The sequence below is a fragment of the Pseudomonas sp. LS2P72 genome, assembly GCF_054897865.1.
In genome coordinates this window covers 6,318,109-6,375,779 of record NZ_CM142708.1, presented here as the reverse complement: position 1 = coordinate 6,375,779, position 57,671 = coordinate 6,318,109, and the positions used below count along the sequence as shown (strand labels likewise).

The following is a 57,671-nucleotide window of genomic DNA, read 5'->3' as shown; positions in this document are numbered from 1 at the left end:
CCGCAGCTGCGCGAAACCACCATGGACCCGAACACTCGGCGTCTGGTGCAACTCACGCTGGAGGATTTTGAAGCGACCTCGGAAATGATGGACATGCTGCTGGCGAAGAAACGCGCCGGTGACCGCAAATCCTGGCTGGAATCCAAAGGCAACCTGGCCGAGGTTCTTGGCTGATGCGGGTTGGCTTTGCCCTGGCGTGTGCGTTACTTCTGACCTCGATTTCGGTGTTTGCCGAACCGGTGCCGGAACTGCGCCTATTGTCCGAGCATCCCGTTGACGGTATGCGCGGTGGCAACCTGTCGGGGCTGGCCCAGTGTGGCAAGGATATGTGGACGGTGTCGGATCGCGACGACGATCAGATTTACCGGCTCGATACCCGCGACCGGGTATGGCAAGCCGAAACCGTGGGCATCGGCGTGCCGCCGGTGCCGGACAGCGGTTTGCCCTGGGGCTTGCGTTCACGAACCTGGGTGGCGTCGTTTGTCCGTGGCGGGGATCTTGATTTTGAAGGCATCGCCTGCGACAGCGCCGGTAATCGCTATATCGTCAGCGAATCCCATGCCGCGATTCTGCAAGTGCCCCCCGTTGGGCCATCGTCCTGGCTGAAGATCTCGCCGATGCTGATTCGCGAAGCCCGGGCCAGCGGCATGCTGCTGCACTTCAATGCGTTGTTCGAAGGCTTGGCGATCAATCCGGCGGGTGATCAATTGTGGCTCGCCGCCGAGCGTCAAAGCCGTGGCTTGTTGCTGATCAAGCGCAAACAAACGGTATGGGATTGCGATGGTGGCTGTGTGTTGCTGAGCGAAGCCGGAAAAGAAATGCAGCCGGCGCCGTTTCCCCGAGCGAAAGCTGTGTCCCGAGACTTTGCCGACCTGTCGCTGTTCAACGGCAAGCTGTTTACCCTTGAGCGCAACGCTTATCAGATCTGCCGCCGTGATTCGGTGACGGCCAAGGTCGAGCGTTGCTGGTCGTTTGCCGATGAAGCCTTGCAGACGCATCGCCGCTATTCAGATCCTTATGGCCTGACCGAAGCGTTGATTGTTGACGCCGAGGGCGCGTGGATTGGCACCGACAACAACAACGATGCCCGCGCCGATGGCGAGGAACGTCCGATCGTCTGGCGCTTTGCCGCGCCTGAAGGTGGCTGGAGTGCCAAGTCATGAGTCAGCAGCCGCCAGGCAAACGCGCCGGCCGGGTATTTATGGTGCTGGCCTGGTGCGCGGCGCTGTTTCTGGCGACGCGGTTTTTCGGCCAGTGGGAAGTGCGTCAGCAGAATCCCAACACCGTCGTCAGCTCTGAGCAGGGCGAAGGTTTTATCGAAGTGAAACTGGCCAGCAACAAGCAGGGTCACTTCGTCGCCAGCGGCCAGATCAACGGTCAGCCGGTTGATTTCATGCTCGATACCGGGGCGACTGACGTGTCGATCCCGGCGGAAATGGCCAAACGGCTGAAACTGGAAAAAGGCTTTGGGGTGACCCTGAGCACCGCCAACGGTCTTGCCCAGGGTTACCGAACCCGTATCGACCGGCTGCAACTGGGTGACATTGTGCTGCGTGATGTGCGCGCCCTCGTCGTGCCAGGCCTGGATGGCAAGCAAGTGCTGCTCGGAATGAGCGCGCTGAACCAACTTGAATTTACCCAGCGCGGTGGCACCATGCTGCTGCGCCAGACAACGAACCGATGAGGCCCGCATGAGCGACTCCCTTGATCTCAGCCTGGACGGTGTAGAACGCCGGTCACTGGCTGACTTCACCGAAAATGCCTACCTCAACTACTCCATGTACGTGATCATGGACCGTGCCTTGCCGCATATCGGCGACGGCCTGAAACCGGTACAGCGGCGCATCATCTACGCGATGAGCGAGTTGGGGCTGGACGCCGATTCCAAGCACAAGAAGTCGGCGCGTACCGTCGGTGACGTGCTCGGCAAGTTCCACCCGCACGGTGACTCGGCCTGCTACGAAGCCATGGTCCTGATGGCTCAGCCGTTCAGTTACCGCTACACGCTGGTCGACGGCCAGGGTAACTGGGGTGCGCCGGATGATCCCAAGTCCTTCGCCGCCATGCGTTACACCGAAGCGCGGCTGTCGCGTTATTCCGAAGTGCTGCTCAGCGAACTGGGCCAGGGCACTGCGGACTGGGGCCCGAACTTCGACGGCACCCTCGACGAACCGCTGGTGTTGCCCGCGCGTTTGCCGAACATCCTGCTCAACGGCACCACCGGCATCGCCGTGGGCATGGCCACCGACGTACCGCCGCACAACCTGCGCGAAGTCGCCACGGCGTGCGTGCGTTTGCTCGATGAGCCCAAAGCCACGGTAGAGCAGCTCTGCGAACACATCCAGGGCCCGGACTACCCGACCGAAGCGGAAATCATCACGCCGCGGGCCGACCTGCTGAAAATGTACGAAACCGGCAAGGGCTCGGTGCGCATGCGCGCCGTGTACCACATTGAAGACGGCGACATCATTGTCACCGCGCTGCCGCATCAGGTTTCCGGTGCCAAGGTGCTGGAACAGATCGCGGCCATGATGCAGGCCAAACCGTCGAAAGCCCCGCAGATCGCTGACTTGAGAGACGAGTCCGACCACGAAAACCCGTGCCGGATCGTGATTATTCCGGGCGCACGCAAAAACTTTGATCACGACGCGCTGATGCAGCATCTGTTCGCCAGCACCGAGCTGGAGTCGAGCTACCGGGTCAACATCAACATCATCGGTCTGGACGGCAAGCCGCAGCTGAAAAACCTGCGCGCGCTGTTGGTCGAGTGGCTGGAATTCCGGGTCCAGACTGTGCGTCGTCGCCTGCAATTCCGTCTGGACAAGGTCGAGCGTCGCTTGCACCTGTTGGACGGTTTGCTGATTGCCTACCTCAACCTGGATGAAGTGATTCACATCATCCGTACCGAGGAGCACCCGAAAGCCGCGCTGATCGAGCGTTTTGCCCTGAGCGAAATCCAGGCCGACTACATCCTCGACACCCGTTTGCGTCAGTTGGCGCGACTGGAAGAAATGAAGCTGCGTGCCGAGCAGGATGAACTGCTCAAGGAACAAGCCAAGCTTCAAGCCCTGCTGAGTAGCGAAGCCAAGCTGAAAAAACTGGTCCGCACCGAGCTGATCAAAGACGCCGAAACTTACGGAGACGACCGTCGCTCGCCAATCGTCGAGCGCACCGAAGCCAAGGCTCTGACCGAGCACGATCTGCTGCCGAACGAGAAAGTGACCGTCGTCCTGTCGGAAAAAGGCTGGGTTCGTTCCGCCAAGGGGCACGAAATCGACGCCACCGGGCTTTCCTACAAGGCCGGGGATGGTTTCAAGGCTCTGGCGCCCGGGCGCTCCAACCAGTTTGCGGTGTTTATCGATTCCACCGGTCGCAGCTATTCGGTGGCCGCACACACGCTGCCATCGGCCCGTGGCCAGGGTGAACCGCTGACCGGTCGTCTGACGCCGCCACCAGGGGCGAGCTTCGAATGCGTGCTGATGCCGGAAGACGATTCGCTGTACGTGATCGCCTCCGACGCCGGTTACGGTTTCGTGGTCAAGGGTGAAGACCTGCAAGCCAAGAACAAGGCCGGCAAGGCGCTGTTGAGCCTGCCGAACAACGCCAAGGTGATTCTGCCGCGTCCGGTGGCTGATCGTGAGCAAAACTGGCTGGCCTCGGTGACCACCGAAGGTCGCCTGCTGATCTTCAAGATCAGCGATCTGCCACAATTAGGTAAAGGTAAAGGTAATAAGATCATCGGGATTTCCGGCGAGCGTGTTGCCAGCCGCGAAGAATATGTCACGGACATCGCCGTTCTGCCGGATGGCGCCACATTGGTGCTGCAGGCCGGAAAACGTACCTTGTCACTGAAAGCAGACGACCTCGAACACTACAAAGGTGAGCGTGGACGTCGTGGTAACAAATTGCCACGTGGCTTTCAGAGGGTCGATGCGCTGCTCGTCGAAAACCTCAATTAAGCGTCCTAGAGCGCTCGATCTACGATTTAACGCGTAGATCGACGCTTTGGCGCTGGAGTCGGAACGCATATTCACGGATGATATGGCCTTTCAAGCGCCGGCGTGGTCGAGCGTTCTTCATATTTATTGAGTATTTTCACTGTGGTTAGCCTTGTGGCAACCACCTGGATGGGACGATGACTGCTCTGCGCCTTCCTTTTATTTTGATGCTCGCTGGCGTTTTTGGCCTGGCGGGTTGCAGCACTCACCAACCGGTGTCGCTGTATCAGCTGGACAGCGGAAGTCCGGCTCAACCTGCGCAAAGCGCGGGCATGGCTGTATTGCTGGGTCCGGTAACGGTAGCTGATTACCTGCAACGCGAAACGTTGTTGCAGCGACAGCCGGATGGCAGCCTGCAAGCTTCGACTGATGGTCGTTGGGCGGGTAGCCTGTCGTCGGATATCGATCAGCTGCTGCTGCGCCAGGTCGCCGGTCATCTGGACAGTCAGCGCGTAGTGCTGGCGCCTGCGACAGTGGGCTTCACACCGGATGTGCAGGTTCTTCTGACGATTACTCGCCTGGACTCGGGTGAGGCGCAACCGGCGATCCTTGATGCGCAATGGCGTCTGATCGATCGTCGCGGCCAGGTTCGTGATAACCGCATCATTCACCTGCAGGAACAACATGCAGGCGGCACGGCGGCTCAGGTTCAGGCTCAGGGTGTGCTGCTGCAGCGTCTGGCCGAGCAGCTGTCGACGGCGCTCAAGCCGCTGGCCAATCAGCCACCGATTGCCGAAGCGCCAAAAAAACCGGCTGCCAAGCCGACGGCACCTGCGGCGGAAGCGGAAAAGCAGCCGAAGATCCCGATGGCTTCGCCGATTCGTACCGATATGGAAGTGTTCAGGTTCTAAGCCTGGATTGATCCAGGAACAAAGCCCGCCCTGTGCGGGCTTTGTTGTTTCTGCAGGTTGGAGATCTTCGGTGCTGCTGGCGGCCTCTTCGCGAGCAGGCTCGCTCCCACAGGGGATATCTGATGCTCACAGAGGATGCGTCCACAGAAGATCCCTGTGGGAGCGAGCCTGCTCGCGATGAGGCCAGAACAGGCAATAAAAAGCCCGCAGACGATTACTCGTCTGCGGGCTTTTTCATAACGGGGCTATTTACGCCCGACGTTCATGCATCCGCGCCAGTTGCCGCTCGAGCATCGACGGATAGGGCTCCATCAGCCGCTCTACGCAACAAGCGCCTTCCGGGCTTGCGATCGGTCGGATTCGTGCGCGCTGGCGGATCAGCGCGTCGTCACCGATCTTGCGCTCCACCAGCAATAGGTTGCGGCTGTGTTGCGACAGGGCCAGCGCATCCTGAGCGGTTTCGGTCAGCAGCAGATCAATCTGGCTCAGGCCGAACAGCTCATCACCCAGGGTCAGGCCCAATTGCAATTGCAGGGTGATGCCGCTGTCGGCGACCTCGATCTGCAACTGATGGCCAAGAGCTCGCAACAACTCACCGCAGCAGATGGCGTTGGTCAGGTAGTCGTCGCCGCTGTCTTCGGTATGGAACAGCATCAGCGTGCTGCCATCGTTCAGGGTGTGCAGCTCGCTCTGGTAGAGCGAGGCGGCTTGATCGAGACAGTCGCGATAGCGTTTGAGCAGTTCTTCCAGACGTGTGCGGGGCAGGCGACGCAGTTGATCCTGAGCGCCCAGTTGCACGGCCAGCACCGCGCTGTGCTGCGGCACGTTCGATGGTTTCGGTTTGGCTATCGGTTTCAGCGCGGTCGCAGCTGTTTCATCCCGCAAGTCGGCAAATGCATCGTCGTCATCGTCGTCATCGTCGTCTTCAACGGTGCTGACAATGCGCCGTGGCGCAGGTTTGAGGCCAGCCACAGGCTTGGTTTCATCGAAACTCGGGTCACGCAAATTGCGCACTTCGAAGGTTGGCTCGTTATCGTTCGCATCTTCGTAGTCGCTTTCGTCGTACTCAGGCTCGGGAGCGGGTTCCGGCTCGGCGGGCTCTGGCGCGAAGTCGGCGTGCAGCTGGCGAGCCAGGTCGCCGATCTCATCCTGACGCTCGGTGGCCGGGGTGTATTCGTCGATATGGCGCAGCCACACCCGCAATTGCAGCAGCGGCGTGGAGATGTGCCGACCCAGGCGCAGGCTCAAGGCCAGGGACAGCGACAGCAGAATCGCGCTCAAAATGCCCATGCTTTGCAGGCTGATGGTCATCGGCTGCTGGAACTGATCCATGTCCAGGCTGATGCGCAGTTGCCCGGCGGTCACATCCTGGAAAGTGATCTTGCTCTGGTACATGCCTTCGGCTTCGCCCAGCAGGCTATGCTTGGGGCGCTGACCGGCTTCGGCGAGGATGCGGTTATCCACGCTGTAGATAGCGGCGTGAGCCACCAGCTTGTTTTTGGTCAGGTTGTTGAGCAGCACGTTGAGGCTGAGGATGTCGTTGGACACCAACAGCTCCGTGGCGGACGTGGCAGTCTGGGTGGTCAGGCTTTCGCCCAACGCATCCGCCTGCTCGTGCATGGCCTGCTTGAACTGCAAACCCATCACGCAGGCATAGATCACCAGGGCCAGAGCGACCAGGATCACGTTATGGCTGGCGATGCGCAATGCAATCGGTACACGGCGGTGGCGCAGTGCACGGAAGATCAGCAGAAAGAAGTTATCGGTTTTTACTGGCGTGGGCCGGTTCACTTGAGCTCGGCTCTTTTGTCCGTGAAGTTGACGCGCAGTATAGCGACAGGCCCTAGACCGTCAAAGCGCTCACGGTGCCCGATGGTCACTGAATGTGGGTAGAATGCGGTTTTTTTCCACCTGCGGGGGTGCGCCTTGCGCGAAATCGTCCTGATAAACATCACGGGAGTCGACCGTCCGGGTCTGACTGCGGCCATTACCGGCGTTCTGGCCCAGGGTGGTGTGAACATTCTCGACATTGGTCAGGCGGTGATCCACGACACCTTGTCGTTCGGCATCCTGGTTGAAATTCCCGACACCGAGCAAGGCAAGTCGGTGCTCAAGGACATCCTGTTCACGGCGTATAAGCTCGATCAGCAGGTGCGTTTCACGCCGGTGTCCGAAGAGGATTACCAGCAGTGGGTCGGCAATCAGGGCAAGAAACGCCACATCGTGACCCTGCTGACTCGCAAAGTGACCGCCGGGCAATTGCAGGCCGTGAGTTCGATCACCGCCAAATATGGCCTGAACATCGACCACATCGATCGTCTGTCCGGGCGCATGCCTCTGGACACGCCGGCCGATCAGGGCAAGGGCTGCATCGAGTTTTCCGTCCGTGGTGAAGCGGCTGATCCGCAAGCGCTGCGGGCCGAATTCCTCAGCGTCGCGCAGGAACTGAACGTCGACATCGCCTTCCAGGAAGATTCGCTGTTCCGCCGTAACCGTCGCCTGGCGGTGTTCGACATGGACTCGACGCTGATCGAAGCCGAAGTCATCGACGAACTGGCCAAGGCTGCCGGTGTGGGCGATCAGGTGTCGGCGATCACCGAGCGGGCGATGGCCGGCGAATTGGACTTCCGCGCTAGCTTCAAGGAGCGCCTGGCCTTGTTGAAAGGTCTGGATGTCAGCGTACTGGACTCCATCGGCGCCTCCTTGCGCCTGACCGAAGGTGCCGAAACTCTGTTCGCCGAACTCAAGCGCCTGGGCTACAAAACCGCCATCCTGTCGGGCGGCTTTACCTACTTCGCCAAGCAATTGCAGGCCAAGTTGGGCATCGACTATGTGTTTGCCAATGAACTGGAAGTGGTCGACGGCAAAGTCACCGGTGTGGCGGTCGAGCCGATTGTTGATGCGCAGCGCAAGGCGGATCTGCTGAAGGAGTTGGCGCACAAGGAAGGTTTGCGTCTGGAGCAGACCATTGCGGTCGGCGATGGCGCCAACGATTTGCCAATGCTGGCGATTGCCGGGTTGGGTGTCGCTTTCCGTGCCAAGCCACTGGTGAAGCAGTCAGCGAAGCAGGCGATTTCCACATTGGGGCTGGATGGCGTGCTGTATCTGCTGGGCTTCCGGGATCGCGACGGGCAGCTCTGATTTTGTATTGACTGACAGGGCCTCTTCGCGGGCAAGCCTTGCTCCTACAGGGGGCGTGTTGTTGGAACGATTAGCGCTGAACCTGTAGGAGCAAGGCTTGCCCGCGATGGCGACGCCACGGTCTTACAGATTCACCCTCAAAGTGTTTTCCACAACGAATCAAAATCCTCCTCAGCGCCGCTCACCGCGGCGTTGTCGTTTTTGGCTACCTGCAGTGGACGGTAGGCGAATTGGTTGAAACTGTTGGTGCTCGCCACCCGCCGATCCAACCCGGCTCGACGTTCCTGTCCGTTGGTGTTGATCAGCACTTTGCTGCCTTCCTGAAAGGGCAGGCGCGGGGCAAGCAGTGTGGCGGGCAGGTCGATGGCGCTGATCTCCGGTAGCAAAAGACCGCGAAGATATTGGCTGTGGTCATCACGGGTGCGCACCAGTTGCAGGCCGCAAGGCTCGGCGCAGGGCGCAACTTGCTCGATGCCCATCTGCGTGCCACCGCCGCGCACCTGGCGGATCCAGCGCACCACCGCGATGCTCCAGCCCTGCCCGGCAGAATCCTCGATACCGACCATCTCACCCGCCTGTAACTCGGCCGGCACAGCAGCGGGCCAGGCCAGGCAGTATCCGCCGGGGCTGTGATTGACCACTGACAGGACATAGGTCGGGAAGTGCTGATTACGATCGGATGCTTCGTGGCTGTCGTCATTCTGAAGCTGGGGGTATTCGATCTCTTCGTAAGGCAATAGCGTGTCTGCATTGCCTTGGGGAGCGGCGTCGAAGGCCTGGTGCCATTGGTCCTTTTCCCGGCCGGCCACTGACGTTACCGAAAACTGTGCAGGCCGGGCGCCGTGGTTTTTCAGGATGTCGCTGAATGAGCGTTGCCCACCCAGATAAAAGTGCAGCGCGCTCATGCCTATACACAGGGTCAGCGTGCCTTGGCCGACGGTGCGCTGGAAACTGCGCTCGGCGGTCTGGCCCCAGGCGGCATGAAGGTGTTGCAACGTATCCAGGCTTAACCCTGCTGGCACGGGCAGCGGTGATGAACTGTCATTTTGTTGCAAATGAGCTTCAATCGCCGCGACCAACGGCTGCGGATCAATCCCCAATAAGCTCTCCTGCTGCTCGGCCCGGAACTTGGTGCGGTAACGCGGTCCGGTGTCGAGATCCGGCATGACGGCAAACAGCCCTGTGGCCGGTTTGCCGGGTTGCAGCTTGATCCATTGGCTCCAGGGCTCCAGCACCTCGGCCACCCGGGCAATCTGGTGCTGACGCAGTTGGTTGCAGCGTGAGGCGCCCAGCAGCAAGGCGACCACGTAAGTCTGCTCGACGCTCAGGTTTTGCGTCTGGCTGGCCAGCTCATCGCGCACGGTCGTGTGCTGGAGCCGGTGTGCGCAGGCGATCCGGTAGAGCTGATGCAGCTCCAGCCACAGGCCTTCCGGCACCGGGCAATAAAGTTTGGTCGCGCGAATCAGCGGCCCGTTCAGGCAATGAATCGCCCGTTGCAGCGCCTGGGTCAGCAGCGGCGCACGGTCCTTGCTGAATTTCGGTGTGATGCGCACGACGATCTGTTTATAACCAATGGCCAAGTGACTTTGCAGCGCCTGGCAGAGGTTGGCGATCTTGCGGGAACGCTCGTCGAGGACAATCGACTGATGCAGGAAATGCTGCTCAAGGTGTTTGCAGACGTAATACACCTCGGGCCGCAGCAGTTCGAGCAATTGCAGGCGATTGTCGCTGGGCGTGAGCAGCTGGTTGAGTTCGCTCAAGCCTTGATACAGCTGGCGAGCGGTTTCGCCGATATTGGCTTTGGGTAGATTGGCGATCCAGCGCTTGAGATCACGCGGGGTAGCGTCACAGAACGACAGGCGCAACTGCGTCGGGATCGGCGCGCGTAGCAACAGGTGGGGGCTGGTCTCACTCATGCCGTGGAAAAACTCCAACCGGTAAATGGGCAGTGATGACCTGACTGTAGCAGCTAATGGATTTCTACCGTTTGTCTGTCAGTCGAATGCCCTCCGGGCGTACTACTAATCTGACAGTCGTGCGACTGGATACGCACAGTCGTACGGCCTGCTGCCTACGCAGGGCAGGTCTCTTGTAACTTCAAGGAGATGAAGTTTATGTCTAGATATGTAGTGGCAAATCAATGGGGCGGTAGTTCGGCACCCTGGCATCCGGGCGGAGACTGGGTGTTAGGCGCGCGGGACAACCAGAACGTTGTCGCGATCGAGATCAAGTCGAGCGATGGCGGGAAGAGTTTCACCGGCACCATGACGTATGCGGGTGAAGGTCCCATTGGTTTCAAGGCTCAGCGCACGGGCCAGAACCAGTACAACGTTGAAAATCAGTGGGGCGGCAACGATGCCCCGTGGCATCCGGGTGGTAAATGGGTCATCGGAGGCCGGGATAATCAGAACGTTGTGGCGTTGAGCGTGACCTCCAGTGATGGAGGGAAAAACCTCAGTGGCACCAATACCTACGCCAACGAAGGGCCGATCGGCTTCCGTGGACAGATAGAGTAACGGCACCACCGAAATGTCCGGCCCCGCGAAGACGTTCGCGGGGTTCGGATCAGGGATCAGGCTTTTGCCAGCCCCATGCCCTGGCCCATCTGCACCGGCGAACCGGCCGCCAGTTCTTCAGCCCACTTCACTTGATCAGGCCCGAACAGCACGACAGCGGTCGAGCCCAGTTTGAACCGACCCAGTTCTGCACCTTTCTCCAAATGGATCGGCGCACGGGCGGCTTCGTCGTAGCGGAAGGTTTTCAGCTCGCGTTTCGGCGGCGTGACCAGCCCGGCCCAAACGGTTTCGATCGACGCAACGATCATCGCGCCCACCAGAACCACGGCCATCGGCCCGCGCTCGGTGTCGAAAATGCACGCCACACGCTCATTGCGGGCGAACAGTTCCGGAACGTTTTCAGCGGTGGTCTGGTTGACCGAGAAGATCCGGCCCGGAATGTAGACCATCTCGCGCAGGGTGCCGGCCAGCGGCATGTGCACGCGGTGGTAGTCCTTCGGCGACAGATAAATAGTTGCGAAATCACCGCCCATGAACGGCGCTGCGTTGGCCGCATCGCCGCCCAGCAATTCCAGCACGCTGAAGCTGTGACCCTTGGCCTGGAACACGCGACCGTGTTCGATCGGGCCAAGTTGGCTGACCGCACCGTCGGCCGGGCTGAGGATCGCGCCAGGCGTCTCGTCCAGCGGGCGAGCGCCGTCTTTCAATGCGCGAGTGAAGAACGCATTGAAGTGCTCGTAGGCCGTCAGGTCTTCGACCAGCGCCTGCGACATGTCCACCTGATAACGCTTGGCGAACCAGGCGGTGAAGGCATTCTTGAACCAGCGCACGCGGCATTCGGCGATGCAGCCGGCCAGTCGCGACAGCAGGTGATGGGGCAGCAGGTATTGGCTGAGGATAAACAAACGCTTATTCATTAACTGTCCTTAAAAACCTTAAATCTCTACGGGCGTATCGGGGTGGTTGCCCCATTCGCCCCAGGAACCGGCGTAGCCTTTTACCCGCGGATAACCGAGGGATTTTGCCACCAGATAGGTGAAGCCAGAACGGTGGTGAGTCTGGCAGTGGGTAATCACTTCTTTGTCTTTGCTGATCCCGAGTTTTTCCAGGATCTGCGGCATGTCGGTGCGGATGCGCAGGTTGCGCGTCTGATCCATGCCCGCGGTCCATTCGAAATTGACCGCGCCGGGAATGTGCCCGGCCTTGGCCGCCAGGACTTTCTCGCCGGAATATTCCAGCGGCCCACGCGCGTCCCAGATTGCCAGGTCGGCGGCACCGAGACGGCTTTGCAGGTACTCGCGGGTGGCAGTGGGTTCGTCGTGCAGGGTCAACGCAACCGGGCCGCCGACCGCGGCCGGGATCTGGATCGACATGGGCAAGCCTTCTGCCAGCCAGGCCTTCAGGCCGCCGTCGACATAGTGGTACTTGCTATGGCCGATGACATCCAGCAGCCAGATAAAACGCCCGGCCCAACCGCCGCCCTCGTCGTCATAGACCACGTAGATCGCGTCTTTGTTGTGTCCCAGTTCACCGAACAACGCTTCGAGTGCCGCTTGCGGCGGCATCAGTCCCGGCGCAGGCGCCTGACCGAGTTGCGTGCGTTTCGGATCGACAAAACGCGCACCGGGGATATGCCCTTCGGCATAGCGGGCGCTGCTGGTCAGGTCCACCAGAACCAGTTCGCGGGCGTCGAGACGGGCGAGCAAGTCGCTCGGCTCGATCACCAGCGGCAAGCCAGAGAAGTCAGACATGTGAGGTCTCCAGAACACAAAGGGGAGGATTGTATAGCAGCGTCATTGGCCGCGGTGACTAAAGCTGTGCAGGGCTTTCTCGATGCACTGCGCGGTTTTGCCGAAGGCTTGCACGGTGATTTCCGAGAACGGCCCGCCGCCCTGATCCGCCACCACAATCATGATCACCCGACCATTATTGACCAGTGAGCGCAACAGCAAGTGTTCGCCGCCGAACTGTGAGCGCAGGCTGGCCGGCAACAGGGCCGAAAATTGCGCGTTGTTGGCCGGTGTCAGGCGCACTTGGGCTTGTTGCGAGAGCAGACGTTGCAGCACGGTGCTCTGGCTGACGGCGAAGTTCAGGCCGGCCGCTTCTTTTGGCAGCCCGGCTGTCTGGTGCACCCGCAGATTGTCATGGGTGCGGTCGGCCATCAGGATCATCACCCGACGCATGCCGCACGCAACCAAAGCATCCCGGGCAGACGTGGTCAGGTGCATGGCATTGGTGAAGCGACTCGGCTCGACCAGCAACTCGGCACACTGTCTGCGCCATTTCGCCAGGTCTTCGGCCGTCGGTGCCGGGGCTGGCAGCAATCCGGCGTGGACACGGTTCATGCCCCACGGCCAGATCAGCGACATGGCCGGGTGCCAAAGGTCTGGCATTGCATGATGACGGGCGCTGTTGGCGGCCTGTTGGTGCAACTGCTGCTGCACTTCGTCCATCGGCATTTGCAGGTAAAGGCTGGTCAGATACTGCCAGCGTTCACTGTGCGGACTGTCCCAGGCCTGTTGTGCCGACAGCGCCAGACCGTTGGCCAGCAGCACCGTGTTGGCCGGTTGATTGAGCCAGCGGCGCAGGGTCGGATCGTCATCGAGGCGGTTCTGCTGGCGCAATGGATGATCGCTGTCGCGCGCGATGCGCAGCACTTTCACCAGCTCACGCTGCTCGTTGAGCAGCAGCCGATAGCCCTGATGCACCCAGATCGGCAGGCGCCAGATGTCCACGAGCGCCAGGCAGATATCCAGCAAGCGAACGCCGAACAATTGCTTTTCGACTTTGCTCGCCGACTCGCCTTTATGCATGACCCGCAGCTCCCACTCTTCGAGCAACTGCGGATGAGTCAATGCCATCGGCCAGAGCGGCGAGAGAAACAGCAGGCTGCCCCAGTGGATGTCCTGCCACAGCCGCGCGAGGCGACTGGCGAAAAAACCGTTGGCCTGTTGGGTCGCGTGCTGGCTGATCAGCTGCAGCTGACGCAGGGCGATCGGGATCTCCGATTGCGGCTGGGCAGGCAGCCGGTTGAGCAGTTCTTCGGTGCGCTTCAAACCGAGGCGATTGATCGCCACCTCAAGGTTTTCCGCAGGCTCGGTCATGCTGCCATGGGTGTGACGATTGGCTTCGCGAATCACGCTCAAGGCCAGCGCGGGACTGTCCTGTATCAGTTCAGCGATATCGCGCAGGGAGCTGCGACTGTTGGCGATGGCCTTGCAGACACGGTCATGACTGGCTTGCGGAACGGGCAAGCGCACGCCATCGAGAAGCTTGACCCAGCCTTCGAGAGTGGTCGGTTTTGGAGTTGGAACGTTCGTTTCGTTAGCCATGGTTGGACGCGATCATCGTCTGCATTACCTATGCCCGGAGCGGGCCAAATTGGCTTTTCGCCTGAACTGGCTATAGTCTGGCGCAGTTTTGCCGATAAGTAGAAGAAGAGATTTTTTAACTTCCGAATATGACCTTGAACCCGACTCAGTAAGTGCTCTCCTACCTATGGCTAAAATTATCGGCATCATCGTCGTATTCGCGAGCGTGCTCGGCGGATACGTGCTCTCCCACGGCAAGATTGCCGCCCTGATTCAGCCCTTCGAGGTGTTGATTATCGGTGGCGCGGCCCTCGGTGCATTCCTCCAGGCCAACCCCAGTTACATGACCATGCACGTGCTCAAGAAATCCTTGGGCATGTTCACTTCGCGTTTCAACCACACGTTCTATCTGGAAGTGCTGGGCCTGATCTACGAGATCCTCAACAAGAGCCGCCGCGAAGGCATGATGGCCATCGAAGGCGATATCGAAGATGCCTCCGCGAGCCCGATCTTCGCCAAATACCCGGCCGTGCTCAAAGACGAACGCATGACTGCGTTCATCTGCGATTACCTGCGCATCATGTCCTCCGGCAACATGGCTCCCCATGAGCTTGAAGGCCTGTTCGACATGGAGCTTTACAGCCTCAAGGAAGACCTCGAGCATCCATCCCACGCGGTGAACGGCATTGCCGACGCCATGCCCGGTTTCGGTATCGTCGCGGCGGTACTCGGTATCGTGGTGACCATGGCTTCCTTGGGTGAAGGCGATCAGAAATCCATCGGCCTGCACGTCGGTGCGGCACTCGTCGGTACCTTCTTCGGTATTCTCGCGGCGTACGGTTTCTTCGGTCCGCTGGCCCATTCCCTGGCCCACGATGCCAAGGAAGAACTCAACGTCTACGAAGCCATCAAGGCTTCGCTGGTGGCTTCGGCTTCCGGCATGCCGCCATCGCTGGCGGTAGAGTTCGGTCGCAAGGTTCTGTACCCGGCGCACCGTCCTAGCTTCGCTGAGCTGGAACAAGCGGTTCGCGGTCGCTAGTGTCCTGTCTTGCAAATACGTTCCTTTTTGGCGAGTGGCTGTTGTTGCCAGACAAGGCGCCGCGACGAGTCATAGCCGGCTATGGCGAGGAGCGGCAACGCAGTATGGCGACAACAGACACCGCCAAAAAGGAACAGTATTTGTGAGACAGGGCACTTAGATCATGGAAAATAACCAGCCGATAATCATCAAGCGCGTCAAGCGCATCGCCGGCGGGCACCACGGAGGCGCCTGGAAAATCGCCTTCGCGGACTTCGCAACGGCGATGATGGCGTTCTTCCTGGTGCTGTGGCTGCTGTCCACCGCAACGCCTGAACAGAAGATCGCCATCGCCGGTTACTTCAAGGACCCGGTCGGTTTTTCCGAAAGCGGTACGCCGTACATCATCGACCTGGGCGGCACGCCGACCCTGGCGCCGGAGAGCACCCTCAACCCCGAGGTGAAATCCCAGCCGCAGCCGGACAAGGTGACCATCGACGCCGAGCAGGTTGAAGGCATGGCCGAGCAGGTCGAGAAGGAACGTCTCGAACTGTTGCTGCAAGAACTGCAGAACAAGGTCGAAGAAAACCCGCAACTCAAGAAATTCAAAGACCAGATCCTGTTCGAGATCACGCCGGACGGTTTGCGCATCCAGATCGTCGACGCCGAAAACCGCCCGATGTTCGACTCGGGCAGTGCCCGACTGAAGCCGTACTTCGAAGACATCCTGCTGGCCATGGCTGACACCATCAAAGCGGTGCCGAACAAGATCAGCATCAGCGGCCACACCGATGCCAAGCCGTATTCGAGCACGGGTGACTTCGGTAACTGGGAGCTCTCGGCCAACCGCGCCAACGCGGCACGTCGTGCGCTGATCGCTGGCAGCTATCCGGATGCACAGGTGGCGCGGGTCGTCGGTTATGCCTCGTCGGCCCTGTTCGATCGCGAGAACCCATTCAATCCGGTCAACCGCCGTATCGACATCGTGGTGCTGACCAAGAAAGCCCAGCGTGCCATCGAAGGTTCGCAAGGTGCGGAACCGGTGCCGGAGCAAACGCCAACGCAAGGGCAGGGCGGCCCGGGCGAAGTGCCCGTCACGCCGGTCGATCCGAATGCGTTGCCGGTGGATAAGGAACCGTTGCCGGCGCATGAGCTTCGCGAGCGCTTGAATCTGTTTGAAGATCCAGCGCCGAAACCGGGTGAACCGCCGAAGCAGTGACCCATAAAAAAGCCGACAGTGATGTCGGCTTTTTTGTGTCTGTCGTTTGTGCGTTGGTGGCGGCTGTAGGAACGATCTGAATTTTCGCGCTGGGGTTCTCCCTCGTGCAAGCGTCAGTCTATAGTTCCGCCGTTGCTGCCAACGCGGTGACCGATCTTAGCCGGTCGAACCACAGATGAAATCTATCGAAATTATCCGGAGTTTAGACCCATGGCTAAGTACCACCCGCTCCAAGGCAACTTCAGCGTCGGCCCGACGCTGTACATCGACACCGAAGCCCGTGCTTCCGACCTTCTTGAAACCGCCGTCCACCGACTCAAAGCCGCACGTAATCTGCTCAACAGCGTTACCTGCCTGTGCGTAAAAGAAGCCGAAGGACACGACCTGGAGCATTTCGCCAACGCTGCACACATGCTGATTCAGGACGGCTGCGACGCCTTGGATGCGCTGGGCTGGAAGCTGGAAAAAACTGCATGCTGAAAATGAGAAAGCCGCAACATTCGCGGCTTTTTTGTCAGGGTACGCGCTGGGACAATTTTCTGACCGCCATCAAGGCGTGCCATATCCACTGGAGTGGCTTCCGATCATTTTCGTGACGTCACGAAAATGATCGAGTTCGGGAAAGGTGGACGGCGCCCTGTCGAAGACTTCATGCCCACTCGTTATGCCTGCTACTTGATTGTCCAGAAGAGTGACCCGAGTTGGCAGTCATGAATCGATTCCTTCGGCGCCCATTGATTGATCAGCATTGAATGTCTAGTGCTGAAATAGGTTTACACCTGTTGCACCCTAACGCTCGATGCATCGCATCGGGCGTTTGTATTTTAAGGACGGTTGTCTCTGCTTTAATTGGGGCGCCAGTGCCTGGCTGCAGTTGATGAGAAGTCCTCAACCCTTACAATCGCCACTACCAGGTTCGTGATGCTCGGGCTTTCCTTGAACAAGCAGGAGTCACCCCATGAGCGTAATGAATTACAAAGGCTATGCCGCCCGAATTGAATACAGCGAGGAAGATGGCCTGTTTGTCGGCCATATTGCTGGTATCAGAGATATTGTTGGGTTCCATGGCGAGTCAGTACAGGAGCTTCGAGGTGCATTTGAAGAGGCCGTCACTGATTATCTGGAGACTTGCGCCAAGCTCGGGCGCACGCCGCAGAAGCCCTATTCTGGCCACCTCAGTCTGCGTTTAGCGCCGGCACTCCACGCAACTGTCGCCGTAAAAGCGCAGCTGGACCACAAGAGTATCAATCAGTGGGTAGCTGACGTTCTTGATCGTGAGGTGCATGCCTGACCACTGCCATTGCACCTTCCTGAAAAGAAGCCAGAAGGTGTAAACCTTGTTCAGGGCGAGACACGAGACAAACTAAAAAAAGCCGCGATCATCGCGGCTTTTTTGCACCTGTCAGAAACCGCGCCGGATGCGGTTCTTGAGTTGGTCGTGGAACAGGTCTGCATTTCCTTTGTAGAGGCTGCGAACCGACTCAGTGATCGATTCCAGTCCTATCGAGCGTTTGGTTATCACCTCCTCACGATAAGCATCAATGAAAAAATTGATGTCCGTATCGCCGCTCAGTTTCGGCCATTTGTCGAGGTACAACGGTAAAGCGCTGGGGCCAATCTGGTACGAGCAGATGCGGCGATTGCTGATGGTCGCTTCTCCGATTTCGAACGGAACCCACCAGGACTGTGCGGTGTTCTCCGAAATCACGGCGAGCAAGTGCGTGCACGCGGTGATGTTGCGGGTGATGACCCCGGTGATGTCGTCAGCGGTCTGTGATTCCGGATCCAGCACGTCGAAATAGGTCTTGATGTTGGCCTGAATAAGACGGGTGTTGATGGCGATGGCGTGGGGCCGATCGCTATGGCGATAGCTGATGAATACAGGCATCAGAAATGTCCTTTGATCGCGAGTTCGCGGTAATAGGCGCCGAGGGCGGTCAGGCGGCAACCGGTCGAGTTGATGGCCGCGTAGTACATGTGCTCGGCGTCCACCGGTTCGATCAGGCTGTGGCGGTTGCACTTTTGCAGTTGCTTGAAGATGTCGCCGTTGTCGGGATCGAACGTGGCTTCGGTCGGTTCATAGCTGGGGTCCAGGGGGAACACATAGCTAGGTTCCGGGAACCAGTCCTTGAGCTTGCGCAGGGTTTCTTCGGCAATCAGCGGCGTAACTTCCCGCAACGGCACAAATTGCGAGACGTTGGTCTTGAACACCGGTCGCTGCTCCCATGCCCCTAACGCGTTGTCGACGAACGAATACACGCTGCCCGGCGTGACCTTACCCAAGACATTGGCGGCTCCGCCGTGCAGTGCTTGCAGCAACAGGTCGGTAAACACGCCGTGGCCGCGACCTTCGAGCGCTACCTGGTCCTTTTTACAGGCAGTGAGAATGGTCATGCCCTCGCTGATCACGCTGCTGCCACCGCGCAATCCGCGCATGGCGGCCGCCGCGCCGGCCTGGCAGCAGTCGAGGATGATGATTTTGTTCTTGATGTGGGGGGCGTTGTCCGCCCAGCTCAATATGTCGCTGATGCGAATGCCATCGCTACCCGGCGCAAAGTCCTGAGGGATCAACAGCCCCTCGTCGATGCTGGTGTCGAACTGGCCGTGGCCTGCGAAATACAGCAGCGCCACATCACAATCGCCGGAAAACAGGCTTTGAATGTGCTGCTTCATGGCTGTCAGCGAAAGGTCGTCTTCGGCTGAGGTCAGCACCTTGCTGCTGAAGTTCGGCCGCCCGTTGGCGTGACGCTCCAGCACCGAAGCCATGGCCATCGCGTCGTTATTGCATCCGCTCAATGGTGAGACGTGGGCGTAATGGTTGATCCCGATGAACAATCCCTTGCGCATGGTTCAGCCCGCCGCGTGAGTGCGAATGGCACTGATGATGCTGTTGGTGTTCCACGCACACTCCGCGTGTGCTGCCCGGCGCACCACGGTAGAAATCCGCTCCGCACCAAACGGCTTCACCGCAATGATCACCTTGCCCATTCGCCTGGAGATCTCGATTTCCTTGTTGATCCACTTGCTGTAGGTCGAATACATCCCCGCCATGATCAGCACTGCCGAGCAGGGGCGGATTTTGTTTTCGATGGCTTCTTCCAGCTGTTTGTCGGTTTTCGCGCCGAGGATCGGGTTGTCCGGCGGCACCGAAAAATTTTTGAACGTGAAGCCGGGTTTGGCGTTGAGCAGGCGGACCAGATTGTCGTGGGCGTCTGAGTAGTTCCACGAATGGCTGATGAACAAATGATAGGTTTGCATGGGTATCCCTCGGTATCGCCAAAATGCGAAGAGGGCTCGAATGTATGCACTTGAGTGGTCGCAACAAGACCTGTACTGATAAAGAGAATTCCCCTACAAACAGGCGTGCAGAAGCCTTACAGAAGTCTCTGACGTTTAAGGGGTGAGGATATTTGTAGGACGCTACAAGCGGCGCGCCGCCCCGTCAGTGTCGAGGCAGCGGGCGCGTCTGTTTAGTAGCTGGTTTCCGGCAAACTGGCGATGATCGAGCGATAGCTGTTCATCCGTTGCTGCTGCACGCGACCCTCTTCCAAGGCCTTGAGCAGGGCGCAACCCGGTTCGCGGTCGTGCTTGCAGTCGCGGAAGCGGCAGGTGCCGATCAGGTCGTTGAACTCGATGAAACCCGCTTCTACGTCGGCACGGCTGACGTGGCCCAGGCCGAATTCGCGGATGCCCGGGGAGTCGATCAGCTCACCGCCACCGGGGAAGTGGAACAACCGCGCGGTGGTGGTGGTGTGAGTGCCCTGGCCGGACAGCTCAGACAGCGGGCCGACACGGGCTTCGACTTCAGGCAACAGGCTGTTGACCAGCGAAGACTTGCCGACGCCGGACTGGCCGACGAACACGCTGATGCGCCCGTCCAGTTGTTTTTGAAGTTGCTCCATGCCGTTGCCGTGGTGCGCCGAAACCTCCAGCACCGGGTAACCCAGGGTGCGGTAAACCGCCAGCAAGGCATTCAACGCCGGGGCGTTTTGCTCGTCGATCAGGTCGAACTTGTTGAGCAACAGCAGCGGACGAATCCCGGCGTGCTCAGCGGCGACCAGGTAACGGTCGATCAAGTTGGCGTGAGGCTCGGGCAGCGGCGCGAAGACAATCACGATCATGTCGACGTTGGCCGCTACAGGCTTGAGCTGACCACGGCTGTCCGGACGGCAGAGTTCGGTTTTACGCGGCAGTTGCGCCACGATCACACCGATGCCCTGGTTGCCGGCACGCCAGACCACCTGATCGCCGGTCACCAGCGCCGGCAGGTTGGCGCGCAAGTGACAGCGGAACACCTGGCCGGCCAAATCGCCATCGAGGGCTTCGACTTCGACCTGCACACCGAAGTGCGCGATCACCAGGCCCGTCTGTTCCGGACCCAGATCGCCACCCTCAAGTGCCTCGACAGCCGAGGACTCGCGTTTGGCGGCGCGGGCAGCGCGTTCGCCCTGAATCTTTTCGATGCGCCAGTTTTGACGACGATTGAGTTGGCGTTTGGCCATGGGTGTTCCGTATCAAGAATGCTGCGATTAGGTAAAACGGCCGCGAGTTTAGCACGCCCGGCCACCGCCCTAGGCTAAACTGCGCAGCATTGCCTAGGAGCCGACACATGCAAAACCCGCAGAATCTGATCTGGATCGACCTGGAAATGACCGGTCTGAACCCTGATACCGACGTCATCATCGAAATGGCCACCATCGTCACCGACAGTGACCTGAACACCTTGGCCGAAGGTCCGGTGATCGCCATCCACCACAGCGACGAGATCCTCGCCGGCATGGACGAGTGGAACACCCGTCAACACGGCGGCTCCGGGCTGACCCAGCGCGTGCGCGACAGCCGTATCAGCATGGCCGAAGCTGAAGCCGAAACCATCGCCTTCCTGGAAAAATGGGTGCCGAAGGGCAAGTCGCCGATTTGCGGCAACAGCATCTGCCAGGATCGTCGCTTCCTTTATACCCACATGAAATCCCTGGAAAGCTTCTTCCACTACCGCAACCTCGACGTCTCGACCCTTAAAGAGTTGGCCGCACGCTGGGCGCCGGACGTGCGCGACAGCTTCAAAAAGGGCAGCACTCACCTGGCCCTGGACGACATCCGCGAATCGATCGCCGAGCTGCAGCATTACCGCAAGCATTTCATCAAGTTCTGATGGCGCCTCGGGTGACGCCATCGCGGGCAAGCCTTGCTCCTACAAAATCAGCGCGAATACCGTACTTGTAGGAGCAAGGCTTGCCCGCGATGCAGGCAACGCGGTCCAACTCCATGATCGCCCTCTTTTGGTGCCGTCCCTAAATGGCTAGACTGCGCGCCTTCCTGCAAGGACCGCCGCCATGTTGTTGATGCTTTACCTGATCGCCATTACCGCCGAAGCCATGACCGGTGCCCTGTCTGCCGGCCGTCGCGGGATGGACTGGTTTGGCGTGGTGCTGATCGCCTGCGTCACGGCGTTGGGTGGCGGTTCGGTGCGTGACGTGCTGCTCGGCCACTACCCGCTGACGTGGGTCAAGCACCCGGAATACCTGGTGCTGACCTCGGTGGCGGCGATGTTCACGGTGTTCGCTGCGCGCTGGATGCGGCACCTGCGCTCGCTGTTTCTGGTGCTCGACGCCGTGGGCCTGGTGGCGTTCACCCTGATCGGCTGCATGACCGCGCTGGAAATGGGCCACGGCATGCTGGTGGCTTCGGTCAGTGGCGTGATCACTGGGGTTTTCGGCGGCATCCTGCGCGACATCTTTTGTAACGACATCCCGCTGATTTTCCGTCGCGAACTCTACGCCAGCGTCTCGTTCGCAGCAGCGTGGTGCTACATGCTCTGCATTTACCTGCAATTGCCCGGCGAACAGGCGATTTTGATCACCCTGTTTGGCGGCTTCCTGCTGCGGTTACTGGCGATCCGGTTTCACTGGGAAATGCCGAAGTTCGTTTATAACGACGAAGCCTGACATGGCACGGCCCTTGTAGCAGCTGCCGAAGGCTGCGTTCGGCTGCGAAGCAGTCGTAAGTGATCAGATCCGCCGCGAGTCCTGCGGCCTCGAACGCAGCCTTCGGCAGCTGCTACAGGAGTCCGTGTTGTTTCAGGGCCCACTCGACATGCTCACGCACCAACTCCGACGGATAATCCCGTCGCGCCTTCAACGCTTCCAGCACCGGAATGCTCGACGGCGCGTTCCCCAGGCCTACCGCCAGGTTTCGCAGCCAGCGCTCGTAACCCGCTCGGCGTAACGGCGAACCTTCAGTGCTGCTGAGAAACTTCTCCTCATCCCACATGAACAGCTCGGCCAACTCGGCGTTGTCCAGGTTGTGCCGGGGCTTGAAATCGCTTTCGCCGGACGGACGGGCGAAGCGGTTCCACGGGCAGACGATCTGGCAGTCATCGCAACCGAATACCCTATTGCCGATCAATGGCCGCAAATCTTCCGGGATCGCGCTTTTCAGTTCGATGGTCAGGTAGGAAATGCAGCGTCGGGCGTCGAGTACATAAGGACCGACAAAGGCGTTGGTCGGGCAGATGTCGAGGCATGCGGTGCAACGGCCGCAATGTTCAGTGCTGTGTGGCGGATCAACAGGCAGCGGCAGGTCGACAAACAGTTCGCTGAGAAAGAAATAACTGCCGGCCTTGCGATTCAAGACCAGGGTATTTTTGCCGATCCATCCAAGACCGGCCTGTTCCGCGATGGCTTTTTCCAGCACCGGCGCACTGTCAACGAAGGCGCGGAAACCAAACGGGCCGATCTCGGCCTGAATTTTATCGGCCAGTTGTTGCACGCGTTTGCGGATCAATTTGTGGTAATCACGGCCCAAGGCATAACGCGAGACGTAGGCTTTTTCCGGTTGTGCCAGTCGTTTGGCCATTTCGGTGTCGCCCGGCAGGTAGTCCATGCGTAGGGAAACCACCCGAAGTGTGCCGGGCACCAGCTCTTCCGGGTGTGAGCGTTTGCTGCCGTGGGCGCCCATGTAGTCCATTTCGCCGTGATAGCCGGCCGCGAGCCAGCGCTCCAGGTGCTGCTCATGCTCGGCCAGGTCGAGGCCGCTGATGCCGACTTGCTGAAAGCCCAGCTCGCGGCCCCAGTCCTTGATGGATTGGGCGAGGGCGGGCAGGTCTGTGGTAATTGCGGGCATGAGGCGAGAGAAACCGGAGCTGAGGTGCGTATAATTCTGCCAGACATCGGAGCCCGAAGACGCATGCCGCAGACTAAAGATGATTTACCCGACGCGCTGTATAGCGCCGCGCAAGTGCGAGCCCTCGATGCGAGACTGATCGCGGCCGGTACACCGGGCTTCGAATTGATGCAGCGCGCGGCGCGGGCGACCTGGCGTGCGCTGGTCCGTCATTGGCCGTCGGCGAACGAATTGAGTGTCGTGGCCGGTCATGGCAATAACGCCGGCGACGGTTATCTGGTGGCTGTGCTGGCCCGACGTGCCGGCTGGCACGTGCGGGTGTTGGCGGCCGGTGATCCCAAGCGTTTACAGGGTGACGCGGCATTGGCCCATGCCGAGGCCGTGTCCGAAGGTGTCGCGGTTCAAGCCTGGAGCGCACAGTCCGAGTTGCGCGGTATCGTGCTGGATGCCTTGCTCGGCACCGGTCTGACAGGAGAGGTGCGAGAGCCCTACGCGGGCGTCATTGCAGCGATCAATGGCGGCGGGCTGCCGGTTGCTGCGGTGGATATCCCTTCGGGGTTGTGTGCTGATACCGGCCGAATACTCGGCGCTGCGGTGCGGGCTGACCTGACGGTGACGTTCATCGGCCTGAAACTGGGTCTGTTCACCGGCGATGCTGCAGATGTGGTCGGCGAGTTGGTGTTCAACGATCTGCAGGCCTCCCCCGAGTCGTTTGACGGCGTCGCCATCAGTGCACGTCGCCTGATGGCCAGTTCCTTGCCGCGTCTGGCGAGCCGGGCTGCAACTTCCCATAAAGGCAAATTCGGCCATGTATTGCTGATCGGTGGTGATCGCGGCTTTGGTGGCGCGATCCTGCTGAGTGCGCAAAGTGCGCTGCGCAGCGGTGCGGGCATGGTGTCGGTGGCGACGCGCAGTGAACATGTTTCGGCCGCGCTGGCGAGAATCCCCGAAGCCATGGTGCTGGGCATTTCGTCGGCCAACCAACTGATGGAACTGCTGCAAAAGGTTTCCGTGCTGGTTGTCGGCCCAGGCTTAGGTCAGGCTTCCTGGGGGCGCAGCCTTTTGTCGGCGGCTGCCAATGCGCCGCTGCCGCAAGTCTGGGACGCCGACGCATTGAATCTGCTGGCCACAGAGCACGTGAGCTTGCCCAAGGATTGTGTGATCACGCCGCATCCGGGCGAAGCGGCGCGCTTATTGGGGGTGAGCACTGCCGAAGTGCAAGCCGATCGTCCTGCGGCGGCTCACGCATTGAGCAAAAAATATACAGCTGTCGTGGTGCTGAAAGGTGCCGGCAGCCTGATCGCCAGCCCCGATGGGCGCCTGGCGTTGTGTCATCAGGGGCATCCGGCCATGGCCACCGCCGGTTTGGGTGATGTGCTGGCCGGTCTGGTCGGCGCGTTGCTGTCTCAAGGCATGGAGGCGTTCGACGCCGCCTGCCTGGCCGTCTGGCTGCACGCCAATGCTGGCGCGCAAGAAGGTAAATCGGGCCGTGGGCTGGCGGCCAGTGATCTGATTCCAGCCATTCGTCAGTTGTTGGAGGAGCAAGCACCGTGTCTGAAGTAACCCTGTACCTGGCTGATGAAGAGGCGATGACCGCATTTGGCGCACGCATCGCGCAAACCACTGAAGGGCATGGTCTGATTTTTCTCGAGGGAGATCTGGGCGCGGGGAAAACCACGCTGTCCCGGGGCATCATCCGTGGCTTGGGGCATGTGGGCGCGGTAAAAAGTCCGACCTTCACCCTGGTCGAACCCTACGAGATTGGCGACATCCGGGCCTTCCATTTCGACCTCTATCGCCTGGTCGATCCTGAAGAGCTGGAGTACCTCGGCATCCGCGACTACTTCGAAGACGACGCGTTGTGCCTGATCGAGTGGCCCGAAAAGGGTGCAGGCTTTTTGCCAAAGCCCGACCTGACCATTACCATTAGCCCGCAAGATGGCGGGCGTTCGCTGAAAATTTTGTCCCAGGGCTCGCGTGGCGAGTCGTGGTGTGCCGCTTTGGCATTGGAAACCAATTAAATGATGGGGTCAGGTATGCGCTTTCGCGCGATGGTAGCTGCCGTAGGATTGTTGTTTTTGGCGGTGACCGTCGACGCTGTGGCCGAGACGAAGGTCAACAGCGTTCGCCTGTGGCGGGCTCCGGACAACACACGACTGGTGTTCGACCTGAGCGGTCCTGTCCAGCACAGTGTCTTTACCCTGACCGCCCCGGATCGGCTGGTCATCGACATCAATGGCGCATCCCTGGGGGCGCCGCTGAACGTCAACAGCTCGAACACTCCGATCACCGCCATGCGCTCGGCTCAACGGACGCCGACCGACCTGCGGGTAGTCATCGACCTGAAAAAAGCCGTGACGCCGAAAAGTTTTACCCTGGCGCCGAATGCTCAGTACGGTAATCGCCTGGTGGTCGACCTGTTTGATAACGCCGCCGATGCCGCGCCAATCCCGCCGCCGACCAATGTCGCGACGGTGGCCCCGGTGCCGGTCACCCCGGTTGATCCGCCAGTCAAATTGCCGCCAGCCCCGGCCGGCAAGCGCGACATCATTGTGGTCATCGATGCCGGTCACGGCGGCGAAGACCCGGGTGCCTCGGGCTCTCGCGGTCAGCGTGAAAAAGACGTGGTACTGGCCATCGCCCGCGAACTGCAGCGTCAGGTCAACGGCATGAAAGGCTTCCGCGCCGAACTGACCCGCACCGGCGACTACTTCATTCCATTGCGCGGCCGTACTGAAATCGCCCGCAAGAAGGGCGCCGACCTGTTCGTCTCGATCCACGCCGACGCCGCGCCTTCGACCGCTGCTTTCGGTGCATCGGTGTTCGCCCTGTCTGATCGCGGCGCGACCTCGGAAACGGCCCGTTGGCTGGCCGACAGCGAAAACCGTTCCGACTTGATCGGCGGTGCCGGCAACGTCAGCCTCGACGACAAGGACCGCATGCTCGCAGGCGTGCTGCTCGACTTGTCGATGACGGCTTCCCTGACCTCCAGCCTGAACGTCGGCCAGAAGGTGCTGAGCAACATTGGCCGCGTCACGCCGCTGCACAAGCAGCGCGTAGAGCAGGCCGGGTTCATGGTGCTGAAGTCGCCGGACATTCCGTCGATCCTGGTGGAAACCGGCTTCATCTCCAACGCCAACGAAGCTTCCAAGCTTGCCGCTGCGAACCACCAGCAGGCGTTGGCGCGTTCGATCAGCAGCGGCGTGCGCCAGTTCTTCCAGCAGAATCCGCCACCGGGCACCTACATCGCCTGGCTGCGTGATTCCGGTGGGATCGCACAAGGTCCTCGTGACCATCGGGTGAACCCCGGCGAGACGCTGGCGATGATTGCGGTGCGATATCAGGTGTCTCCGGCCACGCTGCGTAGCGCCAACAAGCTGTCGAGTGATGAGCTCAAAATCGGTCAGCACTTGACCATTCCCGGCACTGAACTGGCGGCCAAAGAATGAACCAGGTGCTGACCAACACGGCTCGCATCGAGCTGCTCAGCCCGCGACTGGCGAACCAGATTGCTGCCGGTGAGGTGGTTGAGCGCCCGGCTTCGGTGATCAAGGAGCTGCTGGAAAACAGCCTCGACTCCGGCGCCAAGCGCATTGATGTCGATGTGGAGCAGGGCGGCGTCAAGCTGCTGCGGGTGCGCGACGATGGCAGCGGCATTTCTGCCGATGACCTGCCGCTGGCTTTGGCGCGTCACGCCACCAGCAAGATTCGCAACCTGGAAGACCTCGAGCAGGTCATGAGCCTCGGGTTTCGCGGTGAAGCACTTGCCTCGATCAGCTCGGTGGCGCGTCTGACCCTGACATCCCGCACCCGTGATGCCGATCAGGCCTGGCAGGTCGAGACCGAAGGCCGGGACATGGCGCCTCGCGTGCAACCCGCGGCCCATCCGGTGGGCACATCGGTGGAAGTGCGCGACCTGTTCTTCAACACCCCGGCGCGACGCAAGTTTCTCAAGACCGAAAAAACCGAATTCGATCACCTGCAAGAAGTGATCAAGCGTCTGGCCCTGGCGCGCTTCGACGTGGCGTTCCATCTGCGCCACAACGGCAAGACCATCCTCAGCCTGCACGAAGCCCATGACGACGCGGCCCGTGCCCGGCGTGTGGCGGCAATTTGCGGTTCGGGTTTCCTCGAGCAGGCGCTGCCGATCGAGATCGAGCGCAATGGCCTGCATTTGTGGGGTTGGGTCGGTTTGCCAACGTTCAACCGCAGTCAGGCGGACTTGCAGTATTTCTTTGTGAACGGCCGTGCGGTACGCGACAAACTGGTGGCCCACGCGGTGCGCCAGGCCTATCGCGACGTGCTGTTCAACGGTCGGCACCCGACATTCGTGCTGTTTTTCGAAGTCGATCCGGCAGGCGTGGACGTCAACGTGCACCCGACCAAGCACGAAGTGCGCTTCCGTGACGGGCGCATGGTTCACGATTTCCTGTATGGCACCCTGCACCGCGCCTTGGGCGATGTGCGGCCGGAAGACCATTTGGCCGCGCCTGTCGCGACGGCCATCGTTCGACCGACCGGCATTGATGCTGGCGAGTTCGGTCCACAGGGCGAAATGCGTCTGACGGCCAATGCCTTGCTGGAACAGCCTCAGGCCCAGCCGTCGTTCAATACGCCGGCAGGCTCGGGCGCTGGCGCCGGTTATCAATATCAGTACTCGCCGCGCCCTCAATCGGGTGTGCCGGTTGCTGAAGCTCAGGCTGCCTACCGTGAGTTTTTTGCGCCGCTGCCAGAAGCCAGCGCGGTCGCACTGCCGGCCGGACAGGATGATATTCCGCCGCTGGGTTATGCGCTGGCGCAGCTCAAAGGCATCTACATTCTTTCGGAAAACGCCCAAGGGCTGGTGCTGGTGGACATGCACGCCGCTCACGAGCGGATCATGTACGAACGCTTGAAAATCGCCATGGCCAGCGAAGGCCTGAGCGGTCAGCCGCTGCTGGTGCCGGAGTCCCTGGCGGTCAGTCAGCGTGAAGCCGATTGCGCTGAAGAGCACGTCGCGTGGTTCCAGCGCCTGGGCTTTGAGTTGCAGCGTCTGGGCCCGGAATCCCTGGCCATCCGGCAGATTCCGGCCTTGCTCAAGCAAGCTGAAGCCAATCGATTGGTCAGTGATGTACTGGCGGATCTGATGGAATACGGCACCAGCGACCGGATTCAGGCGCACCTGAACGAACTGCTCGGCACCATGGCCTGCCATGGCGCGATTCGTGCGAATCGGCGCCTGGCCCTGCCGGAAATGAACGGTCTGCTGCGCGACATGGAAAACACCGAACGCAGCGGTCAATGCAACCATGGCCGACCGACCTGGACCCAACTGGGCCTGGACGATCTGGACAAACTGTTCTTGCGCGGTCGTTGATGAACCAGCTCCCTCCTGCGATTTTCCTGATGGGGCCGACCGCCGCCGGCAAGACCGACCTAGCCATCGAACTCACCAAAGTCTTGCCTTGCGAGCTGATCAGCGTTGATTCGGCGCTGGTTTACCGTGGCATGGACATCGGCACCGCCAAGCCTTCAAAAGAGCTTCTGGCTGAATTTCCACACCGTTTGATCGATATTCTTGATCCGGCAGAGAGCTATTCGGCCGCCGATTTCCGTCGTGATGCCCTCGAAGCCATGGCCGAGATCACCGCGCGGGGCAAAATTCCGCTGCTGGTGGGCGGCACAATGCTCTATTACAAGGCTTTGGTTGAAGGTCTGGCAGACATGCCCGCAGCCGACCCGGCCATTCGCGCACAGATCGAAGACGAGGCTGCACGCCTTGGCTGGCAAGCCTTGCACGAACAATTGGCAGTCATCGATCCGGAATCTGCGGCGCGTATTCATCCGAACGATCCGCAGCGACTCAGTCGGGCGCTGGAAGTTTATCGCGTCAGTGGTCAGAGCATGACTGCACTAAGGTTGCGACAATCTGCGCAAAGTACCGAAGCAGCCGCCTCGGGACTGCAACAATTGCCCTATACTGTCGCGAACTTGGCCATTGCTCCGGCAAATCGCCAGGTATTGCACGAGCGAATTAAACAAAGATTCACGAATATGTTGGAACAGGGATTCATTGACGAGGTCGTAGCCCTGCGTAAGCGAAGTGACCTGCATGCCGGGTTGCCGTCTATACGTGCAGTAGGCTACCGACAAGTCTGGGACTACCTGGATGGCAAGCTGACGCAAGCCGAGATGCAGGAGCGTGGAATCATTGCCACGCGCCAATTGGCGAAGCGCCAGTTCACCTGGCTGCGCAGTTGGGCTGATTTACACTGGTTGGACAGCCTCGATTGCGACAATCTGCCGCGCGCCTTGAAATACCTCGGGACCATCTCCATATTGAGCTGAGTCCTTGCAATTGCCGTCTATCCTTGGGGGTGTGACGGCCACAAGCCATCTGTTTACCTATTTTTTATATTGAATCCTTAAAGGAGTGCGGCACATGTCAAAAGGGCATTCGCTACAAGACCCTTACTTGAATACTTTACGTAAAGAGAAAGTGGGGGTTTCCATCTACCTGGTCAACGGGATCAAACTGCAAGGCACGATCGAGTCTTTCGACCAGTTCGTTATCCTGCTGAAAAACACCGTTAGCCAAATGGTTTACAAACACGCTATCTCGACAGTGGTGCCGGTTCGTCCAATTCGTCTGCCAAGCGCAACCGAATCCGAAGCAGGTGACGCTGAGCCAGGTAACGCCTGATAGGAGTCTCCTTTGTTCTTTGAGCGCCACGGTGGTGGTGAGCGAGTAATCCTCGTTCACTTGGATGGACAGGACCCTGAGGCGCGCGAAGATCCGCAGGAGTTTCAGGAACTGGCTAATTCGGCGGGCGCCGAGACCGTTGCGTTTTTTAACGTGCCGCGTCATCGGCCAACCGCCAAATTCCTCATTGGCAGTGGCAAGGTCGAGGAACTACGCGACCTGGTCAAGGCCGAAGAGGCCGATCTGGTGATTTTCAATCACATCCTCACGCCCAGTCAGGAACGTAACCTCGAACGTGTTTTCGAGTGTCGCGTGATCGACCGCACCGGTCTGATTCTCGATATTTTCGCCCAGCGCGCCCGTACCCATGAAGGCAAGCTCCAGGTAGAACTGGCCCAGCTTGACCACATGAGCACCCGGCTGGTTCGTGGCTGGACTCACCTTGAACGCCAAGGTGGTGGTATCGGTATGCGTGGCCCGGGTGAAACCCAGCTGGAAACCGACCGCCGTTTGCTGCGGGTTCGCCTGCGACAGATCAAGGGCCGACTGGAAAAAGTGCGCAGTCAGCGCGAACAGTCGCGACGCGGTCGTTCGCGTGCGGATATTCCTACCGTGTCCCTGGTGGGGTATACCAACGCCGGCAAATCCACACTCTTCAATAACGTGACGAAATCCGACGTGTACGCGGCTGACCAGTTGTTTGCCACGCTGGACCCGACCTTGCGCCGTCTCGAACTCGACGATCTGGGGCCGATTGTCCTGGCCGACACGGTGGGTTTCATACGCCACTTGCCCCACAAACTGGTCGAGGCGTTTCGGTCTACGCTCGAAGAGTCGAGCAACTCGGACCTGCTGTTGCACGTGATCGATGCGGCCGAACCGGATCGCATGTTGCAGATAGAGCAGGTGATGGTGGTGCTGGGCGAGATTGGTGCCCAGGACTTGCCGATCCTCGAGGTCTATAACAAACTCGATTTGCTTGAAGGCGTTGAGCCACAAATCCAGCGCGACGAAAACGGCAAGCCCCAACGGGTCTGGCTGTCGGCGCGTGATGGCAGTGGTCTGGAATTGCTTGAGCAAGCCATTGCCGAGTTGCTGGGCGGTGATTTGTTTGTTGGCACCTTGCGCTTGCCGCAACGTTTTGCTCGACTGCGTGCGCAGTTTTTCGAACTCGGTGCGGTGCAGAAAGAAGAACACGATGAAGAAGGCGTCAGCCTGCTGGCCGTTCGCTTGCCACGGGTCGAGTTGAATCGACTGGTGAGTCGCGAAGGTCTGCAACCGATGGAATTCATCGAACAACACACTTTGCAATAAAAGCCTGAAAAAGCGGTTGTGCCGCGGTGACAGGCATTCTGTAGCATTGGTCGGCGCGCCGTGGGTGCGTCTTTGCTTTATCAGATGGAGAGCGCTATGGCTTGGAATGAGCCGGGTGGCAACTCGAATAATCAGGATCCTTGGGGTGGCAAACGCCGCAATAACGGCGACCGCAAGGGACCGCCGGATCTCGACGAGGCCTTCCGAAAGCTGCAGGAAAGCCTGAACGGGTTGTTCGGTGGTGGTAAGAAACGCGGTGATGACGGTGGCGGTTCGGGCAGGAGTAGCGGCTTCGGCGGTCTGCTCGGCATCGGCCTGGTCGTTTTGGCGGCCGTGTGGCTGTACAGCGCGGTCTATGTCGTCGACGAGCAGGAGCAGGCCGTGGTGCTGCGCTTCGGCAAGTACTACGAAACTGTCGGCCCGGGTCTGAACATCTATTTCCCGCCGCTCGATCGCAAGTACCTGGAAAACGTCACGCGTGAGCGTGCCTATACCAAGCAGGGTCAAATGCTCACCGAAGACGAAAACATCGTCGAAGTGCCGCTGACCGTGCAGTACAAGATCAGCAACCTGCAGGACTTTGTGCTGAGCGTTGATCAGCCGGAAATCAGCCTTCAGCACGCGACCGAAAGTGCCTTGCGACACGTGGTGGGTTCCACCGCGATGGACCAGGTACTGACCGAAGGTCGTGAATTGATGGCCAGCGAAATCAAGGAGCGTCTGCAACGCTTCATGGATACCTATCGCACCGGTATCACCGTCACTCAGGTCAACGTACAGAGCGCAGCGGCACCGCGTGAAGTGCAGGAAGCCTTCGATGACGTGATCCGCGCCCGTGAAGACGAGCAGCGTTCGCGCAACCAGGCTGAAACCTATGCCAACGGCGTCGTGCCGGAAGCCCGTGGTCAGGCCCAGCGCATCATCGAAGATGCCAATGGTTACCGTGACGAAACCGTCTCGCGCGCCAAGGGTGAGGCTGATCGCTTCACCAAGCTGGTCGCCGAGTACCGCAAGGCACCTGAAGTCACCCGCGAGCGTCTGTATCTGGACACCATGCAGGAAGTCTTCAGCAACACCAGCAAGGTTCTGGTGACCGGCAACAAGAATGGCCAGAGCAATCTGCTGTACTTGCCGCTGGACAAAATGGTCGAAAGTGGTCGCAACACCAGCACTTCGGTGACCGGTGCGGCAGCCACCAGCAATGAAGCGAATGCGCGTGCAGCAGCCGATCTGCAGCAACAGCCAGCACGTACCAGGGAGAGTCGCTGATGAGCAATAAATCGCTGATCGCCCTTATTGTCGGCGTCGTCGTGGCGATCGCTGCCTGGAACTGCTTCTACATCGTGGCTCAGACTGAGCGTGCGGTGCTGCTGCAGTTCGGTCGCGTGGTCCAGGCTGATGTTCAGCCGGGCCTGCATGTGAAAGTGCCTTACGTTAACCAGGTGCGCAAATTCGATGCACGCCTGATGACGCTGGATGCACCGACACAACGCTTCCTGACGCTGGAAAAGAAAGCCGTCATGGTCGATGCCTACGCCAAGTGGCGCGTGAAAGATGCCGAACGCTTCTACACCGCGACTTCCGGCCTCAAGCAGATTGCTGACGAACGTCTTTCCCGTCGTCTGGAATCGGGCCTGCGTGACCAGTTTGGTAAGCGCACGCTGCATGAAGTGGTTTCCGGTGAGCGCGATGCGCTGATGACCGATATCACGGCTTCGCTGAACAAGATGGCGGAAAAAGAGCTGGGCATCGAAGTTGTCGATGTTCGGGTCAAGGCTATCGATCTGCCGAAAGAAGTGAACCGCAGCGTGTTCGAGCGCATGAGTTCCGAGCGTGAGCGTGAAGCTCGCGAGCACCGCGCCAAGGGTAACGAACTGTCAGAAGGCATTCGTGCCGACGCTGATCGTCAACGCCGCGTGTTGCTGGCTGAAGCCTATCGTGAATCTGAAGAGGTTCGCGGTGATGGTGACGCCCAGGCCGCTGCGATCTACTCCAAGGCCTACGGCCAGGATCAGGAGTTCTACGGTTTCTACCGTAGCCTGCGTGCCTACCGTGAAAGCTTCGCGAACAAATCCGACGTCATGGTCCTGGACCCAAGCAGCGACTTCTTCCGTTACCTGGAAAAAGCCAAGCCTTGATACGACGTTGACCTGAATCATCCCCCGCCTGACGGCTAACACTTCGGGCGGGGTGATCCTTTGGGAAAACGTGTGTATGATGCGGCAGCCGGGAAATTCCCGGCTTTTTTGCGTCTGCACGTTTGATTGCTGTTTTTTATGCAGGCGTCCGAGTTGAATGACTCGACAGGTTTTTCGAGGAAAGTGGTTGGCGAAGCCGGTTTCAGGCTTTTCGCCACGTTGTTCATGCGCGTGGTTTGCGCATGAGCTGATCATTTTCTGCTTCACTCAAGGCTCGCCCAAAGGCTTGTCGCCCGGATCATAGGGGAATGGCGTAATGGCAACGGTAGACCGCTGGCTGCTGCCAGATGGCATCGAAGAAGTACTGCCACCAGAAGCGGCGCGCATTGAAGTTGCGCGTCGTCAGGTGTTGGATCTGTTCCAGAGCTGGGGTTACGAGTTTGTCGTGACTCCCCATATCGAGTACCTGGAATCCCTGCTGACCGGCGCGGGCCAGGACCTCGATCTGCGTACCTTCAAGGTCATCGACCCGCAGTCGGGCCGGCAGATGGGTTTTCGTGCTGACATCACGCCGCAAGTGGCGCGCATCGATGCGCACACCTTGCGTCGCGAAGGCCCGAGCCGTCTGTGCTATGCCGGTAGCGTGCTGCACGCTCAGCCGCGCGCCTTGTCGTCCTCGCGCAGCCCGATCCAACTGGGTGCCGAGTTGTACGGTGATGCCAGCCCGAGCAGCGACGTGGAAGTCATCAGCCTGATGTTGGCAATGCTGCAACTGGCCGATGTGCCGGATGTGCACATGGACCTCGGTCATGTGGGTATCTACCGTGGTCTGGCTCGCGCCGCCGGTTTGTCCGGTGAAGTTGAACAGCAGTTGTTCGATGCGTTGCAACGTAAGGCCATCGACGAGGTCATTACCTTGACCGAAGGCTTGCCTGCCGATCTGTCGGGCATGTTGCGGGCGCTGGTCGATCTGTGTGGCGGCCGTGAAGTATTGAGCGCTGCCCGCGAGCGTCTGGCGAATGCGCCAGCGCCGGTATTGGCTGCTCTGGACGACTTGCTGGCGATTGCCGAGCGTCTGTCCGCGCGTTTCCCTGAGTTGCCGTTGTATTTCGACCTGGGCGAGTTGCGCGGTTACCACTACCACACTGGTGTGGTGTTCGCGGTGTTCGTGCCGGGTGTTGGCCAGTCCATTGCTCAGGGCGGTCGTTACGACGACATCGGTGCTGACTTCGGTCGTGCCCGTCCGGCAACCGGCTTCTCTACCGATTTGAAAACCCTGGTGACCCTGGGGCGTGCTGAGATCGAGTTACCGTCTGGCGGTATCTGGATGCCTGACAGTACGGATGCGGCACTCTGGCAGCAGGTTTGCCAGTTGCGCAGTGAGGGTCAGCGTGTCGTTCAGGCGTTGCCTGGGCAACCTTTGGCCGCCGCCCGTGAAGCGGACTGCGACCGGCAATTGATTCAGCAGAACGGGCTTTGGCAAGTATCGCCACTGGCTTCTTGAGTTTTCCTGTCGGCCGCGGCCGGCACCAAGTTTGCGCGAATGAGGACAAGTGTTATGGGTAAGAATGTCGTAGTCCTGGGCACCCAATGGGGTGATGAGGGCAAAGGCAAGATCGTTGATCTGCTGACCGAACATGCTGCCGCCGTAGTGCGCTACCAGGGTGGCCACAACGCTGGTCACACCTTGGTGATCGATGGCGAAAAAACCGTCTTGCACCTGATCCCATCGGGTGTGCTGCGCGAAGGTGTGCAGTGCCTGATCGGCAACGGTGTGGTGGTTGCACCCGACGCTCTGCTGCGGGAAATCATCAAGCTGGAAGAGAAAGGCGTACCGGTGCGCGAGCGCCTGCGTATCAGCCCGTCCTGCCCGCTGATCCTCTCCTACCACGTAGCGCTGGACCAGGCGCGTGAAAAGGCCCGTGGCGAACTGAAGATCGGTACTACCGGTCGCGGTATCGGCCCGGCTTACGAAGACAAGGTTGCACGTCGTGGTCTGCGCGTAGGCGATCTGCTCAACATGCCGCGCTTTGAAGCCAAGCTGCGTGAGCTGGTGGAATACCACAACTTCATGTTGGTCGGGTTCTACAAAGAGCCAGCCATTGACTTCGACAAAACCCTGGCCGAGTGCAAAGAATACGCTGAACTGCTCAAGCCGCTGATGCTGGATGTGACTGCCGAGCTGCACGACCTGCGTCGTGCTGGCAAAGACATCATGTTCGAAGGCGCCCAAGGTTCGTTGCTGGACATCGACCACGGCACCTACCCGTACGTGACCAGCTCTAACACCACCGCTGGCGGCGTTGCTACCGGTTCGGGCGTTGGTCCTATGTTCCTGGACTACATCCTGGGTATCACCAAGGCTTACACCACACGCGTAGGTTCGGGTCCATTCCCGACTGAGCTGTTCGACGAAGTCGGTGCGCACCTGGCTAAACAAGGTCACGAGTTCGGCGCGACTACTGGCCGTGCTCGTCGCTGTGGCTGGTTTGACGCCGTTATCCTGCGTCGCGCTATCGATGTGAACAGCATCTCGGGCATCTGCCTGACCAAGCTGGACGTGCTCGACGGTCTGGAAACCATCAACATCTGCATCGGCTACAAAGATGCCGAAGGTAAGGACGTTGCCCCGACTGATGCTGACAGCTACATTGGCCTGCAGCCGGTGTACGAAGAAGTGCCGGGTTGGACAGAGTCGACCGTGGGTGCCAAAACCCTGGAAGAGCTGCCAGCTAACGCCCGTGCTTACATCAAGCGCGTTGAAGAGCTGATCGGTGCGCCGATCGACATTATTTCGACGGGCCCGGACCGCAACGAAACCATCGTTCTGCGTCACCCGTTCGCTTAATAAGTCGTTGATGTAAAACACAAAGGCCCCTGAATTGGGGCCTTTGTCGTTTCTGCCTGCCGGACGGCACGACCCTTGCTGTGAACTTCATTAAGCGCATCGCTTCCAGCGTGCCATCAATTTAATGGCGTTAAAGCAGAGGGATTCTAAGTGTCGGCCGTTCTCTCATTGTTACAAAGCCGTTTATTGCGGCCCGTGTTCGTTACTCTAGGTATCGCACTGTTGGTGCAGGTGCTGGTGGCTGTCGCCCTGACCCGGAGCACAGTGACCGCACTGGAAGCCGATCTGGGTGTGCGCCTGGGTGCCGACAGTCAAAAACTTTCCGGTGAGTTGGAGCAAGCGGGGCGTGAAGTCACGTCAAGCCTCGACAGCCTCTCCACCAGTACTCGTCAGCGCCTTACGGCGGGCTTGTCCTCGCGATTGAAAGACGAGCAAGCGCAGCTGCGTGCGACGCTGGAGAAGGATCTGAAGGACTCCGCCAATGATATGGCGCAGCTTTTGGCTTCGGTCGCACCCCGCGCCATGTGGGACAGCGACGTTCCCACCCTGTCCGAATTCGCCCGCCGGGCTCAGCGTAATCCCAACGTGCTGTTTGTGGTCTACGACGACGCGACGGGGCAGCATCTGACGCGCTACCTCAACCGGGAAAACCCGATCAACAAAGCCCTTCTGGAAAAAGGCCAGGGCGAACGGGCGCTGGACAAGGTGCTGGATGCGGCGAAGAACGATCCGTCAGTCTATTACCTGGAAGCCTCGATCAATCCTAACGGCGTGGAAATCGGCAAAGTCTTGATGGGCGTCTCGACCGCCTCGGTGGAAACCGATCTGGCGGCGCTGGACAAACGCTTCTCGGCGCTGATCGCCAGCAGTGATCAATTGGTGGGCGACAGCCTCAAGGGCGCGGCAGCTGACAGCGCAGCCGCGATGGGTGCGCGCTTGCAGTCGGCGCAATCCACGGCCTCTGAAATGCAAGCCAACACCACCAGCACTGTTCAGGAAGCGGCGGGCACTTTGCGCTGGCGCATCGGCATGGGCCTGGCGCTGGTCGGTTGCGGTGTGCTGCTATTGCTCGCGGTGGTGCTGGGACGTCGGGTGGTCAATCGCTTGAAATTGCTCATCGCTGCCATGGACGACCTGGCGGCGGGCGAGGGCGATCTGACCAAGCGCGTGCAGATCAACAGCAAGGACGAAATCGGCGACATGGCCTCGGCGGTCAATCGCTTTGTGGATAAGTTGCAGCCGATCGTGCGCGAAGCGGGCGATGTGGCTCAGCGTACCGGTGTGGAAATCGGCGCCATGACTTTACGCAATGCCGGGGCCGATAAAGCGGCGGGCATGCAGCGCGATGAAGTGGCCGAGAGCCTGCGGGCGTTGTCGCAAATGGCTGACGAAGCCCAGTCTGAAAGTCATGCCATGCAGGCAGCTTTGCAGCAAGTGGTGGATATTCGTTCGGCCACGGATGAAAACACGCGGACCTCGGCAAAAGTCGGCAGCCTGATCGAGGCGTTGGCCGGGCAAGTCGACACCGGGGCGAAAGTCATCGAGCGGCTGGCGCAGCAGAGTGAGCAGATTGAAGTGGTGCTGACGGTGATTCACGGGATTGCCGAGCAAACCAACCTGCTGGCGCTGAACGCGGCCATCGAAGCAGCGCGTGCGGGCGAGACCGGTCGCGGGTTTGCTGTGGTGGCGGACGAAGTGCGGGCGCTGGCGAGCAAGACGCAAAGCTCCACCGGCGACATTCAGGCGCACATCGTTGCTTTGCAACAAGGTGCGCGTGAGGCGGTGGCCGCGATCGGTCAGGCTGGGCGTCAAGCCAGTGAAGGTTTGCTGGTACTGCGTGACAGTGCGCGGTTGCAGCAATCGGTGCAGGCGTCGGTCGAGCAAGTTCATGCGGCGATAGGTCTGGCAACGCAGGCCGCGGCGCATCAGGCGCAAGGCGCGCAAGCGGTGCGCGGTCGGGTTGAAACCATTCATGCACAGGCTGAGAAAGCGGCTCAAGCGGTGGTGGAAACCACGGCCAGCGGCAAGGTGCTGGATGGCTTGGCGGCGCAGTTGAAGGCGAGTCTGGGGCAGTTCCGGGCCTGATAAATCCTGAAGATCAAAAGATCGCAGCCTGCGACAGCTCCTACACAGGAATATGCGTTTCCCTGTAGGAGCTGCCGCAGGCTGCGATCTTTTGCTTTATCAGCGGCTCAGATACATCCGAGTCGTAAGCAAATAAACCGGCAACCCCGACACCAAAATCAACAACGCCGCATAAGGCGCCGCCGCCGCAAACTCCACATTCGCGGTATGCGCCCAGACTTCCGTCGCCAGCGTATTGAGCCCGGTCGGACTCAACAGCAACGTCGCCGTCAGCTCCTTCATCGCATCCAGAAACACCAGCGCAAACGCTGCGCCCAGTGCTGGAAATATGATCGGCAACGTCACCCGGCAAAACGCGCTGAAGGACGACGCTCCCAGCGTGCGTGCAGCCTCTTCCAGTTGCGGCGCAGCCTTGTTCAGTGCCGTACGAATTGGCGCTTGAGCCAGCGGCAAAAACAACAGCGCATAAGCGATCAGCAGCAATGCCGACGTCTGGTACAGCACCGGCACATAGTGCAGGGCGAAATACACCAGCGTCAGCGCGATCACCAGTCCTGGCAGCGCATGCAGCAGATACGGCAAGCGCTCGGCCCAGATCGCCAATTGGCCTTTGTAGCGCACCACCAGCAATCCCACCGGCACTGCCAGCACCAGGCACAGCGCCGCGCCGCCCAGCGACAACGCCAAAGACGACAACAGCGCCTCGCTGATCGCAGCTACCGGGAACGCAGCCGACGCACCCACTGCCAGCCAGTACGCAAGCATCCCCAGCGGTATACCGCTGCCGATGATCGCCAGCGCCAGGCAATAAAGTTGTCCGGCAGCAACCCAAGGCCCCAGCCGAACCTGTTCCGCATGCCGAGCCGCGCCCTGACCGGTGCGCACATGTCGGCCCTTGCCGCGTACGCGCAGCTCCAGCCACAGCAGCATCAGACACAGCGCCAGCAATACAGCGGAAAGCATCGCCGCATTCGCGTTACTGAATTCCAGTTCGAACTGTTGATAGATCGCGGTGGTAAAGGTTTGCAGTCCGATGATCGACAGCGCACCGAATTCCACGAGCATGTGCAGGGCGATCAGCAGTGAGCCGGCGAGTAGTGATGGCCAGAGCAGCGGCAGGGTAATTCTGAAAAACACGCCCCAACGATTCTGCCCCAGTGTGCGGGCGGATTCTTCGAGGGAGGGATCGAGATTGCGCAGGGTCGCTGCGACCGGCAGAAAGATCAGCGGGTACTTGGACAGGGTCATCACCAGAATCGCCCCGCCCAAGCCTTCGAAATGAGCGCTCAACGAAACCCAGGTGAAACTGCTGACAAATGCCGGCACCGCGAACGGCAGGCACAGAATCACACCCCACAAGCGCCGTCCCGGCAAGTTGCTGCGCTCAAGCAGCCAGGCCAGCGACAGGCCGATCACGCCACAGGCGAGCGTCACACCGACCATCAGCGCCAGGGTGTTGCGCAGCAGGCCAAACACATAAGGGCGCCACAACAAATGCAGCGCTTCAGCCCAACCGGCCTGCCAGGTTTTGAGCCCGACATATGCCAGGGGCAACAGGCTGAGCAACACCAGCAGCAAAACCGGTAGCAGCAGCCAGATCGATGGCCGCTTGCGCCGTGGCACATAACCCCTGCGCGCGACGGGGGCGGATAACGATGCGCTCATCAGTTCAAGCCAACGTCACGTTCCAGGTCCAGGGCTTCTTCGGCATTGCCGAGGTCGGCTGGCGTAACCTTCGGTGCTTCCAGCTCGCTGAACGGCTTGAGCCCGCGATCCGATTCCATGCCTTTGTGCAGTGGATATTCGGCGGTGGTCTGGGTGATCACGCGCTGACCTTCTTCGCTGGCCATGAAAGCGAGGAATTGCTGGGCTTCTTTTGGATGCTTGCTGGATTTCAGCACGGCGGCACTGGAAACAGTGATCAGCCCGCCGACGTCGCCGCCGGTGAAATAATGAAGTTTCGAATCGAGCTGGCCCTTTTCACGCTGCAAGGCGAACCAGTAATAGTTGTTCACCAGTACGGTAGCGACTTCGCCGTTTTCCACCGCCTTCAGTGCAACCATGTTGTTGCTGTAAGTCTTGCCGAAAGCACGCAACCCGGTCAGCCATTCTTCGGCCGCGTCCATGCCGTGCACTTTGATGATCGCCACGGCTTGTTCCTGAAACGCGCCGCTGGTGGGCACGAAGCCGACCTTGCCTTGCCATTTCGGATCGGAGAACTCCATGACCGACTTGGGCAGCTCTTTTTCATCGATCAGTTTCGGGTTGAAGGCGACCACGCGGACCCGTGCGGTGACACCGATCCAGGTGCCGTTGCCGGCGACGTAGTCTTTGGGCAGAACGGCAAGGGTGGCGGCATCGGTCTGCGCCAGCAGGCCTTGTTCGCCGAGTTTGTTCAGTGGTGGCGATTCTTCGGTGTAAATCACGTCGGCGGGGGAGCGATCTCCTTCTTCGACGACCTGGCTGGCGAGCTGGTTGCTGCTGCCTTTGCGCACATTGACGTGAATCCCGGTCTTGGCTTCGAAGGCTTTGGCGATGGCATCGCCGACCTCTTTGTGTTGACCGTTATAGAGTGTCAGGGAAACCGGTTCGGCGGCTTGGGTGAGGGGAGTGGTGAGTGCCAGGCCGAGCAGAGTTATGTTCAGACCGCGGCGCAGGGTATTTCGAAACATCATTCGCAGGGTTCCTCACTGTCGCATTGCAATAACTTGCAACAATGATAAACGATATTGTTTCTCAAGTGCGCCTTGCAGGGCTGGGAAGTGTTTGATAGAGCGGCTGGTGGTGATCTCTGTGGCGAGGGGATAAATCCCCTCGCCACAAGAAGGTCTTTCACTCAGGGAGTAGTGGTTTGATTTTTGAAAGGCCAGAAACGCAAAAACCCGCTTTCGCGGGTTTTTGTGAAATTTCAGATCGACTCTGAAATTTGAATTGGTGCCCAGAAGAAGACTCGAACTTCCACGACCTTGCGGTCACCAGCACCTGAAGCTGGCGTGTCTACCAATTTCACCATCTGGGCATAATCTTCAGCGTTGCCGCTGTTGATGTGGCGCACTATACGGAGAGCTTTTTGATCTGTAAACCCCTGATTTAGTTTTAATAAATCAGAGGCTTAGAATGCAAAAAACCCGCTTTCGCGGGTTTTTGTGTGAGCCTTGAAATTGAACTAATCTCAAGCTCGAAATTGGTGCCCAGAAGAAGACTCGAACTTCCACGACCTTGCGGTCACCAGCACCTGAAGCTGGCGTGTCTACCAATTTCACCATCTGGGCATTATCGACGATGCGTCTGCGTCGTCGATGGCGCGCACTATACGGAGCGTCTTTTTAACTGTAAACCCCTGATGTCGAAAAAACCTGGAAAATTTTACCAGTGGCATTTAATTCAGCTTTGCGCTGTCGATAAAGGGCTTTAGATGGGCTGTTATAGCCTGAAATTTCCCGTTTCATTACGCCTATGCCAAACTAACCCGCATATAGACAAGGTGAAAACTCTCTAATGGCCGATTGGCAGTCCCTCGATCCCGAGGCCGCTCGTGAAGCGGAAAAATATGAAAACCCTATTCCTAGCCGCGAACTGATCCTTCAGCACCTTGCTGATCGGGGTTCGCCTGCTAACCGCGAGCAGCTGGTCGAAGAGTTTGGTCTGACCACAGAAGACCAGATCGAAGCCCTGCGCCGCCGTCTGCGCGCCATGGAGCGCGACGCTCAACTCATCTATACCCGTCGCGGCACCTATGCGCCGGTCGACAAGCTCGACCTGATCCTGGGCCGCATCAGCGGTCACCGTGACGGTTTCGGCTTCCTGGTCCCGGATGACGGCAGTGACGACCTGTTCATGAGCCCGGCGCAAATGCGTCTGGTGTTCGATGGCGACCGTGCGCTGGCCCGTGTTTCAGGCCTTGACCGTCGGGGTCGCCGCGAAGGCATGATCGTCGAAGTGGTGTCCCGTGCTCACGAGACCATCGTCGGCCGTTACTTCGAAGAGGGCGGTATTGGTTTCGTCGTTGCGGATAACCCGAAGATCCAGCAAGAAGTGCTGGTCACGCCGGGCCGTAACGCCAACGCCCAGATCGGTCAGTTCGTCGAAGTGAAGATTACTCACTGGCCGACGCCACGCTTCCAGCCGCAAGGCGACGTGGTTGAAGTCGTGGGCAACTACATGGCGCCGGGCATGGAAATCGATGTCGCCCTGCGTACCTACGATATTCCTCACGTCTGGCCTGAGGCTGTGCTGAAAGAAGCCGCCAAGCTCAAGCCGGAAGTCGAAGAGAAAGACAAAGAGAAGCGCATCGACCTGCGTCATCTGCCGTTCGTCACCATCGACGGCGAAGATGCGCGCGACTTCGATGATGCGGTCTACTGCGAAGCCAAGCCGGGCAAGCTGCGCCTGTTCTCCGGCGGCTGGAAGTTGTACGTGGCGATTGCCGACGTTTCCAGCTACGTGAAAATCGGTTCGGCACTGGACAACGAATCCCAGGTTCGCGGCAACTCGGTGTACTTCCCCGAGCGCGTCGTGCCGATGCTGCCTGAGCAGTTGTCCAACGGCCTGTGCTCGCTGAACCCGCACGTCGATCGCCTGGCCATGGTTTGCGAGATGACCATCTCCAAGTCCGGCGAGATGACCGACTACTGCTTCTACGAAGCGGTGATTCACTCCCACGCTCGCCTGACCTACAACAAAGTCAGCGCAATGCTGGAAACGCCGAAGATCACCGAGGCGCGTCAGCTTCGGGGTGAGTACAACGACGTTCTGCCGCACCTCAAGCAGCTCTACGCACTGTACAAAGTGCTGTTGGCCGCTCGTCACGTGCGTGGCGCGATCGATTTCGAAACGCAGGAAACCCGGATCATCTTCGGGACCGAGCGCAAGATTGCCGAAATCCGTCCGACCGTTCGTAACGATGCTCACAAGCTGATCGAGGAATGCATGCTGGCGGCCAACGTGGCCACCGCCGAATTCCTGAAAAAGCACGAAATCCCTGCGCTGTATCGCGTCCACGATGGCCCGCCACCGGAGCGTCTGGAAAAACTGCGCGCCTTCCTTGGTGAGCTCGGCCTGTCCCTGCACAAAGGCAAGGACGGCCCGTCGCCGAAGGATTACCAGGCACTGCTGGCGAGCATCAAGGATCGTCCGGATTTCCACCTGATCCAGACCGTCATGCTGCGTTCGTTGAGTCAGGCGGTGTATAGCGCCGATAACCAGGGCCACTTCGGCCTGAATTACGAAGCCTATACCCACTTCACTTCGCCGATCCGCCGCTACCCGGACTTGCTCACGCACCGAGCGATTCGCAGCGTCATCCATTCGAAAATGGACACCCCGCACGTTCGCCGTGCTGGCGCGATGACCATTCCGAAAGCGCGCATTTACCCGTACGACGAAGCGATTCTGGAACAGCTCGGCGAGCAGTGCTCGATGAGCGAGCGCCGTGCCGACGAAGCGACCCGAGACGTCGTGAACTGGCTCAAGTGCGAGTTCATGAAAGACCGTGTGGGCGAGTCGTTCCCGGGCGTGATCACTGCCGTGACCGGTTTTGGTCTGTTCGTCGAGCTGACCGATATCTACGTCGAAGGCCTGGTGCACGTCACCGCGCTGCCGGGCGATTACTACCACTTCGATCCTGTGCACCACCGCCTGGCCGGTGAGCGTACCGGTCGCAGCTTCCGTCTTGGCGATACCGTTGAAGTGCGCGTGATGCGCGTCGACCTCGACGAGCGCAAGATCGACTTCGAGATGGCTGAAAAAACCATCAGCGCGCCGATCGGTCGCAAGAAGCGCGGGACTGAAACCGCTGCACCCGCTGCCCCTTCTGCAAGAACCGCTGCAGAGCCGGCCCCGGCTAAAACCGGTCGTCGTCCTGCCAAGGAAAAAGCCGTAGAAGCCTATCGCCCGAGCGATGCCGCGGCGAAAAATGCTGAATTGCGCAAAAGCCGCGAAATGAAGCAGGCGTTGCTGTCTGACGCGAAAAGCGGCGGTAAAGCGGCGTCTGGGGGAAAGACCGGACGGTCGGCGCCTGACAAGGCTCCCGGCGGCAAGCCAGCCAAACCGAGCAAACACCGTAAAGGCCCGCCAAAAGCGGGTTCTGCTCCAGCTGCCAAAAGCGGCGGGGCGCGTAAACCGAAGGCCAAGTCATGAGTAATCTGGAAAAGATCTACGGCGTGCACGCTGTAGAAGCCTTGCTGCGTCACCACCCAAAACGCGTCAAGCAGATCTGGCTGGCCGAAGGCCGTAGTGATCCGCGCGTTCAGACGCTGATCCAGCTGGCTAACGAAAATCGCGTGGCCGTCGGCAACGCCGAACGCCGTGAGCTGGATGCCTGGGTTGAAGGCGTGCACCAGGGCGTGGTGGCGGACGTGAGTCCAAGCCAGGTCTGGGGCGAAGCGATGCTCGACGAGCTGCTCGATCGCACCGAAGGCGCGCCGCTGTTGCTGGTGCTCGACGGCGTGACCGATCCGCACAACCTCGGCGCTTGCCTGCGTTCGGCCGATGCGGCCGGTGCGTTGGCGGTGATCGTTCCAAAGGACAAGTCAGCCACGCTGACCCCGACGGTACGTAAAGTGGCCTGCGGCGCGGCGGAAGTGATTCCGCTGGTCGCCGTGACCAACCTGGCGCGCACCTTGGAAAAACTCAAGCAGCGCGGCTTGTGGGTTGTCGGTACGGCGGGCGAGGCTGAGCAGAGTCTGTATCAGCAAGACATGACTGGCCCGACCATCCTGATCATGGGTGCTGAAGGCAGCGGCATGCGTCGCCTGACTCGCGATCTTTGCGATTATCTGGTGCACCTGCCGATGACCGGTAGCGTCAGCAGTCTCAACGTGTCTGTGGCGACTGGTGTTTGCCTGTTCGAAGCTCAGCGCCAGCGCAGCGTCAAAGCCGCCGGAACCGGCAAAAAGCCCTGATCCAGTTGTAATCCCTGTGGGAGCGAGCCTGCTCGCGATAGCGGAGTAACATTCAGCATCAATGTTGAATGTTGTATCCCCTTCGCGAGCAGGCTCGCTCCCACAGTAGTTTGTGGCGAGGCAAAATTTGGTGTGCGAATGAACTGTTCAAATAATCACCAATTGCCTTGCACCTCTTCTGTCCCTTCTCTACAATTGCGCCCCTTGCTGTGACGGCAGGCACGCATGTGTCTATCGCAAGCAAGTCCATAAGTGTCATTCACTCCTTGTCTGACCGCTTTTGAGCGGCAGGCTACAACCCGTAAGGAGCATTCATGCGTCATTACGAAATCATCTTTTTGGTCCACCCGGATCAAAGCGAGCAAGTCGGCGGCATGGTAGAGCGTTACACCAAGCTGATCGAAGAAGACGGCGGCAAAATCCACCGTCTGGAAGATTGGGGCCGTCGTCAACTGGCCTACGCAATCAACAATGTTCACAAGGCTCACTACGTGATGCTGAACGTTGAGTGCACTGGCAAGGCCCTGGCCGAGCTGGAAGACAACTTCCGCTACAACGATGCAGTGATCCGTAACCTGGTCATCCGTCGCGAAGAAGCCGTTACCGGCCAATCCGAGATGCTCAAGGCTGAAGAAAACCGCAGTGAGCGCCGTGAGCGTCGCGACCGTCCTGAGCACGAAGGCGCTGAAAGCGCTGATAGTGATGACAGCGACAACAGCGATAACGCTGACGAGTAATCCACGGACCTTTTAAGGAGCCTATCAAATGGCACGTTTCTTCCGTCGTCGTAAATTCTGCCGCTTCACCGCTGAAGACGTGAAAGAGATCGATTACAAAGATCTCAACACTCTGAAAGCTTATGTATCCGAGACCGGCAAAATCGTTCCAAGCCGCATCACCGGTACCAAAGCACGTTATCAGCGTCAGCTGGCCACCGCTATCAAGCGCGCCCGCTTCCTGGCCCTGCTGGCCTACACCGACAGCCACGGCCGCTGAGACCGGGCAGTCGACACGTAGCAAAGGATTGAAAGCATGCGTGCCATAGCTGAGTTCATCATGCGCGGCCGTATGCAGGCCACTCTGGTAGTGGCTGGATGCGCAACATTGCCGTTGTTGTATTGGTTGGGTGCTGCCGCTGGTTGCCTTGTGCTCCTGCGGCGCGGATTGAAGGACGCCCTGGGCGTTCTTGCTCTGGGACTGCTGCCGGCGTTGATCTGGTGGCTTTACTCCGATGACCCACGGGCACTTCTGGTGCTGCTGGGGTCTTGGAGCCTTGCGTTGGTTTTACGCGCAAGCGAATCCTGGAACCGCGTGCTGCTGGTCAGCATAGCGATGGGAGTGGTGTTTTCAGTGGTGCTGGGGACGATTTTTGGTCCCCAAATCGAGATGCTGGCGCAGGCTTTGATAAAAGTCATGCCGTCGCTACTCGGTGATGTCTACCAGAAGTTGTCGGTAGACGAGCAAGCGCGTTTTGCGTCCCTGATCGCACCGGTCCTGACCGGCCTGATTGCGGCCTTGTTGCAAATCGTCAGTGTGCTGAGCCTGCTTGTCGGGCGCTACTGGCAGGCGTTGTTGTACAACCCGGGTGGTTTTGGTCGCGAGTTTCGCGCCATCCGATTCCCGCTTTTGCCGGCGATGTTGCTGCTGGCGTTCATGCTTCTGGGGCCGAATATCGGTCCACAGATGGCCATGTTGACGCCGTTGTGCAGTGTACCGCTGGTGTTCGCCGGGCTGGCCCTGATTCACGGGCTGGTGGCGCAAAAGCGACTGGCCAGGTTCTGGCTGGTGGGGTTGTACGTCACGCTGTTGCTGTTCATGCAGCTGATCTATCCGTTGCTGGTGGTCTTGGCCATCGTCGACAGCCTGATTGATTTTCGCGGTCGTTCGACGCCGAAAGACGTCGATAGCGCGAACGGTGAAGGTTAAAAGTTAAGAGGATTTTCACATGCAACTGATCCTTCTGGAAAAAGTCACCAACCTGGGCAACCTGGGTGACAAAGTGAACGTTAAGGCTGGTTACGGTCGTAACTACCTGCTGCCTTACGGCAAAGCTACCGCTGCGACCGCTGCCAACCTGGCTGCGTTCGAAGAGCGTCGCGCTGAGCTGGAAAAAGCCGCAGCAGATCGTAAAACTTCGGCTGAAAGCCGCGCCGCCCAACTGGCTGAGCTGGAAGTGACTATCACTGCCACCGCTGGTGACGAAGGCAAGCTGTTCGGTTCGATCGGTACTCACGACATCGCTGATGCACTGACCGCCTCTGGCGTTGAAGTTGCAAAAAGCGAAGTTCGTCTGCCGAACGGCACTATCCGCAACGTAGGCGAATTCGACGTAGCCGTGCACCTGCACGCCGAAGTTGAAGCCACCGTACGCGTTGTCGTGGTAGCAGCTTAAGCAGCACTTGTCGGCTGGCACCCTCGGGTGCTTGCCGGTAACATCGGGCACGATCCTGTTTACAGGTCGTGCCCTTTGTCTTTCTGCAGTTCCTGATTTTCACACACTCAATTCAAGTGGCCATGAACGATATCTCCGCACCCGAGCAATACGATCTGCAAACCGCTGCCCTGAAGGTGCCGCCGCATTCCATCGAGGCCGAACAGGCCGTGCTCGGTGGTTTGATGCTGGACAACAACGCCTGGGAACGCGTGCTTGATCAAGTCTCCGACGGCGATTTCTATCGACATGACCACCGCCTGATCTTCCGTGCGATCGCCAAGCTCGCCGACCAGAACTCGCCGATCGACGTTGTGACCCTTGCTGAGCAATTGGACAAGGAAGGTCAAACCTCGCAAGTCGGCGGCCTCGGATATCTTGGCGAACTGGCAAAAAACACGCCGTCCGTTGCCAACATCAAGGCGTATGCGCAGATCGTCCGTGCGCGGGCGACCTTGCGCCAACTGATCGGTATCGCCACCGAGATCGCCGACAGCGCCTTCAACCCGGAAGGCCGCTCGGCTGAAGAGATTCTCGACGAAGCCGAACGGCAAATTTTCCAGATCGCCGAGGCCCGGCCAAAAACCGGCGGCCCGGTGAGCGTGAATGACCTGCTGACCAAGGCCATCGACCGCATCGACACCTTGTTCAACACTGACAACGCCATTACCGGCCTGTCCACCGGTTATACCGATCTCGATGGTATGACCAGCGGCCTGCAACCGTCCGACCTGATCATCGTCGCTGGCCGTCCATCCATGGGTAAAACCACCTTTGCGATGAACCTGGTGGAAAACGCCGTGCTGCGCAGCGACAAATGCGTATTGGTTTACTCGCTGGAGATGCCAGGCGAATCGCTGATCATGCGTATGTTGTCGTCCCTCGGCCGTATCGACCAGACCAAGGTTCGTGCCGGTCGCCTGGAAGACGACGATTGGCCGCGCCTGACATCGGCGGTCAACTTGCTTAACGATCGCAAGCTGTTCATTGACGATACGGCCGGTATCAGCCCCTCGGAGATGCGTGCGCGGACCCGACGCCTGGTGCGTGAGCACGGCGATGTCGCCCTGATCATGATCGACTACCTGCAGCTGATGCAGATTCCAGGTTCTGGCGGTGACAACCGGACCAACGAGATTTCCGAGATCTCCCGTTCCTTGAAAGCCCTGGCCAAGGAATTCAACTGCCCGGTGGTGGCGTTGTCCCAGCTCAACCGCTCCCTGGAGCAGCGACCGAACAAACGCCCGATCAACTCCGACCTCCGGGAATCCGGAGCGATCGAGCAGGATGCCGACGTCATCATGTTCGTGTACCGGGACGAGGTGTATCACCCGGAAACCGAGCACAAAGGCATCGCCGAGATCATCATCGGCAAGCAGCGGAACGGCCCGATCGGTACGTCACGACTGGCGTTCATTGGTAAGTACACCCGCTTCGAAAACCTGGCGCCGGGCAGCTACAACTTCGACGACGAGTAACGTCGAGGGTGTCGACGGTTGATAGCTGTGTTTCAGGCGAACAGGGCTCTGATCGCTGGCTCGTTGTAGCCATAGTTCCAGCGCAGTTCGTTGTCGACGGGTATGTCGTCGATGGCAAAGAACGCATACAGCAGGTAGTTTTCCTTGCGCCCGCCTTGGGCTTGAACCTCCACGTCAAACGGCACGGCTTCGACGTTGTAACCCGCAGCGGCCTGTCGCGCCGGTTTGCCCTGCTTGTACTCAAAGATTGTGTTCATTCGGGACAGTACGTTGTCTCCCGACAACAGAACGCTGTGACGCTTGGTGGGGGTGAACAGCTTTGCGGGCAGTACGTCGATGAGGAACGGGTCCTTCCTGGCAACACCGACATAACCGGGTATCAGCCCTCCGCCATAGACCCCAAGAATCTCCCCTTTAACCAGCGGTTTTTTGCTGCTCACCATGTCTTGCCCGATCAAGGTCCTTTCTTCCGGTGACTTGCAGTCGGCTGCGGTGAATTTGCGTAGCGCCAATTTTTCTTCGTACAGATTGGCAACGCCTTCGAAGCCTTCCCATTGAATGTAAGGCTTGACTGCTGCAGCCCCATAGCGGGTGCCGCCATAAGCAGATTTGGCCTGTTGCTGAATTTTTTTGATGCGCAACGGTTGCCCTTGCAGATCCCTGAGAGGGTAGCGGCCGTTGTTGGCGCGATCATAGCCACCGAGAGTGTTGGGGGCCTGTTGAAAGGAACTGATGCGGGACATGCGGTCGCGTTCGGCGGCAGTGAATGGCACAGGCATGATGTATTCGCTGGCGCTGTGATAGCTGTCGCTTGTCTCCTCCGGGATATCCAGGTGTCTTGACGAGCCAACGCCCGGAGTACCGCCCGGTAATCCCATATCGGAATCGATCTCCCAGCCGCCCCCAACCTTTTGTCGTACGTAGGGCTTGTACGCTCGATAGGGGCTGCGCGCATCAATGGCTTGCCAACCCGGTTTGGCGTACCGCACCTGATAGTACAGGCGGTTTTCCAGCACGTAGTATTTGTACATGCCACCTTGCAGGGGGGGCTGTTCATAGATTCCGTCTGCGCGTAGCGACAGGTTCGTCGGTGTTTCTTGTCGGGCAAACAGGGTGTCAAGGGGGAAGCCCGGGTTTACGGGCCCGGTAGCCCATGACGCAGTACCTTCCCGAATAGCCAGAGGTTGTTTGTGCAGACGTTCTATGGCGTTGTTGAGCGCGCTCTTCACACGGTCAGACCACCGGTTGTCATCTCTGCCCAAGGCAAGGCGTTGAGTTTCGGGCAGGACCGCTTTGATCGAGTTGTAGAGGTCGGCCGGTCCATCAAGCGGATTTCCCGCGGCATCGTAAGCCCTGTACTGCGCGCCTTCTCGAACCAGAACTCTGCCATGAACGGCTGTGTCACTGCCGACGCTGCTCAGCAATTTGCCGTTGAGGGTTCTATCGCGCATTTCGATACGCACTGAGTCGGCCCAGTTGGGCAATTGCTCAAGGCTCGTGAGGATGAGTTGGTCGGTGCTAAGAGGGCGAGCGGAATCAAGATAAAGACCCTCATAAATACGTACTGTTTCAACTTCTCTGGAGTACTCGGCTGCTTCTTTTCCCATGAGCGGCGGTAACTGTTTTTCTCGCACGATTTGCTGTTCTTCCTGTCGGCTGATGCTGAGCGTCAACTGCTGCAGATAGCTTTTTGGAAGCGTTGGGTTCTTCGTGCGAATGTGTTCCTGTATCAAGGTTTCCGGTTTTTCGGTCAGCGCATAAATCTGTGGGAACAGCAGGTCTTTTGTTGCCGCAAGATGGGTATCGAGGCGCTGCGCCAAGCGCTCTGCGTGAGTGGCAGTGGACGGCGCCAGCCCGTTGAACAGTTCATTGAGCTCATCCGTTCTCAGCTTCTCGACAACGGTGTCTATGAGTTCTCCATTTCTGAGTTGAGCGTAGGTCAATCCAAGTTCGGGCTGTGTTGTGTTGGCGGGGTCACCAAAAGTAAAGAGCGTTTCAGTCCCATCGACGACGGTCAGGCATCGAGTGGTTGGCCAGCCGCTCAGTGTGGTGAGCAGGTGCAGCAAGATGAACGGTGAGTAAGGGCCGGTTTTAGTGCGTTTGCTACGTTCTATCTTGAAATCTTTTATTTCCTGCCTCAAATCAAAGCGCTTCAATACATCGGTCAAGAGTGCGGGCGGGCGTTCAGTGTTCAGATGAAGTTCAGTTAGAGCCAATTTGTTCAATCCGCTGACCAGCAGAATGGGCTCGACGGCTTCTTGTCGGATATTTCGTGCGACAGTGCCAAGGCGCCTGATCAGTTTCAACTCATCCCAAGATGTTGGGTTCTCATGCAGATGACGCCATCCGGCGGCACCGTTGTGTAACATTTGTGGGGTATGCCCGTTTGGGTCGGAGGGGTGTTGCAGTTGCCACTGCTGGGTGGCGATGTCGACCTTTACTTCATAGAAATGGTCTTCCAGTGCTACATAGGTTTTTGCGTTGTGGTGATACAACCCTTGAGCATTGGGGTGGATATTCACAGGGAGTTGAAGTGCCTGACGATAGGGCGTCAGATCGGGGTGCCAGAGTCGTTCGTTATTGTTGCGCAACCTGATTCTTACCAGGTTGGTGGCGAGCCCGGTGGTTTTGATTGCGCCGGCCGTGAGGATGCCCAGGGCAGCGGCGTCTGCGACATCCAGCAGATCATTCAGTGCTTCGTCGGTATCGCCACGACTCCAGGCGGCAACGCCATGATAGACAGAGTTGAGTAACTGCAAGGCTGTTACTGCCAGCACCACTTCACCGATGATCGGTATGAAGGACGCGGCGAAAAATAACAGCGACTCTCCTGCGGCCTCGAGCTCCTGACGTTTTTTCAAGCTGCCGGCGGTGTTGGCATCTGCCGTGGGGACCGCCAGCATGCGAGCGTCAGCTTTCAGGTGAGCAATATGTTGCTTGAAGACCGTTTCATAGAAGTCACCGGCAATATCCACACGCACCAAGGGTTTGGCAAAAGACGGATTACCAAGACGGTTTGCGCCTGACCACAAAGTGCCTGTGGTTAGCGGCGTTCCCTGACGCTCAAACGGAATGAAGCGATTGAAGAATTTCCGGTAGGGGGGTGTGTCCAGTTTAATCGCCAGGGCTGTTTGCAGATCGTTATACGAGTCATATCGTTTGATCGCGTTATCGGGATCATCGGGAATGTAAAGAACGTGTTTAATCTGAGGCCATTTGTCCCGAAACAGCAGGATGCCTGGCAGGGCTGTGCCGTCGAGGGTCAGGTGTGAACAGATCAAGTCCTTGTGGCTGCCGGCGTGGCTCAGTTCGAGTAGTAGTGCGTAAAGATCTGTGCTGATGGATTTCTTCATCAGGGCAATGTGGATCGCCGCCTCAAAGGTATTTTGGTCGTCGTTCCTGATCAGGGCTTTTATCTGGTTTGCCGAGTGAGTGGCGGTTGTTCCCGCAGTCGCAGAAGGTTCCAGTGTTTCGCTGATGTGTCTCTGGTACTGCATGCCGATGTCCAGCTCGCGACAAACCCTGGCGAAGTGTTCTGGGCTGACAGCGCTTTTTTTCTTTTCGCCGAGCCCGGACACATAGATGGCTGATCCCGCTTCAAAACCACCGTTCCGGGCTTCGGAAGGTTCGAAGTTCTGCAGCGCGGCGTCTACAAGCGTTTGTTCGGTGGTTTTATGGCGTGTTTTGATCAGCCCCAAGAGGTGGGAGTTCTTCCACTCGCGTAGCAATGTGGATTTTTCAGCGTCCAGCGATCCCAGGTGTCCTGTGAGCTTTTTGCTCAACAAGGTTCGGGCAAAGTTCAAGGGGTTTTTCAGATCTTCGAAGACGGGGGCCAACGCCTGCCTGGCGGCATTGCTTTTGAGCAGGCAGGCGCGAAACGTTTTGCGCTGTTCAGGTGATCCCTCGACTAGCCAGCCAGGCAGCTTGCTCTGGATGAAGCTTGCATGAACAGATAGGGGCGGCGGGATAGGTGCGGGGACTGTGTTGAGTAAAGTCGAATCGTTCAAGGGCGCTCCGGGGCTCTGGATAAGCCAGCCTGGTAGTTGAAGCGCCAGACTACCCGCGGGATTTTTTCTTGAAGCATATCTATGTAGTGACATGTGCTCAGCGAAATGTGATGTATCGGCCCGGGGCAGACCTGATGGTAAAAGCCGACCGCTGTTGTCGGAATTGGTTATTTTTTGTGCTATATTCCGCCCCCGCGATTTTTCATCTCAACACCGGTCATCGTCATGCAAACAGCCAAGCCGTTATTTGACTATCCCAAGTACTGGGCCGAATGTTTCGGTCCAGCGCCATTCCTGCCGATGAGCAGGGAGGAGATGGATCAGCTTGGCTGGGATTCATGCGACATCATCATCGTCACCGGTGATGCGTACGTTGACCATCCGTCGTTCGGCATGGCAATCATCGGCCGGCTGCTGGAGTCGCAAGGCTTCCGCGTCGGGATCATTGCCCAGCCAGACTGGCAGTCCAAAGACGACTTCATGAAGCTCGGCGAGCCGAACCTGTTCTTCGGCGTCGCGGCCGGCAACATGGACTCGATGATCAACCGCTACACCGCCGACAAAAAAATCCGCTCCGATGACGCCTACACTCCCGGCGGCATGGCGGGCAAACGTCCGGACCGCGCGAGCCTGGTTTACAGCCAGCGCTGCAAGGAAGCCTACAAGAACGTGCCGATCGTTCTCGGTGGCATTGAAGCGTCCCTGCGCCGCATCGCCCACTACGATTACTGGCAGGACCGGGTTCGCAACTCGATCCTGATCGACGCCTGTGCCGACATCCTGCTCTACGGCAACGCCGAGCGTGCGATCGTCGAAGTCGCCCAGCGTCTGTCCTACGGTCACAAGATCGAAGACATTACCGATGTGCGCGGCACCGCGTTCATCCGTCGCGACACGCCGAAAGACTGGTACGAAGTCGATTCCACGCGCATCGACCGTCCGGGCAAGATCGACAAGATCATCAACCCGTACGTGAACACCCAGGACACCCAAGCCTGTGCCATCGAGCAGGAAAAGGGTCCGGTTGAAGACCCGAGCGAAGCCAAGGTCGTACAGATCCTGGCCAGCCCGAAGATGACTCGCGACAAGACCGTGATTCGTCTGCCTTCGGTTGAGAAAGTCCGTGGTGACGCAGTTCTTTACGCTCACGCCAACCGCGTGCTTCACCTGGAAACCAACCCGGGCAACGCCCGCGCGCTGGTGCAGAAGCACGGCGAAGTCGATGTCTGGTTCAACCCGCCTCCGATTCCGATGACCACCGAAGAAATGGACTACGTGTTCGGCATGCCCTATGCGCGCATTCCGCACCCGGCGTACGGCAAGGAAAAGATCCCGGCCTACGACATGATCCGCTTCTCGGTGAATATCATGCGTGGCTGCTTCGGCGGCTGCACCTTCTGCTCGATCACCGAGCACGAAGGCCGGATCATCCAGAACCGTTCCGAAGAGTCGATCATTCGCGAAATCGAAGAGATCCGCGACAAGGTCCCTGGCTTCACCGGCGTCATTTCCGACCTCGGCGGCCCGACCGCGAACATGTACCGCATTGCCTGCAAGACCCCGGAAATCGAATCCGCGTGCCGCAAGCCGTCGTGCGTGTTCCCGGGCATTTGCCCGAACCTGAACACCGATCATTCATCGCTGATTCAGCTGTACCGCAGCGCCCGTGCCTTGCCGGGTGTGAAGAAGATCCTGATCGCTTCCGGTCTGCGCTACGACCTCGCGGTCGAGTCGCCGGAATACGTCAAAGAGCTGGTGACCCACCACGTTGGTGGTTACCTGAAGATCGCCCCGGAACACACCGAGGAAGGTCCGCTCAATCAGATGATGAAACCGGGCATCGGCAGCTATGACAAGTTCAAGCGCATGTTCGAGAAGTACTCCAAGGAAGCCGGGAAAGAGCAGTACCTGATTCCGTACTTCATCGCCGCTCACCCGGGCACCACCGACGAAGACATGATGAACCTGGCCCTGTGGCTCAAGGGCAACGGCTTCCGTGCCGACCAGGTGCAAGCGTTCTACCCGTCGCCGATGGCCACCGCCACCGCGATGTACCACTCGGGCAAGAACCCGCTGCGTAAGGTCACTTACAAGAGCGACGCCGTGACCATCGTCAAGAGCGAAGAGCAGCGCCGTCTGCACAAGGCGTTCTTGCGTTATCACGATCCGAAAGGCTGGCCGATGCTGCGTGAGGCGCTGACCCGCATGGGCCGCGCCGACCTGATCGGGCCGGGCAAGAACCAGTTGATCCCGCTGCACCAGCCGGCGACCGACAGCTACCAGAGCGCCCGTCGCAAGAACTCGACACCGGCCGGCAGCCATAAAGTGGCAGGGGAAAAGACCACCAGGATCCTGACCCAGCACACGGGCTTGCCACCGCGCGCCAGTGATGGCGGTAACCCGTGGGACAAGCGTGAACAGGCCAAGGCAGCGGCATTCGCCCGCAACCAGCAGGCGGCCAAGGATCGCAAGGACGCGGCCAAAGGCAAAGGTCCGAAGCCTGCGCGTAAGCCGGTTGTACCGCGCTAAACCTCGCTAGCTCTGAACAGAACGCCAACCTTCGGGTTGGCGTTTTGCGTTTCTGGCAGAGCAGAACCTGAGTCAATGCCGGAAGGTAGGTTGCGACAACTGGCCTCTTCGCGAGTAGGCTCGCTCCCACAGGGGATCTGCTGTGTACGCTGGATTTGGATATGACATACAAACACTGTGGGAGCGAGCCTGCTCGCGATGAGGCCGGAACAGCCGCTGCAAAACCCGGCTGACGGCTCCCGGTCGCAACATTTCCGTGCAACTCCCCCTAACCAAATTCTCGCATCGCCCGATTTTGGTGCTGTACTGCCACAAGCAACCGGAGAAAGCGCCAGCGCTGCTGGATGGCATAAGTCTTGCGCGCTTTCCAATACGCTTAAGGCTCGCAGGAGGCACGCCGTGTCGATTCATGTCGCATTGCACCACGTCACGCATTACCGCTACGACCGCGCCGTCGAGCTCGGTCCGCAGATCGTTCGCCTGCGCCCGGCCGCCCACAGTCGCACGCGGATACTCTCCTACGCGCTGAAAGTGTCGCCCGAGCAGCACTTCATCAACTGGCAGCAAGACCCCCAGGGCAATTACCTGGCGCGGTTGGTGTTCCCGGAGAAAACCGATGAGCTGCGGATCGAAGTCGATCTGCTGGCAGAGATGGCGGTCTTCAATCCGTTCGACTTCTTCCTTGAGCCCTACGCGGAAAAGATCCCGTTCGCCTACGCCGCGGATGAGCGCAAGGAACTGGCGCCGTACCTGGAAACCTTGCCCCTGACGCCGAAGTTCAAGGCATATCTGGATGGCATCGACCGCACGCCACTGCCTAGCGTCGATTTCCTCGTCGCACTCAATCAGCGCCTGAGTGATGACATTGGCTACCTGATCCGCATGGAGCCAGGTGTGCAAACGCCTGAACACACCTTGGAACATGCCTCCGGTTCCTGCCGCGACTCTGCGTGGTTGCTGGTGCAATTGCTGCGTAACCTCGGTCTGGCGGCGCGTTTCGTCTCCGGCTACCTGATTCAACTGACCGCCGACGTCAAAAGCCTCGACGGCCCGTCGGGCACTGACGTGGACTTCACCGACCTGCACGCCTGGTGCGAGGTCTACTTGCCCGGTGCTGGCTGGATCGGCCTGGACGCAACGTCAGGGCTGTTTGCCGGTGAAGGACACATTCCGTTGGCCTGTAGCCCCGATCCGGGCTCCGCAGCACCGATCAGTGGCTTGGTTGAACCGTGCGAGTGCGAATTCACCCACGAAATGTCGGTGGAGAGGATTTGGGAAGCGCCACGGGTAACGAAGCCCTACACCGAAGATCAATGGCTGGCGATCCAGGCGTTGGGACGGCAGATCGATGCCGACCTGTTGGAGGGTGATGTACGCCTGACCATGGGCGGCGAACCGACGTTTGTTTCCATCGACGATCCGGACGGTGCCGAGTGGAACACTGCGGCACTTGGGCCAGACAAGCGGCGTCTGTCCGCCGAACTGTTCCAGCGCATGCGCAAGCACTACGCCCCCAAAGGCCTGGTGCATTTCGGGCAAGGCAAGTGGTACCCCGGCGAGCAATTGCCGCGCTGGTCACTGAACTGCTACTGGCGCCGCGACGATGTGCCGATCTGGTACAACAGCGCGCTGATCGCCGATGAGCAGGAAGACTACGGTGCCAATGGCGAGCTGGCCGGGCGTTTTCTGGCGAGCGTCGCCGAACGCCTGAAAATCCCCACACGTTTTGTGTTTCCGGCCTACGAAGACAATTTCTATTACCTCTGGCGCGAAGGCACTTTGCCGCAGAACGTCAGCGCCGAAGACTCGCGTCTTGAAGAACCGTTGGAGCGTGCGCGCCTGCGTAAAGTCTTCAGCCAAGGGCTGGCCAAGGTCATCGGTCAGGTCCTGCCGCTGGCGCGCACCGTTAAGGGTGATCAGTGGCAAAGCGGCCGCTGGTATCTGCGCGATGAGCATTGCCGACTGGTGCCAGGGGATTCGCCCCTGGGTTATCGCTTGCCGCTCGGCTCGCAGCCTTGGGTGAAAGCGGCGGAGTACCCGTTCATTCATCCTGTGGACCCGAATCAGGATTTCCCTGCGCT

Annotated in this window: 47 protein-coding genes and 2 tRNA genes (2 of these 49 only partly in view); 34 read left to right on the top strand and 15 right to left on the bottom strand. The window is 59.2% G+C overall.

Going from position 1 to position 57,671, the window contains the following annotated elements:
• From parE to ACYZUA_RS29170, 5 genes are all read left to right on the top strand, one after another.
• Positions 1-174, top strand: partial view of a DNA topoisomerase IV subunit B gene (gene parE / locus ACYZUA_RS29190; RefSeq protein ID WP_461961590.1) — the final stretch only. Its footprint begins 1,731 nt before the window's first position; the window shows 174 of its 1,905 coding nt (coding positions 1,732-1,905); its start codon lies off the left edge, out of view; its stop codon occupies positions 172-174.
• A complete protein-coding gene (locus ACYZUA_RS29185) occupies positions 174-1,163 on the top strand; it encodes an esterase-like activity of phytase family protein (RefSeq protein ID WP_461961589.1) in 990 nt (329 codons plus the stop codon). Before parE ends, ACYZUA_RS29185 begins: the two co-directional genes overlap by 1 nt.
• On the top strand, positions 1,160-1,684 hold the full coding sequence (locus ACYZUA_RS29180; protein ID WP_461961588.1) for a retropepsin-like aspartic protease family protein: 525 nt from the start codon (positions 1,160-1,162) through the stop codon (positions 1,682-1,684). Before ACYZUA_RS29185 ends, ACYZUA_RS29180 begins: the two co-directional genes overlap by 4 nt.
• 7 nt (positions 1,685-1,691) lie before the next feature.
• The gene (parC, locus tag ACYZUA_RS29175) at positions 1,692-3,959 is read left to right on the top strand and encodes a DNA topoisomerase IV subunit A (protein WP_046056739.1); all 2,268 of its coding nucleotides are present in this window, start codon (positions 1,692-1,694) and stop codon (positions 3,957-3,959) included.
• Positions 3,960-4,135: 176 nt separating this feature from the next.
• Entirely contained in the window at positions 4,136-4,849 is a 714-nt protein-coding gene (locus tag ACYZUA_RS29170) for a PqiC family protein (RefSeq protein ID WP_461961587.1), read from the top strand.
• 249 nt (positions 4,850-5,098) lie between these two features.
• Here the strand turns inward: ACYZUA_RS29170 and ACYZUA_RS29165 are convergent, their stop codons facing one another.
• The gene (locus ACYZUA_RS29165) at positions 5,099-6,640 is read right to left on the bottom strand and encodes an AhpA/YtjB family protein (protein ID WP_461961586.1); all 1,542 of its coding nucleotides are present in this window, start codon (positions 6,638-6,640) and stop codon (positions 5,099-5,101) included.
• Between the two features lie 135 nt (positions 6,641-6,775).
• Here ACYZUA_RS29165 and serB point away from each other — a divergent pair, with 135 nt between their 5' ends.
• Positions 6,776-7,990, top strand: a complete 1,215-nt coding sequence (gene serB, locus ACYZUA_RS29160; RefSeq protein WP_008153333.1) for a phosphoserine phosphatase SerB — start codon at positions 6,776-6,778, stop codon at positions 7,988-7,990.
• 137 nt (positions 7,991-8,127) lie between these two features.
• Here the strand turns inward: serB and ACYZUA_RS29155 are convergent, their stop codons facing one another.
• Positions 8,128-9,906 (bottom strand): molecular chaperone, encoded by a 1,779-nt coding sequence (locus ACYZUA_RS29155; RefSeq protein ID WP_461961585.1) that lies wholly within the window; start codon positions 9,904-9,906, stop codon positions 8,128-8,130.
• 198 nt (positions 9,907-10,104) lie between these two features.
• Between ACYZUA_RS29155 and ACYZUA_RS29150 the strand changes: the two genes are divergently transcribed.
• Positions 10,105-10,506, top strand: coding sequence for a lectin OAA family protein (locus ACYZUA_RS29150; protein WP_461961584.1), 402 nt, complete (start codon positions 10,105-10,107; stop codon positions 10,504-10,506).
• 56 nt (positions 10,507-10,562) lie between these two features.
• On the opposite strand, the gene asd is transcribed toward ACYZUA_RS29150, so the two are convergent.
• The 3 genes from asd to ACYZUA_RS29135 are packed head-to-tail and all read right to left on the bottom strand — an operon-like array spanning position 10,563 to position 13,838.
• A complete protein-coding gene (asd, locus tag ACYZUA_RS29145) occupies positions 10,563-11,423 on the bottom strand; it encodes an archaetidylserine decarboxylase (protein ID WP_046045706.1) in 861 nt (286 codons plus the stop codon).
• Between the two features lie 18 nt (positions 11,424-11,441).
• A complete protein-coding gene (locus ACYZUA_RS29140) occupies positions 11,442-12,257 on the bottom strand; it encodes a rhodanese-like domain-containing protein (RefSeq protein ID WP_461961583.1) in 816 nt (271 codons plus the stop codon).
• Positions 12,258-12,299: 42 nt separating this feature from the next.
• Complete coding sequence (locus ACYZUA_RS29135) at positions 12,300-13,838, bottom strand: HDOD domain-containing protein (RefSeq protein WP_461961582.1); 1,539 nt, start codon at positions 13,836-13,838, stop codon at positions 12,300-12,302.
• A 166-nt stretch (positions 13,839-14,004) separates the two neighbouring features.
• Here ACYZUA_RS29135 and motA point away from each other — a divergent pair, with 166 nt between their 5' ends.
• From motA to ACYZUA_RS29115, 4 genes are all read left to right on the top strand, one after another.
• Entirely contained in the window at positions 14,005-14,856 is an 852-nt protein-coding gene (motA, locus tag ACYZUA_RS29130; protein WP_461961581.1) for a flagellar motor stator protein MotA, read from the top strand.
• 163 nt (positions 14,857-15,019) lie between these two features.
• A complete protein-coding gene (motB, locus tag ACYZUA_RS29125) occupies positions 15,020-16,054 on the top strand; it encodes a flagellar motor protein MotB (protein WP_461961580.1) in 1,035 nt (344 codons plus the stop codon).
• A gap of 210 nt (positions 16,055-16,264) precedes the next feature.
• On the top strand, positions 16,265-16,534 hold the full coding sequence (locus ACYZUA_RS29120; RefSeq protein WP_461961579.1) for a hypothetical protein: 270 nt from the start codon (positions 16,265-16,267) through the stop codon (positions 16,532-16,534).
• Between the two features lie 478 nt (positions 16,535-17,012).
• Positions 17,013-17,345, top strand: a complete 333-nt coding sequence (locus ACYZUA_RS29115; protein WP_461961578.1) for a type II toxin-antitoxin system HicB family antitoxin — start codon at positions 17,013-17,015, stop codon at positions 17,343-17,345.
• 111 nt (positions 17,346-17,456) lie between these two features.
• Here the strand turns inward: ACYZUA_RS29115 and ACYZUA_RS29110 are convergent, their stop codons facing one another.
• The 4 genes from ACYZUA_RS29110 to rsgA all read right to left on the bottom strand — a co-directional run bounded on the left by ACYZUA_RS29110 (position 17,457) and on the right by rsgA (position 20,556).
• Positions 17,457-17,942: a toll/interleukin-1 receptor domain-containing protein gene (locus tag ACYZUA_RS29110; protein ID WP_461961577.1), complete on the bottom strand. Its 486-nt coding sequence runs from the start codon at positions 17,940-17,942 to the stop codon at positions 17,457-17,459.
• Positions 17,942-18,901: a caspase family protein gene (locus ACYZUA_RS29105; RefSeq protein WP_461961576.1), complete on the bottom strand. Its 960-nt coding sequence runs from the start codon at positions 18,899-18,901 to the stop codon at positions 17,942-17,944. The genes ACYZUA_RS29110 and ACYZUA_RS29105 overlap by 1 nt, the downstream gene beginning before the upstream one ends.
• Positions 18,902-18,904: 3 nt before the next feature.
• Complete coding sequence (locus tag ACYZUA_RS29100; protein ID WP_461961575.1) at positions 18,905-19,312, bottom strand: TIR domain-containing protein; 408 nt, start codon at positions 19,310-19,312, stop codon at positions 18,905-18,907.
• A 212-nt stretch (positions 19,313-19,524) separates the two neighbouring features.
• Positions 19,525-20,556: a small ribosomal subunit biogenesis GTPase RsgA gene (gene rsgA / locus ACYZUA_RS29095; protein ID WP_046056847.1), complete on the bottom strand. Its 1,032-nt coding sequence runs from the start codon at positions 20,554-20,556 to the stop codon at positions 19,525-19,527.
• Positions 20,557-20,663: 107 nt separating this feature from the next.
• On the opposite strand from rsgA, the gene orn reads away from it, so the two are divergent.
• Together orn and ACYZUA_RS29085 are read left to right on the top strand one after the other, a co-directional pair.
• Entirely contained in the window at positions 20,664-21,206 is a 543-nt protein-coding gene (gene orn / locus ACYZUA_RS29090) for an oligoribonuclease (RefSeq protein ID WP_008035288.1), read from the top strand.
• A gap of 181 nt (positions 21,207-21,387) precedes the next feature.
• Positions 21,388-21,999, top strand: a complete 612-nt coding sequence (locus tag ACYZUA_RS29085; RefSeq protein ID WP_008153267.1) for a trimeric intracellular cation channel family protein — start codon at positions 21,388-21,390, stop codon at positions 21,997-21,999.
• A gap of 112 nt (positions 22,000-22,111) precedes the next feature.
• Here the strand turns inward: ACYZUA_RS29085 and queG are convergent, their stop codons facing one another.
• Positions 22,112-23,176, bottom strand: a complete 1,065-nt coding sequence (gene queG / locus ACYZUA_RS29080; protein ID WP_461961574.1) for a tRNA epoxyqueuosine(34) reductase QueG — start codon at positions 23,174-23,176, stop codon at positions 22,112-22,114.
• A 63-nt stretch (positions 23,177-23,239) separates the two neighbouring features.
• Between queG and ACYZUA_RS29075 the strand changes: the two genes are divergently transcribed.
• From ACYZUA_RS29075 to ACYZUA_RS29020, 12 genes are all read left to right on the top strand, one after another.
• On the top strand, positions 23,240-24,739 hold the full coding sequence (locus ACYZUA_RS29075; RefSeq protein ID WP_461961573.1) for an NAD(P)H-hydrate dehydratase: 1,500 nt from the start codon (positions 23,240-23,242) through the stop codon (positions 24,737-24,739).
• Entirely contained in the window at positions 24,727-25,197 is a 471-nt protein-coding gene (gene tsaE / locus ACYZUA_RS29070) for a tRNA (adenosine(37)-N6)-threonylcarbamoyltransferase complex ATPase subunit type 1 TsaE (RefSeq protein ID WP_046045717.1), read from the top strand. Before ACYZUA_RS29075 ends, tsaE begins: the two co-directional genes overlap by 13 nt.
• On the top strand, positions 25,198-26,625 hold the full coding sequence (locus ACYZUA_RS29065) for an N-acetylmuramoyl-L-alanine amidase (RefSeq protein ID WP_461961572.1): 1,428 nt from the start codon (positions 25,198-25,200) through the stop codon (positions 26,623-26,625).
• Positions 26,622-28,532 (top strand): DNA mismatch repair endonuclease MutL, encoded by a 1,911-nt coding sequence (gene mutL, locus ACYZUA_RS29060; RefSeq protein ID WP_461961571.1) that lies wholly within the window; start codon positions 26,622-26,624, stop codon positions 28,530-28,532. The genes ACYZUA_RS29065 and mutL overlap by 4 nt, the downstream gene beginning before the upstream one ends.
• Positions 28,532-29,503 (top strand): tRNA (adenosine(37)-N6)-dimethylallyltransferase MiaA, encoded by a 972-nt coding sequence (gene miaA / locus ACYZUA_RS29055; RefSeq protein WP_461964154.1) that lies wholly within the window; start codon positions 28,532-28,534, stop codon positions 29,501-29,503. The genes mutL and miaA overlap by 1 nt, the downstream gene beginning before the upstream one ends.
• 94 nt (positions 29,504-29,597) lie before the next feature.
• Complete coding sequence (hfq, locus tag ACYZUA_RS29050) at positions 29,598-29,858, top strand: RNA chaperone Hfq (RefSeq protein ID WP_007902656.1); 261 nt, start codon at positions 29,598-29,600, stop codon at positions 29,856-29,858.
• Positions 29,859-29,870: 12 nt separating this feature from the next.
• Positions 29,871-31,172 (top strand): ribosome rescue GTPase HflX, encoded by a 1,302-nt coding sequence (gene hflX, locus ACYZUA_RS29045; protein WP_461961570.1) that lies wholly within the window; start codon positions 29,871-29,873, stop codon positions 31,170-31,172.
• A 96-nt stretch (positions 31,173-31,268) separates the two neighbouring features.
• Complete coding sequence (gene hflK / locus ACYZUA_RS29040) at positions 31,269-32,441, top strand: FtsH protease activity modulator HflK (RefSeq protein ID WP_461961569.1); 1,173 nt, start codon at positions 31,269-31,271, stop codon at positions 32,439-32,441.
• Positions 32,441-33,310 carry a protease modulator HflC gene (gene hflC, locus ACYZUA_RS29035; protein ID WP_056746351.1) on the top strand — a complete coding sequence of 290 codons (870 nt, stop codon included), beginning with the start codon at positions 32,441-32,443 and terminating at the stop codon, positions 33,308-33,310. Before hflK ends, hflC begins: the two co-directional genes overlap by 1 nt.
• A 316-nt stretch (positions 33,311-33,626) precedes the next feature.
• On the top strand, positions 33,627-34,814 hold the full coding sequence (locus ACYZUA_RS29030) for an ATP phosphoribosyltransferase regulatory subunit (protein WP_461961568.1): 1,188 nt from the start codon (positions 33,627-33,629) through the stop codon (positions 34,812-34,814).
• 54 nt (positions 34,815-34,868) lie between these two features.
• Positions 34,869-36,158 (top strand): adenylosuccinate synthase, encoded by a 1,290-nt coding sequence (locus ACYZUA_RS29025; protein WP_461961567.1) that lies wholly within the window; start codon positions 34,869-34,871, stop codon positions 36,156-36,158.
• 150 nt (positions 36,159-36,308) lie between these two features.
• Positions 36,309-38,243 (top strand): methyl-accepting chemotaxis protein, encoded by a 1,935-nt coding sequence (locus ACYZUA_RS29020; RefSeq protein ID WP_095127393.1) that lies wholly within the window; start codon positions 36,309-36,311, stop codon positions 38,241-38,243.
• A gap of 99 nt (positions 38,244-38,342) precedes the next feature.
• Here ACYZUA_RS29020 and ACYZUA_RS29015 read toward each other — a convergent pair whose 3' ends face one another.
• The 4 genes from ACYZUA_RS29015 to ACYZUA_RS29000 all read right to left on the bottom strand — a co-directional run bounded on the left by ACYZUA_RS29015 (position 38,343) and on the right by ACYZUA_RS29000 (position 41,515).
• Positions 38,343-39,908, bottom strand: coding sequence for an ABC transporter permease (locus ACYZUA_RS29015; RefSeq protein ID WP_461961566.1), 1,566 nt, complete (start codon positions 39,906-39,908; stop codon positions 38,343-38,345).
• Complete coding sequence (locus ACYZUA_RS29010) at positions 39,908-40,918, bottom strand: extracellular solute-binding protein (protein ID WP_461961565.1); 1,011 nt, start codon at positions 40,916-40,918, stop codon at positions 39,908-39,910. The genes ACYZUA_RS29015 and ACYZUA_RS29010 overlap by 1 nt, the downstream gene beginning before the upstream one ends.
• A gap of 257 nt (positions 40,919-41,175) precedes the next feature.
• Positions 41,176-41,262: transfer RNA gene (locus tag ACYZUA_RS29005), tRNA-Leu, on the bottom strand.
• 166 nt (positions 41,263-41,428) lie between these two features.
• A tRNA-Leu gene (locus tag ACYZUA_RS29000) sits at positions 41,429-41,515 on the bottom strand.
• A gap of 226 nt (positions 41,516-41,741) precedes the next feature.
• Here ACYZUA_RS29000 and rnr point away from each other — a divergent pair.
• The 7 genes from rnr (at position 41,742) to dnaB (ending at position 49,054) form a co-directional block, all read left to right on the top strand.
• Positions 41,742-44,381: a ribonuclease R gene (rnr, locus tag ACYZUA_RS28995; RefSeq protein WP_461961564.1), complete on the top strand. Its 2,640-nt coding sequence runs from the start codon at positions 41,742-41,744 to the stop codon at positions 44,379-44,381.
• Positions 44,378-45,145, top strand: a complete 768-nt coding sequence (gene rlmB / locus ACYZUA_RS28990) for a 23S rRNA (guanosine(2251)-2'-O)-methyltransferase RlmB (protein WP_461961563.1) — start codon at positions 44,378-44,380, stop codon at positions 45,143-45,145. Before rnr ends, rlmB begins: the two co-directional genes overlap by 4 nt.
• A gap of 314 nt (positions 45,146-45,459) precedes the next feature.
• Entirely contained in the window at positions 45,460-45,882 is a 423-nt protein-coding gene (gene rpsF / locus ACYZUA_RS28985; RefSeq protein WP_003217491.1) for a 30S ribosomal protein S6, read from the top strand.
• Between the two features lie 28 nt (positions 45,883-45,910).
• A complete protein-coding gene (gene rpsR / locus ACYZUA_RS28980) occupies positions 45,911-46,141 on the top strand; it encodes a 30S ribosomal protein S18 (RefSeq protein ID WP_002551829.1) in 231 nt (76 codons plus the stop codon).
• Positions 46,142-46,177: 36 nt separating this feature from the next.
• The gene (locus ACYZUA_RS28975; RefSeq protein WP_461961562.1) at positions 46,178-47,071 is read left to right on the top strand and encodes a hypothetical protein; all 894 of its coding nucleotides are present in this window, start codon (positions 46,178-46,180) and stop codon (positions 47,069-47,071) included.
• Between the two features lie 19 nt (positions 47,072-47,090).
• On the top strand, positions 47,091-47,537 hold the full coding sequence (rplI, locus tag ACYZUA_RS28970; protein ID WP_003197251.1) for a 50S ribosomal protein L9: 447 nt from the start codon (positions 47,091-47,093) through the stop codon (positions 47,535-47,537).
• 122 nt (positions 47,538-47,659) lie between these two features.
• Positions 47,660-49,054: a replicative DNA helicase gene (gene dnaB / locus ACYZUA_RS28965; protein ID WP_008157008.1), complete on the top strand. Its 1,395-nt coding sequence runs from the start codon at positions 47,660-47,662 to the stop codon at positions 49,052-49,054.
• Between the two features lie 32 nt (positions 49,055-49,086).
• Here the strand turns inward: dnaB and ACYZUA_RS28960 are convergent, their stop codons facing one another.
• Entirely contained in the window at positions 49,087-53,061 is a 3,975-nt protein-coding gene (locus tag ACYZUA_RS28960; protein ID WP_461961561.1) for a dermonecrotic toxin domain-containing protein, read from the bottom strand.
• Between the two features lie 225 nt (positions 53,062-53,286).
• On the opposite strand from ACYZUA_RS28960, the gene ACYZUA_RS28955 reads away from it, so the two are divergent.
• Both ACYZUA_RS28955 and ACYZUA_RS28950 read left to right on the top strand, forming a co-directional pair.
• On the top strand, positions 53,287-55,590 hold the full coding sequence (locus tag ACYZUA_RS28955) for a YgiQ family radical SAM protein (protein WP_461961560.1): 2,304 nt from the start codon (positions 53,287-53,289) through the stop codon (positions 55,588-55,590).
• 399 nt (positions 55,591-55,989) lie between these two features.
• Positions 55,990-57,671, top strand: the 5' portion of a protein-coding gene (locus ACYZUA_RS28950) for a transglutaminase family protein (protein WP_461961559.1). The gene runs 1,594 nt beyond the window's last position; the window shows 1,682 of its 3,276 coding nt (coding positions 1-1,682); it begins with the start codon at positions 55,990-55,992; its stop codon lies beyond the right edge, outside the window.

Coding starts and splice junctions, on each gene's coding strand:
- ACYZUA_RS29185 (WP_461961589.1), top strand. CDS start 174: ATGCGGGTTGGCTTTGCCCTGGCGTGTGCGTTACTTCTGACCTCGATT.
- ACYZUA_RS29180 (WP_461961588.1), top strand. CDS start 1,160: ATGAGTCAGCAGCCGCCAGGCAAACGCGCCGGCCGGGTATTTATGGTG.
- parC (WP_046056739.1), top strand. CDS start 1,692: ATGAGCGACTCCCTTGATCTCAGCCTGGACGGTGTAGAACGCCGGTCA.
- ACYZUA_RS29170 (WP_461961587.1), top strand. CDS start 4,136: ATGACTGCTCTGCGCCTTCCTTTTATTTTGATGCTCGCTGGCGTTTTT.
- ACYZUA_RS29155 (WP_461961585.1), bottom strand. CDS start 9,906: ATGAGTGAGACCAGCCCCCACCTGTTGCTACGCGCGCCGATCCCGACG.
- ACYZUA_RS29150 (WP_461961584.1), top strand. CDS start 10,105: ATGTCTAGATATGTAGTGGCAAATCAATGGGGCGGTAGTTCGGCACCC.
- asd (WP_046045706.1), bottom strand. CDS start 11,423: ATGAATAAGCGTTTGTTTATCCTCAGCCAATACCTGCTGCCCCATCAC.
- ACYZUA_RS29140 (WP_461961583.1), bottom strand. CDS start 12,257: ATGTCTGACTTCTCTGGCTTGCCGCTGGTGATCGAGCCGAGCGACTTG.
- ACYZUA_RS29135 (WP_461961582.1), bottom strand. CDS start 13,838: ATGGCTAACGAAACGAACGTTCCAACTCCAAAACCGACCACTCTCGAA.
- motA (WP_461961581.1), top strand. CDS start 14,005: ATGGCTAAAATTATCGGCATCATCGTCGTATTCGCGAGCGTGCTCGGC.
- motB (WP_461961580.1), top strand. CDS start 15,020: ATGGAAAATAACCAGCCGATAATCATCAAGCGCGTCAAGCGCATCGCC.
- ACYZUA_RS29120 (WP_461961579.1), top strand. CDS start 16,265: ATGGCTAAGTACCACCCGCTCCAAGGCAACTTCAGCGTCGGCCCGACG.
- ACYZUA_RS29115 (WP_461961578.1), top strand. CDS start 17,013: ATGAGCGTAATGAATTACAAAGGCTATGCCGCCCGAATTGAATACAGC.
- ACYZUA_RS29110 (WP_461961577.1), bottom strand. CDS start 17,942: ATGCCTGTATTCATCAGCTATCGCCATAGCGATCGGCCCCACGCCATC.
- ACYZUA_RS29105 (WP_461961576.1), bottom strand. CDS start 18,901: ATGCGCAAGGGATTGTTCATCGGGATCAACCATTACGCCCACGTCTCA.
- ACYZUA_RS29100 (WP_461961575.1), bottom strand. CDS start 19,312: ATGCAAACCTATCATTTGTTCATCAGCCATTCGTGGAACTACTCAGAC.
- rsgA (WP_046056847.1), bottom strand. CDS start 20,556: ATGGCCAAACGCCAACTCAATCGTCGTCAAAACTGGCGCATCGAAAAG.
- orn (WP_008035288.1), top strand. CDS start 20,664: ATGCAAAACCCGCAGAATCTGATCTGGATCGACCTGGAAATGACCGGT.
- ACYZUA_RS29085 (WP_008153267.1), top strand. CDS start 21,388: ATGTTGTTGATGCTTTACCTGATCGCCATTACCGCCGAAGCCATGACC.
- queG (WP_461961574.1), bottom strand. CDS start 23,176: ATGCCCGCAATTACCACAGACCTGCCCGCCCTCGCCCAATCCATCAAG.
- ACYZUA_RS29075 (WP_461961573.1), top strand. CDS start 23,240: ATGCCGCAGACTAAAGATGATTTACCCGACGCGCTGTATAGCGCCGCG.
- ACYZUA_RS29065 (WP_461961572.1), top strand. CDS start 25,198: ATGATGGGGTCAGGTATGCGCTTTCGCGCGATGGTAGCTGCCGTAGGA.
- mutL (WP_461961571.1), top strand. CDS start 26,622: ATGAACCAGGTGCTGACCAACACGGCTCGCATCGAGCTGCTCAGCCCG.
- miaA (WP_461964154.1), top strand. CDS start 28,532: ATGAACCAGCTCCCTCCTGCGATTTTCCTGATGGGGCCGACCGCCGCC.
- hfq (WP_007902656.1), top strand. CDS start 29,598: ATGTCAAAAGGGCATTCGCTACAAGACCCTTACTTGAATACTTTACGT.
- hflK (WP_461961569.1), top strand. CDS start 31,269: ATGGCTTGGAATGAGCCGGGTGGCAACTCGAATAATCAGGATCCTTGG.
- hflC (WP_056746351.1), top strand. CDS start 32,441: ATGAGCAATAAATCGCTGATCGCCCTTATTGTCGGCGTCGTCGTGGCG.
- ACYZUA_RS29030 (WP_461961568.1), top strand. CDS start 33,627: ATGGCAACGGTAGACCGCTGGCTGCTGCCAGATGGCATCGAAGAAGTA.
- ACYZUA_RS29025 (WP_461961567.1), top strand. CDS start 34,869: ATGGGTAAGAATGTCGTAGTCCTGGGCACCCAATGGGGTGATGAGGGC.
- ACYZUA_RS29015 (WP_461961566.1), bottom strand. CDS start 39,908: ATGAGCGCATCGTTATCCGCCCCCGTCGCGCGCAGGGGTTATGTGCCA.
- ACYZUA_RS29010 (WP_461961565.1), bottom strand. CDS start 40,918: ATGATGTTTCGAAATACCCTGCGCCGCGGTCTGAACATAACTCTGCTC.
- rnr (WP_461961564.1), top strand. CDS start 41,742: ATGGCCGATTGGCAGTCCCTCGATCCCGAGGCCGCTCGTGAAGCGGAA.
- rlmB (WP_461961563.1), top strand. CDS start 44,378: ATGAGTAATCTGGAAAAGATCTACGGCGTGCACGCTGTAGAAGCCTTG.
- rpsF (WP_003217491.1), top strand. CDS start 45,460: ATGCGTCATTACGAAATCATCTTTTTGGTCCACCCGGATCAAAGCGAG.
- rpsR (WP_002551829.1), top strand. CDS start 45,911: ATGGCACGTTTCTTCCGTCGTCGTAAATTCTGCCGCTTCACCGCTGAA.
- ACYZUA_RS28975 (WP_461961562.1), top strand. CDS start 46,178: ATGCGTGCCATAGCTGAGTTCATCATGCGCGGCCGTATGCAGGCCACT.
- rplI (WP_003197251.1), top strand. CDS start 47,091: ATGCAACTGATCCTTCTGGAAAAAGTCACCAACCTGGGCAACCTGGGT.
- dnaB (WP_008157008.1), top strand. CDS start 47,660: ATGAACGATATCTCCGCACCCGAGCAATACGATCTGCAAACCGCTGCC.
- ACYZUA_RS28955 (WP_461961560.1), top strand. CDS start 53,287: ATGCAAACAGCCAAGCCGTTATTTGACTATCCCAAGTACTGGGCCGAA.